The organism is Streptomyces sp. NPDC004435, from assembly GCF_042873895.1.
Lineage (GTDB): Bacteria > Actinomycetota > Actinomycetes > Streptomycetales > Streptomycetaceae > Streptomyces.
This window is the reverse complement of the sequence record NZ_JBIAMB010000019.1, coordinates 1-57,133: the sequence shown is the minus strand read 5'-3', so window position 1 is coordinate 57,133 and position 57,133 is coordinate 1. Positions and strand designations below refer to the sequence as shown.

47 protein-coding genes and 1 tRNA gene (1 of these 48 cut by a window edge) are annotated in these 57,133 nt (G+C 73.1%); 25 read left to right on the top strand and 23 right to left on the bottom strand.

Features of this window, described 5'->3' with window-relative positions; genetic code table 11:
- The 3 genes from ACFYT9_RS29535 to ACFYT9_RS29525 all read left to right on the top strand — a co-directional run.
- Positions 1-345 carry the end of a maleylpyruvate isomerase family mycothiol-dependent enzyme gene (locus tag ACFYT9_RS29535; RefSeq protein ID WP_389168794.1) on the top strand. It extends 345 nt beyond the left edge of the window, so 345 of the gene's 690 nt are visible here — the last part of the coding sequence; the start codon falls outside the window, past its left edge; its stop codon occupies positions 343-345.
- Positions 346-392: 47 nt separating this feature from the next.
- Complete coding sequence (locus tag ACFYT9_RS29530) at positions 393-1,049, top strand: MBL fold metallo-hydrolase (protein ID WP_389168792.1); 657 nt, start codon at positions 393-395, stop codon at positions 1,047-1,049.
- Between the two features lie 140 nt (positions 1,050-1,189).
- On the top strand, positions 1,190-2,476 hold the full coding sequence (locus ACFYT9_RS29525) for an MFS transporter (RefSeq protein ID WP_389168896.1): 1,287 nt from the start codon (positions 1,190-1,192) through the stop codon (positions 2,474-2,476).
- Between the two features lie 85 nt (positions 2,477-2,561).
- Here the strand turns inward: ACFYT9_RS29525 and ACFYT9_RS29520 are convergent, their stop codons facing one another.
- From ACFYT9_RS29520 to ACFYT9_RS29500, 5 genes are all read right to left on the bottom strand, one after another.
- Positions 2,562-3,590 (bottom strand): TerC family protein, encoded by a 1,029-nt coding sequence (locus ACFYT9_RS29520; RefSeq protein ID WP_387274076.1) that lies wholly within the window; start codon positions 3,588-3,590, stop codon positions 2,562-2,564.
- 244 nt (positions 3,591-3,834) lie between these two features.
- On the bottom strand, positions 3,835-5,760 hold the full coding sequence (locus tag ACFYT9_RS29515; RefSeq protein ID WP_389168790.1) for a TerD family protein: 1,926 nt from the start codon (positions 5,758-5,760) through the stop codon (positions 3,835-3,837).
- Between the two features lie 131 nt (positions 5,761-5,891).
- The gene (locus tag ACFYT9_RS29510; RefSeq protein WP_376601620.1) at positions 5,892-6,470 is read right to left on the bottom strand and encodes a TerD family protein; all 579 of its coding nucleotides are present in this window, start codon (positions 6,468-6,470) and stop codon (positions 5,892-5,894) included.
- Between the two features lie 108 nt (positions 6,471-6,578).
- Positions 6,579-8,726, bottom strand: a complete 2,148-nt coding sequence (uvrB, locus tag ACFYT9_RS29505; protein WP_387274080.1) for an excinuclease ABC subunit UvrB — start codon at positions 8,724-8,726, stop codon at positions 6,579-6,581.
- A gap of 60 nt (positions 8,727-8,786) precedes the next feature.
- Positions 8,787-9,686 (bottom strand): MHYT domain-containing protein, encoded by a 900-nt coding sequence (locus tag ACFYT9_RS29500; protein WP_376601617.1) that lies wholly within the window; start codon positions 9,684-9,686, stop codon positions 8,787-8,789.
- A gap of 303 nt (positions 9,687-9,989) precedes the next feature.
- On the opposite strand from ACFYT9_RS29500, the gene ACFYT9_RS29495 reads away from it, so the two are divergent.
- A complete protein-coding gene (locus ACFYT9_RS29495; RefSeq protein ID WP_387274081.1) occupies positions 9,990-10,544 on the top strand; it encodes a methylated-DNA--[protein]-cysteine S-methyltransferase in 555 nt (184 codons plus the stop codon).
- A 309-nt stretch (positions 10,545-10,853) separates the two neighbouring features.
- Positions 10,854-12,152 carry an MFS transporter gene (locus ACFYT9_RS29490; RefSeq protein WP_389168787.1) on the top strand — a complete coding sequence of 433 codons (1,299 nt, stop codon included), beginning with the start codon at positions 10,854-10,856 and terminating at the stop codon, positions 12,150-12,152.
- Positions 12,153-12,165: 13 nt separating this feature from the next.
- Here the strand turns inward: ACFYT9_RS29490 and ACFYT9_RS29485 are convergent, their stop codons facing one another.
- Positions 12,166-12,525, bottom strand: coding sequence for a cupin domain-containing protein (locus tag ACFYT9_RS29485; RefSeq protein WP_362119646.1), 360 nt, complete (start codon positions 12,523-12,525; stop codon positions 12,166-12,168).
- 287 nt (positions 12,526-12,812) lie between these two features.
- Between ACFYT9_RS29485 and ACFYT9_RS29480 the strand changes: the two genes are divergently transcribed.
- Entirely contained in the window at positions 12,813-13,736 is a 924-nt protein-coding gene (locus ACFYT9_RS29480) for a pseudouridine-5'-phosphate glycosidase (protein WP_376601611.1), read from the top strand.
- Between the two features lie 40 nt (positions 13,737-13,776).
- Entirely contained in the window at positions 13,777-14,685 is a 909-nt protein-coding gene (locus tag ACFYT9_RS29475) for a carbohydrate kinase family protein (protein ID WP_389168786.1), read from the top strand.
- Here the strand turns inward: ACFYT9_RS29475 and ACFYT9_RS29470 are convergent.
- On the bottom strand, positions 14,677-15,324 hold the full coding sequence (locus ACFYT9_RS29470) for a uridine kinase (RefSeq protein WP_376601607.1): 648 nt from the start codon (positions 15,322-15,324) through the stop codon (positions 14,677-14,679). The two genes, ACFYT9_RS29475 and ACFYT9_RS29470, sit on opposite strands and share 9 nt — an antisense overlap.
- A 71-nt stretch (positions 15,325-15,395) precedes the next feature.
- On the opposite strand from ACFYT9_RS29470, the gene ACFYT9_RS29465 reads away from it, so the two are divergent.
- From ACFYT9_RS29465 to ACFYT9_RS29455, 3 genes are all read left to right on the top strand, one after another.
- Entirely contained in the window at positions 15,396-16,160 is a 765-nt protein-coding gene (locus tag ACFYT9_RS29465) for an SDR family NAD(P)-dependent oxidoreductase (protein WP_389168784.1), read from the top strand.
- 13 nt (positions 16,161-16,173) lie between these two features.
- Positions 16,174-16,551 (top strand): MerR family transcriptional regulator, encoded by a 378-nt coding sequence (locus ACFYT9_RS29460; RefSeq protein WP_376601604.1) that lies wholly within the window; start codon positions 16,174-16,176, stop codon positions 16,549-16,551.
- A 184-nt stretch (positions 16,552-16,735) separates the two neighbouring features.
- Positions 16,736-17,470, top strand: a complete 735-nt coding sequence (locus tag ACFYT9_RS29455; RefSeq protein WP_387274092.1) for a DUF2293 domain-containing protein — start codon at positions 16,736-16,738, stop codon at positions 17,468-17,470.
- A 46-nt stretch (positions 17,471-17,516) separates the two neighbouring features.
- Here ACFYT9_RS29455 and ACFYT9_RS29450 read toward each other — a convergent pair whose 3' ends face one another.
- The 3 genes from ACFYT9_RS29450 to ACFYT9_RS29440 form a co-directional block, all read right to left on the bottom strand.
- Positions 17,517-18,338 carry a chaplin gene (locus tag ACFYT9_RS29450; RefSeq protein ID WP_389168782.1) on the bottom strand — a complete coding sequence of 274 codons (822 nt, stop codon included), beginning with the start codon at positions 18,336-18,338 and terminating at the stop codon, positions 17,517-17,519.
- A 137-nt stretch (positions 18,339-18,475) separates the two neighbouring features.
- Positions 18,476-19,756 (bottom strand): SWIM zinc finger family protein, encoded by a 1,281-nt coding sequence (locus ACFYT9_RS29445; protein WP_389168780.1) that lies wholly within the window; start codon positions 19,754-19,756, stop codon positions 18,476-18,478.
- Positions 19,753-22,593, bottom strand: coding sequence for a DEAD/DEAH box helicase (locus tag ACFYT9_RS29440; RefSeq protein ID WP_389168778.1), 2,841 nt, complete (start codon positions 22,591-22,593; stop codon positions 19,753-19,755). Before ACFYT9_RS29440 ends, ACFYT9_RS29445 begins: the two co-directional genes overlap by 4 nt.
- Positions 22,594-22,825: 232 nt before the next feature.
- Here ACFYT9_RS29440 and ACFYT9_RS29435 point away from each other — a divergent pair, with 232 nt between their 5' ends.
- Positions 22,826-23,158, top strand: coding sequence for a hypothetical protein (locus ACFYT9_RS29435; protein WP_376602767.1), 333 nt, complete (start codon positions 22,826-22,828; stop codon positions 23,156-23,158).
- 85 nt (positions 23,159-23,243) lie between these two features.
- Complete coding sequence (locus ACFYT9_RS29430; protein ID WP_376602768.1) at positions 23,244-23,609, top strand: DUF6343 family protein; 366 nt, start codon at positions 23,244-23,246, stop codon at positions 23,607-23,609.
- A 10-nt stretch (positions 23,610-23,619) separates the two neighbouring features.
- Here the strand turns inward: ACFYT9_RS29430 and ACFYT9_RS29425 are convergent, their stop codons facing one another.
- The 4 genes from ACFYT9_RS29425 to rpsA form a co-directional block, all read right to left on the bottom strand.
- Entirely contained in the window at positions 23,620-23,988 is a 369-nt protein-coding gene (locus tag ACFYT9_RS29425) for a tetratricopeptide repeat protein (protein ID WP_376602769.1), read from the bottom strand.
- 86 nt (positions 23,989-24,074) lie between these two features.
- Positions 24,075-24,686, bottom strand: coding sequence for a dephospho-CoA kinase (gene coaE, locus ACFYT9_RS29420; RefSeq protein WP_389168776.1), 612 nt, complete (start codon positions 24,684-24,686; stop codon positions 24,075-24,077).
- 31 nt (positions 24,687-24,717) lie between these two features.
- Complete coding sequence (locus tag ACFYT9_RS29415; RefSeq protein ID WP_376602771.1) at positions 24,718-25,656, bottom strand: PAC2 family protein; 939 nt, start codon at positions 25,654-25,656, stop codon at positions 24,718-24,720.
- A 188-nt stretch (positions 25,657-25,844) separates the two neighbouring features.
- The gene (gene rpsA, locus ACFYT9_RS29410) at positions 25,845-27,350 is read right to left on the bottom strand and encodes a 30S ribosomal protein S1 (RefSeq protein ID WP_031002689.1); all 1,506 of its coding nucleotides are present in this window, start codon (positions 27,348-27,350) and stop codon (positions 25,845-25,847) included.
- Positions 27,351-27,695: 345 nt separating this feature from the next.
- Between rpsA and ACFYT9_RS29405 the strand changes: the two genes are divergently transcribed.
- Entirely contained in the window at positions 27,696-28,535 is an 840-nt protein-coding gene (locus ACFYT9_RS29405; RefSeq protein WP_376603442.1) for a class I SAM-dependent methyltransferase, read from the top strand.
- Between the two features lie 77 nt (positions 28,536-28,612).
- Positions 28,613-31,171 (top strand): ATP-dependent helicase HrpB, encoded by a 2,559-nt coding sequence (gene hrpB, locus ACFYT9_RS29400; protein ID WP_389168774.1) that lies wholly within the window; start codon positions 28,613-28,615, stop codon positions 31,169-31,171.
- Here the strand turns inward: hrpB and ACFYT9_RS29395 are convergent.
- The 3 genes from ACFYT9_RS29395 to ACFYT9_RS29385 form a co-directional block, all read right to left on the bottom strand.
- Entirely contained in the window at positions 31,155-32,150 is a 996-nt protein-coding gene (locus ACFYT9_RS29395; RefSeq protein WP_387274110.1) for a DUF3068 domain-containing protein, read from the bottom strand. The genes hrpB and ACFYT9_RS29395 overlap by 17 nt on opposite strands.
- A 9-nt stretch (positions 32,151-32,159) precedes the next feature.
- On the bottom strand, positions 32,160-32,300 hold the full coding sequence (locus ACFYT9_RS29390; protein ID WP_383430092.1) for an SPW_0924 family protein: 141 nt from the start codon (positions 32,298-32,300) through the stop codon (positions 32,160-32,162).
- A 168-nt stretch (positions 32,301-32,468) separates the two neighbouring features.
- Entirely contained in the window at positions 32,469-34,376 is a 1,908-nt protein-coding gene (locus tag ACFYT9_RS29385; protein WP_389168772.1) for a lytic transglycosylase, read from the bottom strand.
- A gap of 253 nt (positions 34,377-34,629) precedes the next feature.
- Here ACFYT9_RS29385 and ACFYT9_RS29380 point away from each other — a divergent pair, with 253 nt between their 5' ends.
- Complete coding sequence (locus tag ACFYT9_RS29380) at positions 34,630-35,520, top strand: DUF4184 family protein (RefSeq protein WP_389168770.1); 891 nt, start codon at positions 34,630-34,632, stop codon at positions 35,518-35,520.
- Positions 35,521-35,658: 138 nt separating this feature from the next.
- On the opposite strand, the gene polA is transcribed toward ACFYT9_RS29380, so the two are convergent.
- Positions 35,659-38,370: a DNA polymerase I gene (gene polA / locus ACFYT9_RS29375; RefSeq protein ID WP_389168768.1), complete on the bottom strand. Its 2,712-nt coding sequence runs from the start codon at positions 38,368-38,370 to the stop codon at positions 35,659-35,661.
- A 123-nt stretch (positions 38,371-38,493) separates the two neighbouring features.
- On the opposite strand from polA, the gene ACFYT9_RS29370 reads away from it, so the two are divergent.
- From ACFYT9_RS29370 to ACFYT9_RS29340, 7 genes are all read left to right on the top strand, one after another.
- Positions 38,494-40,782: an FdhF/YdeP family oxidoreductase gene (locus ACFYT9_RS29370; protein WP_389168766.1), complete on the top strand. Its 2,289-nt coding sequence runs from the start codon at positions 38,494-38,496 to the stop codon at positions 40,780-40,782.
- Positions 40,783-40,845: 63 nt separating this feature from the next.
- Complete coding sequence (locus tag ACFYT9_RS29365) at positions 40,846-41,349, top strand: PaaI family thioesterase (RefSeq protein ID WP_376603956.1); 504 nt, start codon at positions 40,846-40,848, stop codon at positions 41,347-41,349.
- Between the two features lie 720 nt (positions 41,350-42,069).
- Positions 42,070-43,305, top strand: a complete 1,236-nt coding sequence (locus tag ACFYT9_RS29360; protein ID WP_389168764.1) for a branched-chain amino acid ABC transporter substrate-binding protein — start codon at positions 42,070-42,072, stop codon at positions 43,303-43,305.
- 128 nt (positions 43,306-43,433) lie between these two features.
- A complete protein-coding gene (locus ACFYT9_RS29355) occupies positions 43,434-44,363 on the top strand; it encodes a branched-chain amino acid ABC transporter permease (RefSeq protein WP_376603419.1) in 930 nt (309 codons plus the stop codon).
- The gene (locus ACFYT9_RS29350) at positions 44,360-46,216 is read left to right on the top strand and encodes a branched-chain amino acid ABC transporter permease (protein ID WP_387274122.1); all 1,857 of its coding nucleotides are present in this window, start codon (positions 44,360-44,362) and stop codon (positions 46,214-46,216) included. The genes ACFYT9_RS29355 and ACFYT9_RS29350 overlap by 4 nt, the downstream gene beginning before the upstream one ends.
- 3 nt (positions 46,217-46,219) lie before the next feature.
- Positions 46,220-47,266 carry an ABC transporter ATP-binding protein gene (locus tag ACFYT9_RS29345; RefSeq protein WP_389168762.1) on the top strand — a complete coding sequence of 349 codons (1,047 nt, stop codon included), beginning with the start codon at positions 46,220-46,222 and terminating at the stop codon, positions 47,264-47,266.
- Entirely contained in the window at positions 47,263-47,979 is a 717-nt protein-coding gene (locus tag ACFYT9_RS29340) for an ABC transporter ATP-binding protein (RefSeq protein ID WP_376603425.1), read from the top strand. The genes ACFYT9_RS29345 and ACFYT9_RS29340 overlap by 4 nt, the downstream gene beginning before the upstream one ends.
- 76 nt (positions 47,980-48,055) lie before the next feature.
- On the opposite strand, the gene ACFYT9_RS29335 is transcribed toward ACFYT9_RS29340, so the two are convergent.
- Positions 48,056-48,712, bottom strand: coding sequence for an ANTAR domain-containing response regulator (locus ACFYT9_RS29335; RefSeq protein WP_389168760.1), 657 nt, complete (start codon positions 48,710-48,712; stop codon positions 48,056-48,058).
- A 102-nt stretch (positions 48,713-48,814) separates the two neighbouring features.
- On the opposite strand from ACFYT9_RS29335, the gene ACFYT9_RS29330 reads away from it, so the two are divergent.
- A tRNA-Leu gene (locus ACFYT9_RS29330) sits at positions 48,815-48,887 on the top strand.
- 110 nt (positions 48,888-48,997) lie between these two features.
- Positions 48,998-49,771, top strand: coding sequence for a transcriptional regulator (locus tag ACFYT9_RS29325; protein ID WP_389168758.1), 774 nt, complete (start codon positions 48,998-49,000; stop codon positions 49,769-49,771).
- Positions 49,772-49,940: 169 nt separating this feature from the next.
- On the opposite strand, the gene pyk is transcribed toward ACFYT9_RS29325, so the two are convergent.
- Together pyk and ACFYT9_RS29315 are read right to left on the bottom strand one after the other, a co-directional pair.
- Complete coding sequence (gene pyk / locus ACFYT9_RS29320; protein ID WP_389168756.1) at positions 49,941-51,368, bottom strand: pyruvate kinase; 1,428 nt, start codon at positions 51,366-51,368, stop codon at positions 49,941-49,943.
- Between the two features lie 147 nt (positions 51,369-51,515).
- A complete protein-coding gene (locus ACFYT9_RS29315; RefSeq protein ID WP_389168754.1) occupies positions 51,516-52,196 on the bottom strand; it encodes an SIMPL domain-containing protein in 681 nt (226 codons plus the stop codon).
- 146 nt (positions 52,197-52,342) lie between these two features.
- Between ACFYT9_RS29315 and ACFYT9_RS29310 the strand changes: the two genes are divergently transcribed.
- Complete coding sequence (locus ACFYT9_RS29310) at positions 52,343-54,139, top strand: bifunctional metallophosphatase/5'-nucleotidase (protein WP_389168752.1); 1,797 nt, start codon at positions 52,343-52,345, stop codon at positions 54,137-54,139.
- Between the two features lie 4 nt (positions 54,140-54,143).
- On the opposite strand, the gene ACFYT9_RS29305 is transcribed toward ACFYT9_RS29310, so the two are convergent.
- Both ACFYT9_RS29305 and ACFYT9_RS29300 read right to left on the bottom strand, forming a co-directional pair.
- The gene (locus tag ACFYT9_RS29305) at positions 54,144-55,565 is read right to left on the bottom strand and encodes a lysine N(6)-hydroxylase/L-ornithine N(5)-oxygenase family protein (RefSeq protein WP_389168750.1); all 1,422 of its coding nucleotides are present in this window, start codon (positions 55,563-55,565) and stop codon (positions 54,144-54,146) included.
- On the bottom strand, positions 55,562-56,947 hold the full coding sequence (locus ACFYT9_RS29300) for a pyridoxal phosphate-dependent decarboxylase family protein (RefSeq protein ID WP_389168748.1): 1,386 nt from the start codon (positions 56,945-56,947) through the stop codon (positions 55,562-55,564). Before ACFYT9_RS29300 ends, ACFYT9_RS29305 begins: the two co-directional genes overlap by 4 nt.
- Between the last annotated feature and the right edge of the window lie 186 nt (positions 56,948-57,133).

The window sequence follows — 57,133 nt, the reverse complement described above, 5'->3', positions numbered from 1 at the left end:
GGCGTCACCGACAGCGCCTCCCGGATCCCCTTCCGCCGCTGGGTGGAGGTCGCCCTGCACCACGTGGACCTCGACCGCGGCTACGAGCTGGAGGACCTCCCCGAGGAGTTCGTCCAGCGGGAGATCGACTTCCTCGCCGAGCGGTTCGCCGGGCACCCGTCCGTCCCCTCCACCGGCCTCCGTGCCGACGACGGGCGGACGTGGACCACCGGCGGCGGGGCCGAGGGCGCCTCCGTGGGCGTCTCCGGGCCCGCGCCCGAGCTCCTCGGCTGGCTCGCCGGCCGCCGCGACGGCTCGGCGCTGAAGACCGAGGGCGGCCCGCTCCCCCAGCTCCCGCCCCTGTAGACCGCCTCCCCGGGACCGCTGTCGGCGCGCGGGGCTAGGCTGAGCCCATGACGTACAGCGGAGCGGTGAGGGTGGGCGGCCCGGCCGACGTCCACGAGCTGAAAGACCTGATGATCTCGAAGGTCGCGGTCGGTCCGATGAACAACAACGCGTACCTGCTGCGCTGCCGGGCCACCGGCCGGCAGCTGCTGATCGACGCCGCCGCGGAGGCGTCGACCCTGCTCACGCTGATCGGTGACGACGGCATCGCCTCCGTCGTCACCACCCACCGGCACGGCGACCACTGGCAGGCCCTGGGCGAGGTGGTCGCCGCCACCGGCGCCACCACGTACGCGGGCGTGTACGACGCCGAGGGCATCCCGGTCGCCACCGACGTCCTGGTGGAGGACGGCGACACGATCCGCGTGGGCGAGGTGGAGCTCACCGCCCGCCACATCGTCGGCCACACCCCCGGCTCGATCGCGCTGGTCTACGACGACCCGCACGGCCACCCGCACCTCTTCCCCGGCGACTGCCTCTTCCCCGGCGGGGTCGGCAACACCTGGCAGGACGCGGACGCCTTCGCGAGCCTCCTGCACGACGTCGAGACCAAGCTCTTCGCCGCGCTGCCGGACGAGACCTGGGTCTACCCCGGCCACGGCAAGGACACCACGCTCGGTGACGAGCGCCCGCACCTCCCGGAGTGGCGCGAGCGCGGCTGGTGAGCCGCCCGGCACCGAAGCGCCCCCGGTACCGCCGGGGGCGCTCCCGTACGCCCCCGTAACCCGGACGGCGGCGGGGTAGTTGGCGGCACATGCACCCCAGTCACGCTCCGTCGCCCCCGGCGGCCCGTCCCACCCCCTCGATGCCCCGGCTCGCCGCCGCCTCCCTCGTCGGCACCGCCATCGAGTTCTTCGACTTCTTCGTCTACGGGACGGCCGCCGCCCTCGTCCTCGGGCCGCTCTTCTTCCCGACCTTCTCCCCGCTCGCCGGGACCCTCGCCGCCTTCGGCACCTTCGCCGTCGGCTTCCTCTCCCGCCCCATGGGCTCCGTCCTCTTCGGGCACATCGGGGACCGGCACGGACGCCGGCCGGTGCTCTTCGCCTCCCTGCTGCTGACCGGCTGCGCCACCGTGGCGGTCGGCTGCGTCCCCACGTACGACACGATCGGCGTCGCCGCTCCGCTGCTGCTGCTCGTGCTCCGCTTCCTCCAGGGGCTCGGGCTGGGCGGCGAGTGGGGCGGGGCCGTCCTGCTGACCGCGGAGCACGCCCCGCCGCACCGCCGGGCGCTGTGGGCGAGCTTCCCGCAGATCGGCCCTTCGGTCGGCTTCCTCCTGGCGAACGGCGTGATGCTGGCGCTCACCGCGGGTCTGAGCGACGCCGACTTCCGCTCCTGGGGCTGGCGGGTGCCGTTCTGGGCGGCGGGCCTGCTCGCCGCCGTCGGGCTGATGCTGCGTTCCTCGCTCGCCGAGACCCCGCAGTTCGAGGAGCTGTCCGCGTCCGGGCGGCGGGCGAGCGCCCCGCTCGCCGAGGTGGCGCGCGACCACTGGCGGCTCGTCCTGCTGACCGCCGGCGCCCTCGCCGTGGGGTACGCGATCTTCTACACGGTCTCCACGTGGGCGCTGGCGTACGGCACCGAGCGGCTCGGGGTGAGCAGTGTGGTGATGCTGGTGTGTGTGATGGCCGCGGTGGCGGTGAAGGGTGCCGTCACGCCGTTCCTGGCCCTGCTGGGCGACCGCTGGGGCCGCCGGCCGCTCTGCCTGGCCGGCTGCGCGGGGGCCGCGCTGTGGATGTTCCCGATGGTGGCCCTGCTGCACACCGGGCGGCCGCTGCTGATGTTCCTGGGCTTCCTGGGGGCACTGCTGGCCTTCATCACGATGTTCTCCGTGGTCGCCGCGTACCTCCCGGAGCTGTACGAGCCCCGGGTGCGGTGCACGGGCGCGGCGGTGGGCTACAACCTCGCGGGCGTGCTCGGCGGGGCGCTGACCCCGATCGTGGCCACCACGCTCTCCGAGGGCGGCGACGGCCCTCCGTGGGGCGTGGCCGCCTATCTGACGGTGGTGGCCCTGGTGAGCCTCGGCTGCTTCGCCCTCCTGCCGGAGACGCTTCCTGAGCGCCGCCCGGCCGAGACTCCCGAGAAGGTGCCCGTCTGACGCGCCTGCCGAGGGGTACGCGGACGGCGACGGCCGGTCCGGGCGGGATGCCCGGGCCGGCCGTCGCCGTCGTCGTGCGGGAGGGTCAGGCGTCGACGCCGGTCTTCCCCGCGTCGTCCTTCGTCGCGTCCGGAGCCGCGTCTGTGGCCGCGTCCTTCTCGGCCGCCTCCAGGGCGGCCTTCTCGGACTGCTTCTTGGAGGCGATCAGGCTGGTGATCGTGGTGATGACCAGGACGCCCAGGATGACGCCGAGGGAGACCGGGATGGAGATCTCCGGGACGTGCACACCGGACTCGTGCAGGGCGTGCAGGACCAGCTTCACGCCGATGAAGCCGAGGATCACCGACAGGCCGTAGCTGAGGTGGACCAGCTTCTTCAGCAGACCGCCGATGAGGAAGTACAGCTGGCGCAGACCCATCAGGGCGAACGCGTTGGCCGTGAAGACGATGTACGGGTCCTGGGTCAGGCCGAAGATCGCGGGGATCGAGTCCATCGCGAACAGCACGTCGGTCATGCCGATGGCCAGCATGACGACGAAGAGCGGCGTCATGACCTTCTTGCCGTGCTGCACGACGAAGAGCTTGGTGCCGTGGTAGCGGTCCGCGACGCCGAACTTCTTCTCGATGGACTTCAGCAGGCGGTTCTCGTTCCAGTCGTCCTCGTCCTCGTCGGACATGGCCTCCTTGACGAGCTTCCAGGCGGTGTAGATGAGGAAGGCGCCGAAGATATAGAAGACCCACGAGAAGCTCGCGATGATCGCGGCACCGGCCGCGATGAAGATCGCCCGCAGGACGAGGGCGATGAGCACGCCGAAGAGCAGGACCCGCTGCTGCAGGTGGGACGGCACGGCGAACTTCGCCATGATCAGGATGAAGACGAAGAGGTTGTCGACGCTGAGCGACTTCTCCGTGATGAAGCCCGCGAAGAACTCGCCGCCCGCCTGTCCGCCGCCCCAGATCGTGACACCGACGCCGAAGAGCACGGCGAGCACGATCCAGACGATGGTCCAGATTCCGGCTTCCTTGACCGACACGTCATGGGGCTTGCGCCCGATGAAGAAGTCGACCGCGATCAGGGCACACAGACCAAGAATGGTCAGCACCCAGATGGTCATAGAAACGTCCACTGCGCCTCCGGCTTCGTACGGCTACTGATCAGCGTCGTCGCTGCCGGAGGTCTCTTCCACCCGGGGCCGCTCGCGCGACCGCCGGGCCGACGCCCCGGGACCGGATGTCCTTGATCCGTCCGTATTGACGGGTACGCCGCGCATGGGGAGTACTCCCCTCCGCTGGGAAGAGAGTACCCGAAGACCCAAGAGAAGGTAAAGAAAAAGGTAAAGCGGACACCAAGAGCGCAGGTCAGCCCAGGTTTCTCCGACGGGCCTCCGCGATCTGTCCGAGGACCTGCCAGAGCACCGCGCTGCCCGGCGGGACCGTCGGCGGCTCGTACGTCCAGGCGTGGCCCACCCAGGGGTCGGCGAGGTGGTCGTCGGGCACGGGCGTGAGCCGGAGCAGCGAACGCCACAGCGGGTCGAGCACCGGCCCGTACGCGTCCGCGTCCGACCGGTCCGCGACCATCAGCAGGTGGACGCCGACGGAGGGCCCCTCGTCGGCGAGGTAGCGGAGCCGGGTGACGGCCCGGTCGTCGAAGCCGTGCGGGAAGTCGTGGACGACGAGCAGCTGACGCGACAGGTCGAAGCCGGGCGGCAGGTCCTCGGAGGCGTCGCCCCGCACCGCCATCTGCAGCAGGTCCACCCGCTCGGTGAGCTGGGCGAGGACGGCGGTGACCCCGGCCGCGCCGCGGGCCGGGGGGCCCGCCAGGACGCCGGTCTCGGCCAGCGGCGCGAAGGCCGCGGCCCCGCTGCCGGCGGGGTCGAGGACGTGGACGGTGAGGCTGCCGGCGGGGTGGGCGGCGAGCAGCCGGGCGGTGTGCGCGACGGCGCTGTCCAGGGCGAGCCGGCGCAGCTCGGTGTCGTCGAGCAGTCCGGCCGCCGAGGTGCGGCCGGGGCCCGAGTCCACCCAGAGCCCACGCTCCAGCGGGAGGCGGACGAGGAAGGGGATCCTCAGGCCGGTCCGCTCGGGCACGTGGAGGTCGCCGAGGCGGACCGCCATCGGCGGCTCCTCCGGGGTCCGGTAGGCGTGCCAGACGGGGTTGTCCCAGCGGGCGTAGGCGGCGGGCAGGGCCGGCTCGACGACCTCGGACTCGGCGGTGAGCTGCGCGAGGTCCCGGTCGAGGACCTCCTGGGCACGGCTCATCAGCTCCTCGTGCGTGGCCCGGGCCTCGGCACGGGCGGCGTCGCCGGCACCTCCGACGCGGGTGCTCGGGTCGGCGAGGACCTGGTCGATCGCGCGGTCGAGGCGGTGGTCGGCGAAGTCGCGGGCGCTGCGGTAGGCGGCGACGGTCCTGGCCAGGTCCTCGAACATGCCCCAGACCTGGTTGTAGAGCCGTTCGTCCATGGTCCAGCCGGTGGCGTCCCCGGCGACGGGCGCCGGGCGGGACTGCGCCGGCGCGACCGGCGACTCGGACGGAGGCGGCGGTACGGCTCCGGGGCCGGGCGCGGCCGGGCCCGGGACCGGGCGGCGGCTCGGGTGGGTGTAGCTGATGGTGGTGGAGGCGTCGGTGGCGGACTCCGAGGGGGAGACCGAGGCGGTGACGGTGACGTCGGCCGCGGCGGTCCCGGGGAGCGGCGTCGAGGCGGTCTCGGGGAGCGGCGCCGGGGCGGTCTCGGGGAGCGGCGCCGGGGCGACGGTGGCCAGGACGGCGGCGGCGAGGTCGGCGGCGGCCGGGGCGCCCTGGTCGGCGAGGAGGGCGGCGAGCCCGCCCTCGTACCCCTGCCCGACGGCGCGGACCTTCCAGACGCCCTGGCGTCGGTACAACTCCACGGCGACGACGGCGGACTCCCGGTCGAGGCCGGTGATGGTGTACGTGGCGACGGCGGCGCCCGCCGGGTCGGCGACGCACACGAAGGGGGCGGCTGCGGTACCGAAGCGGGCCGGGCCGCCCGCGCCCTGCGGCAGCGCGAGGAGCAGCGAGATCCGGTGGACGGTGTCCGGGAGGGCCGCGAGGTCCACGGCGATGCGGTGCTCGGCGGCGGCCCCGGCGGGGACCTCGACCCCGGGCCGTACCGGGGCGCCGGGGTGGGCGATCCACTCGGCTCCGGCGACCTGCCCCCGGTCGTCGCCGAGGGTGGCCCCGGCAACGACCGGGTGTCCCGCGGACACCCGGAGTTCGAGTCGGGTGTCGGGCAGGGGGTGGTTCTGTCCCCGGACCAGCTCGGCCGTCATCTCGACTCTGTTCCCCTCGGCGCTTTTCTCGGTCGGTCATGCGGGACAGCTCCCGGCGGGCCGGTGCCCGTCGGGAGCTGCGGTGCGGTGGTGCCGCGGCGGCGGGCCCTGAGCGGGCCCGCCGGTCCGCCCTACAGGTGCGGCAGGATCGACGGCATCAGGTCCTGGAAGGTGCGGCCGTTGGCCGGGTTGCCCAGGGCGGTCATCTGCCATCCGGATCCGGCCCGGTGCACCTTCGCCATGATCTGCGCGGTGTACTGGCCGCCGCCGTCCAGGGTGTAGCGGGCGAGCTCCTGGCCGGTCGTCTCGTCGACGAGCCGGCAGAAGGCGTTCTGCACCTCCTGGAAGGTCTGCCCGGTGAAGGAGTTCACCGTGAAGACGATCTGGTCGATGTGGACGGGGATCCGCTGGAGGTCGACGAGGATGGCCTCGTCGTCGCCGCCCTGGCCCACGCCGCCCACGAGGTTGTCACCGGTGTGCCGGACGGAGCCGTCGTCGCTGACCAGGTGACGGAAGAAGACCACGTCCACCGGCTGCTTCTCGGCGAAGAGCACGGCGGAGGCGTCCAGGTCGATCTCACGGGTGCGCGAGCCGAAGAGCCCCCGGCGCGGCGCGGCCTGCCAGCCGAGCCCCATCCGTACCTGGGTGAGGCTGCCCCCGCCCTGCTTCTCCAGGCTGATGGCCTGCCCCTTGGTCATGTTGACCGTCACGCGCTGCCCCTCTCGTCGTTGTGGCAGCACCCTACGCAGGGGCACTGACAGCGTGCCGGGTGCGGCCCGGTTTTGTGTCGGTCTTGCAACACACCGGGCCGTCTCCGTTCACGCCAGTCCCGCCTCCTTCATCTGGCGCAGTTCCTTCTTCAGTTCGGCGACCTCGTCGCGCAGCCGGGCAGCCACCTCGAACTGCAGCTCGGCGGCGGCGGCGCGCATCCGCTCCGTCATCTCCTCGATGACCCCGGCCAGTTCGGCGGCGGGACGGTCGCCGAGCTCAAGCGTCGAGCCGGCCTTGGCGGCCGCCTTCCCCGCCTTGCCCGCCTTCGGGCCGTGCGCGGCGAGCGAGGGGACCGGGGACTTGGCGCCCTTGCCGTCCTTGGCCTGCCGGTAGCCGGTGCCGAGCAGTTGCTCGGTGTCGACCTCCTCGCGCGCGATGGTGGCGACGATGTCGTTGATCTTCTTGCGGAGCGGCTGGGGGTCGATCCCGTGCTCGGTGTTGTAGGCGACCTGCTTCTCACGGCGCCGGTTGGTCTCGTCGATGGCCTGCGCCATCGCCGGGGTGATGGTGTCGGCGTACATGTGGACCTGTCCCGACACGTTCCGCGCGGCGCGGCCGATCGTCTGGATGAGGGAGGTCCCGGAGCGCAGGAAGCCCTGCTTGTCGGCGTCGAGGATGGCGACGAGGGAGACCTCGGGCAGGTCGAGGCCCTCGCGGAGCAGGTTGATGCCGACGAGGACGTCGTACTCGCCGGCGCGCAGTTCGCGCAGCAGCTCGATGCGGCGCAGGGTGTCGACGTCGCTGTGGAGGTAGCGGACCTGGATGCCCAGTTCCAGGAAGTAGTCGGTGAGGTCCTCGGCCATCTTCTTGGTGAGGGTGGTGACGAGGACGCGCTCGTCCCGCTCGGTGCGGACCCGGATCTCGTGGACCAGGTCGTCGATCTGGCCCTCGGTGGGCTTGACGACGACCTCGGGGTCGACGAGGCCGGTGGGGCGGATGATCTGCTCGACGAAGCCGTCGGAGCGGGACAGCTCGTAGGTGCCGGGGGTGGCGGAGAGGTAGACGGTCTGGCCGATCCGCCCCTGGAACTCCTCCCACTTCAGCGGCCGGTTGTCGAGGGCGGAGGGGAGCCGGAAGCCGTGGTCGACGAGGGTGCGCTTGCGGGAGGCGTCGCCTTCGTACATGGCGCCGATCTGCGGCACCGTGACGTGCGACTCGTCGATGACGAGGAGGAAGTCCTCCGGGAAGTAGTCGAGGAGGGTGTTGGGCGGGGAGCCGGGCTCGCGGCCGTCGAAGTGCATCGAGTAGTTCTCGATGCCGGAGCAGGAGCCGATCTGGCGCATCATCTCGATGTCGTAGGTGGTGCGCATGCGGAGCCGCTGGGCCTCCAGCATCTTGCCCTGCTTCTCCAGCTCCTTCAGGCGCTGGTCGAGCTCGCGCTCGATGTCGTTGACGGCCCGCTCCATGCGCTCTGGGCCGGCGACGTAGTGGCTGGCGGGGAAGACGTACAGCTGCTGGTCCTCGCTGATGATCTCGCCGGTCAGCGGGTGCAGGGTGGAGAGCGCCTCGATCTCGTCGCCGAACATCTCGATGCGGACGGCGAGCTCCTCGTACACGGGGAAGATCTCGATGGTGTCGCCGCGGACCCGGAAGGTGCCGCGGGTGAAGGCGAGGTCGTTGCGCGTGTACTGGATGTCGACGAAGCGGCGGAGCAGCTGGTCGCGGTCGATCTCCTCGCCGACCTTGAGCGGGACCATGCGGTCCACGTACTCCTGCGGGGTGCCGAGGCCGTAGATGCAGGAGACGGAGGCGACCACGACCACGTCACGGCGGGTGAGCAGCGAGTTGGTGGCGGAGTGGCGCAGCCGCTCGACCTCCTCGTTGATCGAGGAGTCCTTCTCGATGTAGGTGTCCGACTGGGGGACGTACGCCTCGGGCTGGTAGTAGTCGTAGTACGAGACGAAGTACTCGACCGCGTTGTTGGGCAGGAGCTCGCGGAACTCGTTCGCCAGCTGGGCGGCCAGGGTCTTGTTCGGCGCCATCACCAGGGTGGGGCGCTGGAGCTTCTCGATCATCCAGGCCGTGGTGGCCGACTTGCCGGTGCCGGTGGCGCCGAGCAGGACGACGTCCTTCTCGCCGGCGCGGACGCGCCGGTCCAGCTCGGCGATGGCCGCCGGCTGGTCGCCGCTCGGCTGGTAGGAGGAGACGACCTCGAAGGGCGCCACCGAACGTTCGATCTTGGAAACGGGCCGCATGCCACCACCGTACGACCCGCCACCGACAGCCGGGGGGTGATCGCCGCGCGGCGACCTCCGTCACCAGTCCTGGGAGCGGTGTCCGCCGCGCGGGGCGGAGCGGCGGGAGCCGCGTCCCGCGGGGCGGGCGTTCCAGTCGGCGGGGGCGCCGTGGCCGGGGACGTACCGGGGGGCGGGGACGCCGGGGCGGTACGCGGAGCGGGCGGGGTTCCGCTGCCAGTCGGGTTCGCCCATGACGAGCAGCGGGTCGAACATGACCACGACGGCGGCGAGGATGAGGAAGACGGCGGGGCCGATCAGCATCGGCAGCAGCAGGGAACCGGTGCCCGCGCCCGTGCCGGCGGCGGCCGGGGTGTCGTGCAGGTGCACGCTGACGGCCGCCATGGCCGTGTAGTGCATGCCGCTGACGGCGACGCCCATGACGAGGCTGGCGCCGAGGCTGGCGAGGAAGCCGTGGACGGAGACGGCCGCCCAGAGGGCGGTGGTGGCGGCGACGACGGCGATGACCACGGAGAGGGCGACGGTGAGGGTGTCGTACTCGATCCGGCCGGGCAGCCGCATCCCGGCCATGCCGAGGTAGTGCATGGTGGCGACGCCCAGGCCGGTGATGGTGCCGCCGGTGACGAGCGTGAGTGCGGTGGCGCCCCGGTAGCCGACGATGAAGATGCCGATGCCGACCATGACGACGGCGACGGCGAGGCTGGCGAAGGTGATCGGCCGGTCGTAGTCGATCGGCGTCCGCTGGACCGAGAAACCCATCATGGCGATGAAGTGCATGGTCCAGATGCCGGTGCCGATGGAGGTGGAGCCGAGGGCGAGCCAGCCGGCCTTGAAGGAGTCCTGGTGGCGCAGGGAGCGGGTCGTGCATCTCAGCCCCAGGGCACCGCCGAGGCAGGCCATGAGAAAGGCCGCCACCGGCGTGACGATCCCGTAGCTGAATCCGTCGACCGTGCCCTGCATGAGCGTGTGCCCTCCCACCCCTGGCGCATGGACGTCCGAAAACAGTCGGTACCGCTGGGTAGTACTACCGGGGCGAGATTATGGCGCGCGAGGGGGGTCGCGGGCACCTGACCGGGGATTTTCCGGTCGTGAGACCGGAGCGAGACCGGTCCGTGACCTCGGGAGGCGGTCGCGCCGCCAGATCGCCGCCGATCGGCCGTTCTGGCCGGAGGGCGCCGTCGGCGGCGCCGCGGGCCGGGTCGTGGGCCGGGACCGGCACGCGCGGGGGCCGGGGCTGTCGGTACCGGGCCGTACCGTGAGGTCATGGACATCGAGGAGGGACCGCGGGACGTGACCGTCGAATGGACGGTCGTGGGGAGCGGCGTCGGCCCGCTCTTCCTGGCGGCCACCGGGCGGGGGCTCGTGCGGGTCGAGTTCCACGCGGGCGAGGGGCGCCGGGAGCGGATGCCGGAGCGGCTGGCCCAGCAGCTGGGCGCGACGGTCGTCGAGTGCGCCACGGGGCGTCTCGCGGAGCCGGTGCGGCAGCTGGACCGGTACTTCGCGGGCGCGCTGCGCGCGTTCGACCTGCCTCTGGACTGGTCGCTGACGACCGGCTTCAACCGCCGGGTGCTGCGTGAGCTGGCCGACGGCGTCCCGTACGGGACGCTGGTCGGGTACGGGGATCTGGCCCGGCGCGCCGGGCAGCCGGAGGCGGCGCAGGCCGTGGGCGCGGCGATGGGCGCCAATCCGCTGCCGGTGGTGGTGCCGTGCCACCGCGTGGTGGAGAGCGGGGGCGGTCTCGGCGGCTTCGGCGGGGGCCTGGAGACGAAGCGGAGACTGCTGGCCCTGGAAGGGGTGCTTCCGGAACCGCTGTTCTGAGGGGGCGGCAACGGGGGGAGCTTGGGAGCCTTGGGGCTCGGGGGCGGGGCCCGGGGGGCGGAAAGTCTCGGGGGACTCGGCGCGCCTCGGGTCTCGGAGCTCGGGGGACGGGAAGCTCTGAGGGCCTCGGGAAGGCTCGGGAAGCTCGGAGGAGCTCGGGCCGCCCCGGCGCTCGCTCGGGCTGCGGGACGCCGTGGTTCCGGACGGCTCCCGGCTGTCGGGCGTCGTCTCGCCGCGCGCCTTCTCGATCACCAGAGGGCGGCATCCCCGGGCGTTCCCCTCGGATGCCGGGGCTGGCACACTCCGGTAGTGACCAAAACGCCCGACGCCCCTGACACCACCGCGCCCGGAGGGACGGCCTCCGCCGTCTCCCCCGCCGCCCTGCCTCAGCTGCGCCGCCGCGTCCAGGCGGTGCTGGTGGCCACCCAGATCCTCGGGGGCCTCGGGATCGCCACCGGTGTCGCGCTGGCCGCCGTCCTCGCCACCGAGGTGAGCGGTACGGACGCGCTGGCCGGGCTCGCCTCGACGGCGACGGTCGCCGGGCCCGCGCTGCTCGCGATGCCGCTGGCGGCACTGATGGCGCGGCGGGGCCGGCGGGCCGGTCTGGTCCTCGCGTATCTGCTGGGCGCGCTCGGCGCGGGGATCGCGGTGCTCGGCGCGGTCGTCGGCAGCTTCCCGGTGCTGCTGATCGGCCTCGTGGGCTTCGGCGCGGGCTCCTCGGCCAATCTCGCGGCCCGGTTCGCCGCCGCGGACCTGGCGGAGCCGGACCGGCGCGGCAGGGCCATCTCGACGGTGGTGTGGGCGACCACGATCGGCGCCGTCCTCGGCCCGAACATCGCGGCACCGGCCGGGCGCAGCGTCTCGGGCCTCGGCATACCCGTGGCCGCGGGGCCCTTCCTGTGGGCCGCCGTGGTGTTCCTGGTGTCGGCGCTGGTGGTGGCGGTGCTGCTGCGGCCCGACCCGTTGCTGACGGCGCGGGCGCTGGCCGCCGCGGACGAGGACGGAGCGGATCTGCCGGAGAACCGGTCGCTGCGGGCCGGACTGCGCGCGGTCCGGGAGTCACCGCAGGCACGGATCGCGCTGGTCACCGTGGCCGCCTCGCACGCCGTGATGGTGTCGATCATGTCGATGACACCGGTGGCGCTCACCCACCACGGCGCCGGCATCGAGCTGATCGGGCTCGTCATCAGCGTGCACATCGCGGGCATGTACGCGTTCTCGCCGGTGATGGGCCGGCTCGCGGACCGGCTCGGCCGGCTCGCGGTCATCGGCCTCGCGGTCGGGCTCCTCGGGGTCGCGGCGCTGCTCGCCGGCACGGCGGGGGCGAGCCACACCCGGGTCGCGGCCGGTCTCTTCGTCCTGGGGCTCGGCTGGTCGGCCGGCCTGGTGTCGGGTTCGGCGCTGCTGACGGACGCGGTGCCGCAGGCGGCGCGCGCGGCCGTCCAGGGCCTGTCGGACACAATAATGAACACGGCGGCCGGCCTCGGCGGCCTGGCGGCCGGAGTGATCGTCTCCCAGGTGGGCTACGGGCCGCTCAACGCCCTCGCCGCCGCCCTGCTGCTGCCGATGGCGGCCCTGGCCCTGCGGGGCGTGCTCCGCAGGGCCTGAAGCGCCGGCCGGGTCAGGGCAGGGTGATGTGGTACGCCTTGCGCAGCGTCTCGTGGACGGTCCAGGTGGTCCGGTCGCCCTCGCGCAGGACGCAGGCGTCGCCGGGCCCGATCTCCATCGTGGCGCCGCCCTCGACGGCGACGGTGGCCCGGCCGCTGACGACGACGAAGAGCTCGTTGGCCTCGGTGTCGGTCACGACCCCGGGAGTGATCTGCCAGATGCCGCGCAGCTGCTTGCCGTCGGCGGACTCCCACAGCACCTTGCCGGTCACCTCGGGGGTGCCGGACACGATCTGACCGGGGTCGAGCGGCTCGGCTTCGAGCTCGGCGTCGGGGATGTGGACGGCGAAGGAGGGGAGGTCGTGTGTCGTCATGGGCGGTGACTGTAGCCGGGGTCCGAGGCGCCGCGTGACGGCGGGACCGCGGAACACATCCCTCCGTTCACCGCTCTGACCAGGCATGTTCCTCTCGTTCGCCGGCGGCGACGGATTCCGCAGCGGGACCTTGCCCGCCGCTCCCGCGGGGAGCGCGGCGGATCGCCCCCTCCCGCCGGACGCCCGGAAACCGAATCCGTACCTCACTCGCACCCTCGTGCGACAGGGGGGTGGCGGGAGATCGCCAAGGGTGTTTGCGGGGCGGACGGGCGCGCCAGAAATGGACCATGACCACGACGACCACACTGGTGTCCGAAGAGGTACGGGACGCGCTCCACGAGGGCCGGCCCGTCGTCGCCCTCGAATCGACGATCATCGCCCACGGCCTCCCGCGCCCCCGGAACCTGGCGGTGGCGGTCGAGCTGGAGGAGTCGGTACGGGACCGTGGCGCCGTGCCCGCCACCATCGCCGTCCTCGACGGGGTCGCGCGGATCGGTCTCGACCGGGCGGGGCTGACCCGGGTCGCGGAGGACCCCTCGGTACGCAAGCTCGGCCACCGTGACCTGGCGCCCGCGCTCGCCACCGGCGCCTCGGGGGCGACGACGGTCTCGGCGACGGCCCGGCTCGCCGACGGCGCGGGCATACGCGTCTTCGCCACCGGCGGCCTCGGCGGGGTGCACCGCGAGTGGCGCGAGACCCAGGACGAGTCCGCCGACCTGCGGCTGCTCGCCGAGGTGGGCATCACGGTGGTCTGCGCGGGCGTGAAGTCGATCCTCGACGTGCCGGCCACCCTCCAGCGGCTGGAGACCCTGGGCGTGACGGTGGCCGGGTACGGCACCGGGACCTTCCCCGGCTTCTACCTCTCCTCCTCGGGCGAACCCGTCGACTGGACGCTGCGCAGCCCGGCGGAGGTCGCCGCCGTCATACGGGCCCGGGAGGCCCTGGGCCGGCCCTGGTCGGCGCTGGTCGTGGCCAATCCGGTGCCGGAGGACGAGCAGCTGGACCCGGCGCTGCACGACCGGGTGCTCGCCGCGGGCCTCGCCGAGCTGAAGGAGAAGGGCATCACCGGGCAGGCGGTGACGCCCTTCCTCCTGGAGTACCTGACCACGCACACGGACGGCGCCTCCCTGGAGGCCAATCTGGCGGCGGTGCGGGGCAACGTCCGGCTCGCGGCGGAGATCGCCGGGGCGTACGCCGCGGGCGAGCGGTGACGGGGCGGAGCGGGACGCGGCGGCGCGGCGAGCAGGGCCGGTGAACCGGACCGGAGCGCTGCTGGTCGTCGGCGACGTCGTCACCGACGTGGTGGCCCGGCACCGGACCCCGCTCGCCCCGGCGACGGACACCGCGGCCGCCATCCGCACCCTGCCGGGCGGGGCGGGGGCCAACGCGGCCTGCTGGGCGGCCCGTTCGGGCCACCGGGACGTACGACTCCTCGGCCGGGTCGGGACGGAGTCGGCCGACTGGCACGAGCGGGCTCTGACAGAGGCGGGCGTCCGGCCCCTCCTCGTACCCGACCCGGAGGCCCCGACGGGCACGGTGATCGCCCTCGTCGACGCGGCGGCGGAGCGCACCTTCCTGACGGACGGCGGGGCCGTGCTGCGCCTCTGCCCCGCCGACTGGTCGGCCCGGCTGCTGGACGGCGTGGCGGCGCTCCACCTCTCCGGCTACCTGTTCTTCGCCCCGTCGAGCCGGGCGGCGGCCCTCCTCGCCCTGCGGGACGCCCGGGCCGCCGGGGCACCCGTGAGCGTCGACCCGGCCTCGGCGGGCTTCCTCGCCGAGCTGGGCCCCGAGCGGTTCCTCGCCGCCGTGGAGGGCGCCTCCCTGCTGCTGCCCAACGCCGACGAGGCCCGGCTGCTCACCGGCGCGGCCGACGCGGAGGCCGCCGCCCGGGAACTGAGCCGCCGCATACCGCTGGTCGTGGTGACGCTGGGCGCGGCCGGCGCGCTGGTCGCCGAGGCAGGGGCGGTCACCGCACGGGTGACGGCCCCGCCGGTGGCGCCGGAGCGGCGAGTGGACTCGACGGGCGCCGGGGACGCGTTCACGGGCACGTTCCTCGCCGCCCTGCTGGCGGGCGCCGACCCGGCGGAGGCCGCCTCGGCGGGGTGCGCGGCGGGGGCCGAGGCGGTGACGCTGATCGGCGGCCGGCCGCCGTCAGTCTGAGTCGAGCGCCCCGAGCCCGGTCCAGGCCGGGTGCCGCGGATCGTCGGCGCGGACGACGACGTCGGCGGTCCCGGCCGGGTCGGTCTCCGCCTCGTACCGGGCGAAGGCCGGCAGCGTCCAGGACTCCTCGGCGCGCCGGGCCAGCGCGGCGGGCGACAGGCGCAGATGGACGCTCAGGTCGAAGGGGAACCAGTGCCCGAGGAGGAACGGCCCGTGCACCACCAGGACACCGCCGGGCGGCAGCGTCACATAGGGGGTGCGGGTCGCCCGGTCCTTCACCGGGTCCCACAGGTCGGGCAGGATCCGCCCGTCGCCGCCCGGTTCCAGCGGGGTGAACACCTCCCGCCAGAGCGCGCCGGTGTCGGTCCAGCCGTCGTAGTACGCGTCGGGGTCCCGCTTCCCGTGCTCGTACCGCAGCGACGCGGGCCGCAGGAAGCCCCCGGTCCCGACGACGCGCACCGGGCGCCCCCGGTCCCGGAGCTGCTCCGCGAGCAGTCCCGCCAGTTCCTCGCCCCCGGCGGCCGGGGCCCCGTCGACGGCGACCTTCAACCGATCGCCGCCGTCACCGGGGGCCAGCCGGTCCACGTGCCTCGCCAGCCGCCCGGCCATCCGGCCCCAGGTGATCGCCTCGTATCGCATCCCACCCATTCTGCCCGGCGCGCCCGCGGACTTGACCTTGCCACTGGCGTCACCGTTCCACCCTCGGCTCCATGAACACCACCGACACCACCACTCCCCCCAGGGTCGTCCTCGTCACCGGCGCGGGCACCGGCATCGGCCGGGCCACCGCACGGGCCTTCGCCCGGCAGGGCGCGACCGTCGTCGCCGTCGGCCGCAGGACCGGGCCCCTGCGGGAGACCGCCGCCGAGGCCCCCGCCGCGATCCACCCGTACCCCGCCGACATCACCGCCGACGGCACCCCCGAGAAGATCGTCCGGGACGTCCTCGCGGCCCACGGCCGCCTCGACGTCCTGGTCAACAACGCGGGGGTCGCCGGCGGCGGCGCCCTCGGCACCCTCGACCGGAAGGTGATCGCCCCCCTCCTGGAGACCAATCTGCTCGCCCCCGTCCTGCTCACCCAGGCCGCCGTGCCCGCGCTGCGCGCCTCCCGGGGCGTGGTCGTGAACGTGACCACGACGATCGGACAGCGCGGCTGGCCGAGCAGCTCGGTCTATCCGGCGACCAAGAGCGCCTTGGAGACCCTCACGCGCTGCTGGGCGGTCGAACTCGCGCCCGCCGGGATCCGGGTGGTGGCGGTCGCCCCCGGCGCGATCGAGACGCCGATCGCCGACCACATGGGCCTGACGCCGGAGCAGCGGCGGGAGGTACGGGACTGGCAGGTCGCGCACACCCCGCTCGGACGGGTCGGCCGGCCCGAGGAGGTCGCGTGGGCGGTCACCGCGCTCGCCGCGCCCGACGCCGCGTTCTGCACCGGGACGGTGCTCCCCGTCGACGGCGGGGCGCTGGTCGCGTGATACGACTGGGCGGGTGCGCATCGGTGAACTGGCCCGCAGGACGGGCGTGTCGGCCCGGTCCCTGCGCCACTACGAGCAGGCGGGGCTGATCGCCTCGGAACGCGCGGCCAACGGCTACCGCCTGTACGAGGAGGGCGCGGTCGTCCGCGTCACCAACATCCGGTACCTCCTCGACGCCGGTCTCACCCTCGACGACGTGTCCGCCTTCCGCACCTGCCTCGACGGCGACCTGCCGTCGGTGCGCCCCTCCGCCCGCGGCCTGGAGATCGCCCGTGAGCGGCTCGCGGTGCTCGACGCGCGGATCGCCGCGCAGACGGCGGCCCGTGACCGGCTGGCGGCGGCACTCGCCACCCGGTCCGGCGGTGACGCGACCACCCCCGCAATGCCATGATCTGACGGTCCGAAGGATCTCCGGAAGGTCGGGGCGGCCACGGAAGGGGACGACCGGTCATGGGCGCGACACTGACAGGGGAGGCGGGCACGCTCCTCGGCGAGCGGCTGCGCCGGAGCCGGAACGCCACGTGCGGTGCCTTCGCGGGCGCCGCCGGGACCGGACTCCGCTGAGGACGGCGGCTGTGGACCTCGTCGCCCCCGTCGTCGTCGAACCGCTGCGGCGCCGCCGCTGCTCGGAGTGCCGGCGGGGCCCGCTGGAACGCATGATCGTCGAGTACGGCCGGCCGGTCTGCCTGGACTGCGCCGACCTCGGCCACCTGGTCTTCCTGCGCCGGGGCGACACCGCGCTCACCCGCCGCGCCCGCGAGCGCAGCGGCCTGTGGGCGGTGGTGGTGCGCCACAACCGGCGCCGCACCCGGTACGAACGGCAGGGGCTGCTCGTCGAGGAGACGGCCCTCGCCCTGGCCGAGGCCGCCTGCCTCGCCGACGCCGAGGCCCGGGCCCGGCGGCGGACCAGGGACGGGGAGCGGCGCGCGGCACGGGACGCCGGGATCACCGAGGCCCTGCGGGTGGAGATCCTGCGGCTCTTCCCCGCGATGCCCCTGGAGCGGGCCGCCGAGATCGCCGGTCACGCCTCCGCGAAGGGCAGCGGCCGGGTCGGCCGGACCGCCGCCGGGCGCGCCCTCGACCGGGGCGCCGTGACCGCCGCGGTCCGCGCCTCCGTGCGTCATCTGGACACCCCGTACGACACGCTGCTGATGAGCGGTGTCCCCCGTCACCGGGCCCGCACCACGGTCGCCCCGGCGATCGAGACGGTGCTGCGGTCCTGGCGCCCGCCGGGGACCGAGCGCGCGGACGCGCCCGGCGTGACGGGCACGACGGGCGCGGAGGGGACGCCGGGCCGGGCGGACCGCTGACGGCTCGGGCGTCAGCGGAACCGGCCCCGGCGGGGAAGGTCCGGGGTCAGACCTGGTCGGCCGCGCGGCGGGCGCGGCGGTACATCAGCGCGCCGCCGAGGAGGAGCGCGGCGCTGCCCGCGGCGGCGTAGCCGACGCTGTCGCTGCCGGTGGCGGCCAGGGCGACGGTGCGGGTCTCGCCCTGCGGCGCGGGGGCCGGGGCAGGGGCGGGAGCGGGGGCGGGGGCCGGGGCCTCCGGCTTCTCCTGCTCGGCGACCGGCTTCGGCGGCACGTTGCGCACCGGGGTCTCCGGGCGCGGGGTCGGGATCTCGACCTGCGGCTCCTCGGGGGTGCTCGGGGTGTTGACCCCTGTGTTGCCGACGGACGGGTTGCCGACGCCGACCATGTTGACCGAGTTGCCGACCACGTTGACCGGCAGGTCGATCGGGAGCTGGAGGCCGTTCCCGGACAGCACGCCCGGAGAGCCCTCGGTGTGGCTCTGAGCGGTGGCGCCGCCGCCGTTGACCGCGCCGCCGTCGGACGAGCCGCCGCCACGGGTGTCGGTCTGCTCGCCGCCGCGGGGGGTCATGGCCTCGTCCTTGTGGGTGCGGCCGGGGCCGCCGTCCCGGGACTCCCCGGCCGGGGCCGAGGTGTTGGCGCAGGAGTTGCCCGCGGCCGGGTTGAGCAGCCCGACCACGTTGACCGTGTTCCCGCAGAGGTTGACCGGCACGTGGACCGGCAGCTGGATCGTGTTGCCGGAGATGACTCCCGGCGAGCCGACCGCGGCGCCCTCGGCACCGGAGTCCGCGTGGGCGGCGCCCGCCGACAGCGCGAGCGCACCACCCGTGACCATCAGTGTGGCCAGACCACTTCGGCGCATCTGCCTCATGGCTTCCTGCCTTCCGGAGTTGCACGGGCAAGTGCCCGTACCGGAATAAACGCGACGAACGCGATTGCCGGATCCGGCCGTAGGCGGGATTCACTCCTACGAGGGAGGCGCCGTTCGAGTGGTCGACCCGACGTCCGTCAGCGGCCCAGGAGTTCGGTGAGCGCTCCGACCGGGTCGGCGTCGGGGATCCCGCGCGGCCACCAGTCCTCGCGGTCGTGGTCGGATTCGTACGGGTACCACAGGCCGTCCTGGCCCAGCCGGAGTTGGAGCGAGCCGGTGGAGAGCCGGTTGCGCCAGGGGCGGAACCCCGGGAAGTCGGCGGCGATGAGGGCGGGTCTGGCCCGGTCGAACGGACCGGCGGGCGGATCCCACGGCTCCTCCAGGACCGCGAGCCCCGCCGCCCCGCCCTGGCGCCAGGCGGCGACGGCACGGGCGAGGTCGGTGGGGGTCCGGTCGAGCGCGTCGGCCAGGTCCCGGTAGAGCGCGCGGGTCGAGGCGGTGAGCCCGGATCCGGGATGGGCGGCGGCGAGCCGGACCGCGTCCTGCCACGGGGTGAGGCCGGCGACCGGGTCGTGCCCGGTGGCGAGGAAGGCGTGGGCGCGGGCGGCGGCCTCGCCGGCCAGCAAATCCAGCGCGAGGGGGTCGGGTGCGTGCGGATCCGGCGGGAAGACCGCGGGGCGGCCGGGCCGGTCCGGGAGCGGCAGCGGCGGGGGCAGCGGCAGCACGGACCCGGCGGCGGCCAGCACCTCCCGGGCGGGCACGGCGGGCAGCACGGGCGCGGTCGTGCCGGACTCGACGGCGGACCGGGCCGCGTTGCGCCGGGAGAGCTCGGCGAGGAGCTCGCCCTCGCCGCGGCCGCGCATCAGGAAGAGGACGAAGGGATCCTCGTCGAGCAGGCGGGCCGCCTGGTAGCAGAGGGCGGCGGCGTGCTTGCAGGGGAAGCCGTCGTCGGGGCAGGAGCAGTCGGGCAGCAGGTCACCGGGGGCGGGCAGCAGCCCCTCGACCGCCTCCAGGGCGTGCGGGACGTCCTTGTCGAGGAGGGCCGCCATGTGCTCGGGCCTGGCGGCGGCCCGGTCCAGGAAGAGCTCCCAGCCGTCGTCCCCGAGCGTCCGCATCCGGATCTCCGTGCGGTACGGGCGGATCCGGCTGCCGTGCACATAGGCGACGACCCGGCCGGGGGTGACGGTGATCGCGTCGACTTTGCCCCGCTCCGCGTAGGCCCGGCCGCGGCCGAGGCGGGCCTGGTCGAGCGCGGTGCGCTCCAGGGCGGCCACCCAGGCGTTGCCCCACCAGGTGGCGGCGAAGCTCCCGTCGGAGGCACCGCGGGGCGGGACGGCCGGGAAGGTGCGGCGGCGGTCGTCGTGGCGGGGTGCCGTCCCGCGCGCGGGGCGGGCGGCCCGGGCTCCGGGGCGGTTCACGCGGACCTCCTCAGGGAGACCAGGTCGGCCAGTTCGCGGTCGGTGAGTTCGGTGAAGGCGGCCTCGCCGGAGCCCAGGACGGCTTCGGCGAGCGCCTTCTTGGCGCGGAGCAGTTCGGCGATGCGGTCCTCGACGGTGCCCTCCGTGACGAGCCGGTGGACCTGCACGGGCTGGGTCTGGCCGATCCGGTAGGCGCGGTCGGTGGCCTGGTCCTCGACCGCCGGGTTCCACCAGCGGTCGTAGTGGACGACATGACCGGCGCGGGTGAGGTTGAGGCCGGTGCCGGCGGCCTTGAGCGAGAGCAGGAAGACGGGCACCTCGCCCGCCTGGAAGCGGTCGACCATCCGCTCCCGCTCGGCCACGGGCGTCCCTCCGTACAGGAGTTGGCTGCCGATGCCCCGAGCGGTGAGGTGGTCGGCGAGGAGCCGGGCCATCGTCACGTACTGGGTGAAGACGAGGACGGAGCCGTCCTCGGCGATGATCGTGTCGAGGAGTTCGTCGAGGAGCGCGAGCTTGCCGGAGCGACCCGCGAGACGGGCGGTGCCGCGGCCGTGGGCGTCCTCCTTGAGGTACTGGGCGGGGTGGTTGCAGATCTGCTTGAGCGACGTCAGCAGCTTCATCACCAGACCGCGCCGGGCCATCCCCTCCGCGGCCTCGATCAGCCCCAGGGTCTCGCGGACCACCGCCTCGTACAGCGATGCCTGTTCACGGGTGAGCGGCACCGGGTGGTCGGACTCGGTCTTGGGCGGCAGCTCGGGGACGATGCCCGGGTCGGACTTGCGGCGGCGCAGCAGGAAGGGCCGGACGAGGCGGGCGAGGCGCTCCACCGCCTCCTCGTTCTCCAGCTCCTCGTGGTTCTCCGCGGCTCGGGCGTGGCGGGAGCGGAACGCCTTGAGCGGGCCGAGGAGTCCGGGCGTGGTCCAGTCGAGGATGGCCCACAGCTCGGAGAGGTTGTTCTCCACGGGCGTGCCGGTGAGCGCGACCCGGGCGGGCGCGGGCACGGTACGGAGCGCCTTGGCGGTCGCGGAGAACGGGTTCTTCACGTGCTGTGCCTCGTCGGCGACGACCATGCCCCAGGACCGGTCGGCGAGCTGGGCGGCGCGGGTGCGCAGGGTGCCGTAGGTGGTGAGGACGATCCCGCCGTCGAGGCCGCCGAGGTCGCGCGCGGTGCCGTGGAAGCGGCGGACGGGCACGCCCGGGGCGAATCTGGCCGCCTCCCGCTGCCAGTTGCCGAGGAGCGAGGCGGGACAGACCACGAGGGTGGGCTCGCGGCGGGCCCGGCGCAGGTGGAGGGCGAGGACCGTGACGGTCTTGCCGAGGCCCATGTCGTCGGCGAGGCAGCCGCCGAGGCCGAGCGAGGTCATCAGGTCCAGCCAGGCCAGACCCCGGAGCTGGTAGTCCCGCAGGGTGGCGGTGAGTCCCGGCGGGGGCGCGGCGGCCTCGGGACCGGCGAGGAGCCGGTCACGCAGGACGGCGAGCGCTCCGACGGGCACGGCGGGGACGGTCTCGCCGTCGACCTCGGCACTGCCGGTGAGGGCGGCGGCGAGGGCGTCCACCGGCTCCAGCAGGCCCAGTTCTCGCTTGCGGGCCTTGCGGACGAGGTCGGGGTCGACGACGACCCAGCGGTCACGGAGCCGGACGACGGGCCGGTGCGCCTCGGCGAGCAGGTCCATCTCACCCTGGGTGAGCGGATCGCCGTCGAGGGCGAGCTGCCAGTCGAAGCGGAGCAGTTCGGTCGAGTCGAAGAAGCTGGTGCCGTCGGTGGCGGAGCCGGGCGCGGAGCGGGCGGGGCGGACGACGGCGGAGGCGCTGAGCGAGCGCGCCAGGTCGCGCGGCCAGTGCAGGGCCACCCCGGCATCGGCGAGCCGGGCCGCGGCGGGGCCCAGCAGCTCGTACAGCTCGGACTCGGTGACGGCGAGGACGTCGGGCGCGTCCCGCTCCAGGAGCCGGCCGAGCGGCGGCCAGATCCGGGCGGCGCGGCGCAGCGCGAGGAGGGCGTCGATGCGGGCGCGGGGGCCGAAGTGCTCGCCCTCCCCCGCCCACAGGGCCGCGGCGTCGATGACGAGGGTCGGGTCGGCGAGGCTGTGGACCTGGAGGACGGCGGCCGCGGCCCGCCGCTCGGTTCCCCCCTCGGCCTCGTCGGCCGTGTCGAAGAGCTCGGCGGCGGAGAGGTCGAGCCGGAGCGAGATCCGCACCCCCGCGTCCATGCCGGCGGCGGCCTCGGCGGCCCACGCGCGGGCCCCGGGCAGGTGCTGCGGGGTGACGGACGCGAAGGGCGCCCCGACCGCGTGCGCGGCGGCGGGGGTACGCGGCAGGGTGTCGGCGACCGCGTCCAGGAAGGCCCGCACCAGCGCCTCCGGATCGGGCAGCCCGAGCGGCCCGGACCCGGCGACGGGCACCGCGTGCGCCTCGTACGGCATGGCGGCGGCGACGGCCCGCAGATGCGCGATGTCCTCGGCGTCGAGCGGCCCGGCGCGCCAGGCGTCCAGGTCGTCGGCGGTGAGACCGGGCAGCAGCCGGCCGCGGGAGGCCAGGTGCAGGGCGTGCAGGGCGGCCGCGCCCCAGCAGGCGGTGGCGGGGTGGGCCGCGGGACTGTGCCGGGCGGCGACGAGCAGGGGCAGGGCGGTGGCCACGGGCAGGGTGACCGCGGGGACCTCCCGGCCGCGGACACCGGAGCCGTGCCGGCGGGCGACGGTGATGCGGGTGGACTCCGCCCCGGCGAGACCGTCCGGCTCGGGAAGCGCCGCCCCGTCCGGGGACCAGAGGGCGACCCGGCCGTCACGGGGCAGCGCGGCGGGCAGGAAGACGGCGGCACGGGCCGCCCAGCGCTCCGTCACGGTGCCGCCCTCCCTTCCCCCCGGGGTCCGCCGGGCCGGCGCGGAGCTTCCACGCCGGTACCCACGACCTTACGGGCGGGGTCCGACAACGACCGCACCTCGGCGTCCCCCGACCGGCCCAACAGCGGATGACAGCGGCCTCCGGGGGCGGGAGGGTGGCGACGACCAGGGCTTTTCACGCCGCCGGGGCTGCCGCCGACCGCCTCGCTCGCCCGACCGAAGGGGTTCCGCCATGTCCGTTCGCCGGCGTCTCACGACCGCCACCGGGGCCGTGCTGCTCACGCTCACGGTCGCGGGCTGCTCGGGCCTCGGCCGCACCGCGGTCGGCCCCGTGACGTACGAGACCCGCGGGGAGAAGGTGGTGCGGGTGATGAGCCCGCCGGTGAAGGGCTGCCACCGGCTCCCGCTGGGCGCGACGCGGGTCGAGAACGGCACCCTGATCGACCTGATCCTCTACCGGACCCCGCACTGCCGGGGCGAGGAGCCGATCTACCTGCCCACCAACAGCGCCGACTCCATCGTCCCGGGCACCCTGCCCTGGCGCAGCTACTCCCTCGTGCACTGAGTCGCGGGCCGCCGCCGTTCCGTTCGGCCCCGGACGGGTCCATGCTGGAAGTGCCCAAAGGGATCCGACGGGAGAAGGCGCCGTCATGCGTACCGGGAGCGAGCCGGCCACCGCGCGCAGCGCGCTGCGGCTGCGGTTCTGGCTGAGTGCCTGGGGGCTGGTGTGGGCGGTGTTCGGCACGGTGGTCTTCGTGCTGGTCGGCCGTCCCGGCTGGGCGGCGGCCTGCGGCGTACTGCTCGTGATCGTCGCCGCTGACATGGCGATGGTCCTGCGCCGTCTGCGCCAGGGCCCGCACTGGCAGCCGGGCCGGGACGTCCCGCCGTACGAACCGGACCACGGCGACGGACGGCCGCGGAGCCCGTTCGAGGCCGACCGCGGTGGGTGGCCCCGAAGGCCGGGGGACGACTCCGGGTGGCCCCCGAAGCCCGGGGACGGCGGCCGGGACCGCTGAGGCCGGGCGGTCAGTCCTCGGTGCCGAAGCCGGCGGCCTCGACGTATTCGGGCCGGGGGTCGAGCGCGGCGGCCAGCCGGAAGTGCCGGGTGGCCCGGGACGCCTGGCCGGAGCGCTGGAGGGTGCGGGCGAGCGCGAAGTGGGCGAAGGCGTTGTCCGGCTCGCGCTCCAGGACCAGCTCGAACTCCAGCTGCGCGGGGCGCAGCTGGGCGGCGGCGAAGAAGGCCCGGGCCCGCAGGAGCCGGGCCGCGGTGTTCTCCGGGTGCTCGGCGATGACCGAGTCCAGCAGTTTCACGGCACCACGCGGGTCCCGCGCGGCCAGCAGCTGCTCTGCGGCACGGAAGTCGATGACGTGCGTCTCCGGATTTCTCTCGGCCATGAACTGCATCCTTCCCACGTTCCGGGGCCGGAACACCGGACGGGGTGTCCCGGGCGGGGTGTTCTGCCGATCGGGCCGCACAGGCGCTAGGCCCGGTCGGTCTCCGCGGCGCGTCGTGCCAGCTCGTCCCAGAGCTTCCGTACCTGCGGCTCCAGCGCGTCGAACGGGCCGTCGTTGTCGATCAGGAGGTCCGCGATCTCCTGCCGGGCCGCGCGGCCGGCCTGGGCGGCCATGCGGGCCCTGGCCTCCTCCTCGGTCATGCCCCGGAGCCGTACCAGCCGGTCGAGCTGGGTCTCGGGCGAGGCGTCCACGACGACCACGAGGTCGTAGAGGGGCGCCAGGCCGTTCTCGGTGAGCAGGGGCACGTCGTGGACGACCACGTCCCCGGGGCCCGCCGTGCTCTCCAGCTCGGCCGACCGGGCCCCGACGAGCGGGTGGACGATCGCGTTGAGCGTGGCCAGCCGCTCGGGGTCGGCGAAGACGATGGAGCCGAGCTTCGGCCGGTCCAGCGCCCCGTCTCCGGTGAGGACGTCCTCCCCGAAGGCTTCCACGACGGCCGCGAGCCCCGGCGTGCCGGGTTCGACGACCTCGCGGGCGATCCGGTCCGCGTCGATCAGCACGGCCCCGTACGAGACGAGAAGCCGCGACACCTCACTCTTGCCGGCGCCGATTCCACCGGTCAGGCCCACCTTCAGCATGGGCGGCAGCTTAGGGCCCCGCCCCGCCGGCCTAGGAGTCACCCTCCCGTTCGGCGAGGAAGCGCTCGAACTCCCGGCCCAGTTCGTCGGCGGAGGGCAGGTCGACGGGCTCGGCGACGAGGCTGCCGCGGGTCTCCGCGCCGGCCATCGCGTCGTACTGGTGCTCAAGGCCCTGGACCAGGGCGACCAGTTCCTCGTCGCCCTGGCCGATCTGGCGGTCGATCTCGGTCTGGGTGCGGCGGGCCTCGGTGCGCAGCGTGTGGGCGACGCCCGGCAGGACGAGCCCGGTGGCGGCGGTGACGGCCTCCAGGGCGGTGAGCGCCGCGTCCGGGTAGGCGGAGCGGGCCACGTAGTGGGGGACGTGGGCGGCGACGCCCAGGGTGTCGAAGCCCGCCTCGGTGAGCCGGAACTCGATGAGGGACTCCGCGCTGCCGGGCACCTGCGCCTCGTCGAAGGGGCTGCGGTGGCCGGGCATGAGGTCGGTGCGGCTGCCGTGCGGGGTGAGGCCGACGGGCCGGGTGTGCGGGACGCCCATGGGGATGCCGTGGAAGTTGACCGCGAGCCGTACGCCGAGCCGTTCGACGATCTGGGCGACGGCGGCGGCGAACCGCTCCCACTCGACGTCCGGCTCGGGGCCGGAGAGGACGAGGAAGGGTGCGCCGGTGGCGTCCTGGACGAGGCGGACCTCGATGGTCGGCGTCTCGTAGGCGACCCACTGGTCGCGCTTGAAGGTCAGCAGGGGCCGGCGGGCTCGGTAGTCCACCAGCCGGTCGTGGTCGAAGCGGGCGACGACCTGGTTCGGCAGGGTGTCGAGGACTCCCTCGACGATCTGCTCGCCGGCCTCCCCCGCGTCGATGTAGCCGTCGAAGTGGTACAGCATGACCAGTCCGGTCGACTCCTGGGCCAGGGCCAGATCGACCACGGCCAGCCCCTTGGCGTCCCACTCGTACAAATCCTGGGGATCAAGCACGGTTACCGCTCCTCCTCGCGTCTTCAGGAGGAACGCCCCGGGGCGCAAGGTCATTCCCGTCCGGGGAGGTTCGGGGCGGCTCCGGCGCGCGTGTCAGGGGCCGGAGACGCGACCGGGGCCCGCTCCCCCGGGAGGGAGCGGGCCCCGGTGTACTGCTAGCGACTAGCGCCGCTCAGCGGTGAGCCTGTTCAGCTCTGGCCGCCGGCGAGCTTCTCGCGGAGGGCGGCGAGGGCCTCGTCCGACGCCAGGGCGCCGGCGCTGTCGTCCGACTCCGAGGAGTAGGAACCACCCGAGATGCCCGCACCGGCGTTGCCGGCGGCCGGGGCGGCAGCGCCCTCGGCAGCGGCGGCCTCGTCGGCCTCGCGGGACTTGATGACCTGGGCCTGGTGCTGCTCGAAGCGCGCCTGCGCCTCGGCGTACTGGGCCTCCCACGCCTCGCGCTGGGTCTCGTAGCCCTCGAGCCAGTCGTTGGTCTCGGGGTCGAAGCCCTCGGGGTAGATGTAGTTGCCCTGGTCGTCGTAGGACGCGGCCATGCCGTACAGGGTCGGGTCGAACTCGACCGACGCCGGGTCGGCACCGAAGGACTCGTTGGCCTGCTTCAGGGACAGCGAGATCCGGCGACGCTCGAGGTCGATGTCGATGACCTTGACGAAGATCTCGTCGTTGACCTGGACGACCTGCTCCGGGATCTCCACGTGGCGCTCGGCCAGCTCGGAGATGTGGACCAGACCCTCGATGCCCTCGTCCACGCGGACGAACGCGCCGAACGGAACCAGCTTGGTGACCTTGCCGGGGACGACCTGGCCGATCTGGTGCGTGCGGGCGAACTGCTGCCACGGGTCCTCCTGCGTCGCCTTCAGCGACAGGGAGACACGCTCGCGGTCCATGTCCACGTCGAGAACCTCGACGGTGACCTCCTGGCCGACCTCGACAACCTCGGACGGGTGGTCGATGTGCTTCCAGGACAGCTCGGAGACGTGGACGAGACCGTCGACGCCACCCAGGTCCACGAAGGCACCGAAGTTGACGATCGAGGAAACGACGCCGGAGCGGACCTGACCCTTCTGGAGGGTCGTGAGGAAGGTCTGGCGAACCTCGGACTGGGTCTGCTCCAGCCAGGCACGGCGGGACAGGACCACGTTGTTGCGGTTCTTGTCCAGCTCGATGATCTTCGCCTCGAGCTCCTTGCCCACGTAGGGCTGGAGGTCGCGGACACGACGCATCTCGACCAGGGAGGCCGGGAGGAAGCCGCGGAGGCCGATGTCGAGGATGAGACCACCCTTGACGACCTCGATGACGGTACCGGTGACGATGCCGTCCTCTTCCTTGATCTTCTCGATGGTGCCCCAGGCGCGCTCGTACTGGGCACGCTTCTTCGAGAGGATCAGGCGGCCTTCCTTGTCCTCCTTCTGGAGAACCAGGGCCTCGATCTCGTCGCCGACCTTGACGACCTCGTTCGGGTCGACGTCGTGCTTGATCGAGAGCTCGCGGCTCGGGATGACACCTTCGGTCTTGTAACCGATGTCGAGCAGGACCTCGTCCCGGTCGACCTTCACGATGACGCCGTCGACGATGTCGCCGTCGTTGAAGTACTTGATCGTCTCGTCGATCGCGGCGAGGAAGGCTTCCTCGTTACCGATGTCGTTGACCGCAACCTGCGGGGTGGTGGCGGTGGTCTCGGTGCTGCTCGTCATGTGGGAAAGGGCTCCGGTTACGGACAGAAAGTCGTAGGTACTGCTACGCCGAGAGCCCGTATCGCACTGAAGAAGCCAGACAGCTGATGAAGCGCCTTCCGAAGACCGGAGGCGCCTCGCAAACCGAGGGGACTGCAACAGGTGCGAGCGCGGCCTGCTCCGTCTGAGGCGCGCAGGCCCGCAGCGCAACCTTTAGCATACGGGGGCGGCCGGACAGGGTCAATGCGCGAAGCGCGCACCCGGGACAGAACCACGTAAACCCGGCACTAATCGTGTCCACCCGCGCCTCATCGGCGGGGTCCACCGGGGGGCGGCACCTGTGCGCAAACTACATCGGCGGGCGAGATGAACCAAGAGTACGAGCACGAAGATCCCCTCTCCTCGGACGAGGAGGAGGCCGAGGCGACCCGGCGTGACGCGGGGGACGCGGAGAGCAGCCGGGCCAGCCGGGGATGGTGGGACCGGAACGCCGACGAGTACCAGACCGAGCACGGCGCCTTCCTCGGCGACGACCGGTTCGTCTGGGGTCCGGAGGGCCTGGACGAGGCCGAGGCCGGGCTGCTCGGGCCGGCGGAGGAGCTGAAGGGGCTCGACGTCCTGGAGATCGGCGCGGGCGCGGCGCAGTGCTCGCGGTGGCTCGCGGCGCGGGGCGCCCGGCCGGTGGCGCTCGACCTCTCGCACCGGCAGCTCCAGCACGCGCTGCGGATCGGCGGGGAGGTGCCGCTGGTCGAGGCGGACGCGGGGGCGCTGCCGTTCCGCGACGGCTCCTTCGACCTGGCGTGCTCCGCCTACGGGGCGGTGCCCTTCGTGGCCGATCCGGTGCGGGTCTTCCGCGAGGTGCGGCGGGTGCTGCGTCCGGGCGGGCGCTGGGTGTTCTCGGTGACGCATCCGATCCGCTGGGCCTTCCCCGACGAGCCGGGGCCCGAGGGCCTCTCGGTCGCCGCCTCGTACTTCGACCGCACTCCTTATGTCGAGCAGGACGAGGCCGGGCGGGCCGTGTACGTGGAGCACCACCGGACGCTGGGCGACCGGGTGCGGGACGTGGTGGCCGGCGGCTTCCGGCTGGTGGACCTGGTCGAGCCGGAGTGGCCGGCGTGGAACGGCCAGGAGTGGGGAGGCTGGTCGCCGCTGCGGGGGAACCTGATCCCGGGCACGGCGATCTTCCTGTGCGTACGCGAGGACTGAACGCGTTCTTCCTATTAATGGGCGGGCCTGTGGATGACGCGGCCCGCCCTTTTCCTTCCGCGTACGAGACTGAGTGCGTGATCCGACACGACGCACTCGATCTGCTTCCCGTCCGCCCTGCCGTTCCCGAGCTGCTGGCCGCGCTCGCCGAGCGCGGCACCGCGGTGCTGCACGCGCCGCCCGGCACCGGCAAGACCACGCTGGTGCCGCTGGCGCTCGCGGGGCTCGTGGGCGACGGGCCCGAGCGGCGGGTGCTGGTGGCCGAGCCGCGCCGGATGGCGGTGCGGGCCGCGGCGGCGCGGATGGCCTGGCTGCTGGGCGAGGAGGTCGGCGGGGCGACCGGGGCCGTCGGCTTCGCGGTGCGCGGGGAGCGGCGGGCCGGTCCCGCGACGCGGGTCGAGGTGGTGACGACGGGCATCCTGCTCCAGCGGCTCCAGCGGGACCCGGAGCTCGCTGGGGTGGACGTGGTGCTGCTCGACGAGTGTCACGAACGGCATCTGGACGCCGACACGGCCCTCGCCTTCCTGGTGGACGTACGGGCCGCGCTGCGGCCGGAGCTGGGGCTCGTCGCGGCCTCGGCGACCAGCGACGCGGAGGCGTGGGCGCGGCTGCTGACCTCGCAGGAGGCCGGCGGGCCCGCGCCGGTGGTGCGGAGCGTGGGCGAGGGGCACGGGTTCGCGGTGCGTCACGCGCCACCGCCCGCGGGGATCCGTCCGGCGCACGGCACCTGGGTGGACCCCGCACTGCTGCGGCACGTGGCGGGGACGGTCCGGGAGGCGCTGGCGCGGCACGAGGGGGACGTCCTCTGCTTCCTGCCCGGCACCGGGGAGATCGCGCGGACAGCCGGACTGCTCGACGGGGTGGACGCGGAGGTGCTCCAGCTGCACGGGCGGGCTCCGGCGGCGGTTCAGGACGCGGTGCTGCGGGGCGCCGGACCGGGTGGGCGGCGGCGGGTGGTGCTGTCGACGTCGGTGGCGGAGTCGAGCCTCACCGTGCCCGGGGTGCGGGTCGTGGTGGACGCGGGGCTGGCGCGGGAGCCGCGGATGGATCACGCGCGCGGTCTCGGGTCGCTGGCGACGGTGCCGGTGTCGGCCGCGGCGGCGACGCAGCGGGCGGGGCGGTCGGGGCGTGAGGCGCCGGGCACGGTGTACCGGTGCTGGTCGGAGGCGGAGGAGAGCGGGCGGGTGCGGTTCCCGGCGCCGGAGATCCGGATCGCGGACCTGGCCGACTTCGCGTTGCGGGCCGCGTGCTGGGGCGATCCGACGGCCGAGGGGCTGGCGCTGCTCGACGCGCCGCCGGCCGGAGCGCTGGCGGCGGCCCGCTCGGTGCTGGAGGCGATCGGTGCGGTGGACGAGACGGGGAGGGCGACCGGGCGGGGGGTGCGGATGGCCCGGCTCGGTCTGCATCCGCGGCTCGGCCGGGCACTGCTGGACGGGGCGTCCGAGGTGGGGGCACGGCGGGCGGCGGAGGTGGTGGCGCTGCTGAGCGAGGAACCGCCTCGGGAGTACGGGGACGATCTGGCGGGCGCCTGGCGCCAGGCCCGCCGGGGCGGCGACGCGTACGGGGCCCGCTGGCGGGCGGAGGTGCGGCGGCTGGAGCGGGCGGCGGCCTCGGCGGGTGCCGGGGAGGACGCCGGCGCGGCCGCCGGGGGCGGGGACGACCGGGTGGCGGGGACGGTGACGGCGCTGGCGTTCCCCGAGCGGGTGGCGCGGGCCCGGGAGCAGGGCGGGCATCTGATGGTGTCCGGGAGCGGGGCGCGGCTCGCGGAGGGGTCGGGGCTGCGGTCGGCGCCGTGGCTGGCGGTGGCGGTGGCGGACCGGACCGCGCGGGACGCGACGGCGCGGGTGCGGCTGGCGGCGGTGGTGGACGAGGCCGTGGCGCGGCGGGCGGCGGGCCATCTGCTGCGCGCGGGCGAGGAGGTGCGCTGGGAGGACGGCGACGTGGTCGCGCGGTCCGTGGAGCGGCTGGGGGCGGTGGAGCTGGTGGTGCGCCCGCTGGGGGCGGGGGCGGATCCGGTGCTGGTGCGGGAGGCGCTGCTCGACGGCCTGCGGCGGGAGGGGACGGGGCTGCTGCGGTGGGGGCGGGAGGCGGTGGAACTGCGTGAGCGGCTGGCGTTCCTGCACGGGGCGGTCGGCGGGGCGTGGCCGGAGGTGACGGAGGAGGCGCTGGTGGAGCGAGCCGAGGAGTGGCTGGAGCCGGAGCTGTCGCGGGCGGGGCGGCGGGCGGATCTGGGGCGGATCGACGCCGGTGAGGCGCTGCGGCGGCTGCTCCCGTGGGCCTCGGGCGAGGCGGGGCGGCTCGACGAGCTGGCGCCGGAACGGATCGAGGTGCCGAGCGGTTCGCGGATCCGGGTGGCGTACGGGGAAGGGAGACCGGTGCTGGCGGTGAAGCTCCAGGAGCTGTTCGGTCTCGCCCGGACGCCGACGGTGGCGGGGGTGCCGGTGCTGGTGCACCTGCTCTCCCCCGCCGGGCGGCCGGCTGCCGTGACCGCCGATCTGGCCTCGTTCTGGCGGGACGGCTACCGGGCGGTGCGGGCGGAGCTTCGGGGGCGGTACCCGAAGCACCCGTGGCCGGAGGACCCGTCGTCCGCGGCGGCGACCCGGCACACGAGCGCGCGGCTCAGACGGGAGGGGTGACGGTCTCGGGGACGGCCCGCGGGGCGGCCGCGGGGGCGGGGCGGCGGGAGCGGTGCTCCAGCAGGAGCGCGAGGGCGAGCAGGAGGAGGGCGAGGACGGTGAAGGTCCACGGCAGCCAGGAGACGAGGAGGAGGACGGTGGTGCGGTTGGCGGAGACCAGCTCGACGGTGTCGACGACGTAGTCCTCGCGCATCTTCACGTGGCCGGCGAAGACGGTGACGGTGTCGGAGCCGGTCAGGGCCTTGGCGCCGCGGAGCTCCTCCTTGTGGATCTCCTCGCCGTTGACGGGGGCCCCGGTGACGGGCTCGACCCAGAACATCCGCTTGGTGGTGTACCAGCGGGTGAGGCCCATGCTCGCGATGACCTCGGGGGTGATGCCCTCTACCGGCATGGTCTTGGGCATGGGGACCTCGGTCCAGGGGATGGTCTGCTCGTAGTAGTAGACCTCCAGGCCGCGGAAGGTGCGGGTCCCCACGTAGTGGATGGGGGACGAGGTGCGGGTCTGGGCGTCGAAGTAGAGGTAGTCGCGCTTCTCGGTGAGGAAGGGCCACTTGAACTCGATGCCCTCGCGTTTGACCGGGTCGCCGTCGACCATCTCGCCGGGCACGTTGACGGGGTCCTGGGTGTGGGCGTCGAAGACGTACCGCTCGGGGATCTTGGACACCATCTTGCCGTCGGGCCCCATGACGTAGGAGAGGCCGTCCCAGACGACGACGTCGCGGTCGGTGCCCGCCTCGATCCGCTTCGACTCCTCCACGTTGCCCTTGAGGGTCTGGACGATCGTGATCTTCTCGACCTCGCGGGCCTTGAGGGTGCCGTAGTCGAGGAGGGTCGCGGGGCGGGCCTCCAGGACGACCTCCTGGTACTGGTTCGGCGGGATCTTGGCCAGCCGGGGGAAGGCGTACCAGCGGAGGGTGGGGGCCATGGCGGCGAGGAAGACCGCGAGGGAGAGGAGGACGAGGCTGGCTCGGCGGCGCACGGGGGCTCCCTACTTCTTCGGGCCGGGGTCGGCGGTGAGCAGGGGCTTCGGTGAGGTGGGGCCGTCGGGCGGCAGGTCGACCACGGAGACGAGCAGGACGAAGAGCAGGACGGGTACGAGTCCGATGGCTGCGGCGACCAGGGCACGCATGTCGGCCTCCCGGCAGGTGATCTGATGGGTCGTCAGGGCGGGGGCACCGTAGCAACGCGATCGTGAGATGAGAACAGCTCGCGGCGGGGCGAACCGAAACGCGCGCCGCCCCCGGCGTCCCGGGAGGGACGGCGGGGGCGGCGCGGAGGAGCCGGGGCGGAGCCGGGGTCAGCCGGTGCGCGTCGGGCTCGCCTCGGTCGAGGCCGGGGCGGAGCCGGAGGCCGTCGGCGACGGGTCGGTCGTCGGCGCCGTGCTCGGATCCGTGGTCGGGTCCGGGGTGGCGGGCGGCGTGGTGGGGGCCGGGGCGGTGACGGTGAGCTTCACCTTCACCGTGCCGCCGCCGGGCGCGGTGAGCCAGAGGACGTAGTCGCCGCCCTTCGCGCCCGCCACCAGGTCCTTGATCGACAGCCGGCCCTGGGCGTCGGTCTTCAGGACCTTGGTGCGGACGGGGTTGCCCGCGGCGTCCTTGCCGAAGGACGGGCCGTCGGCACTCTGCTGCGGGGCGTCGGCGGAGTCGGTGACCACCGCGGTGACGCTGACGCCGGGGGCGAGCTCGGCGCCGCGGCGGGCCTCGACCGTGACGGGCTCGTAGCCGGCGCCGGTCTCGGCGGTCAGGGCGGTGTCCCCGACGCGGGCGAGGGCGTCGGCCTTGCGGACCTCGACGGTCGCCTTCAGTTCGGCGGCCGGCAGGGAGCGGCCGGGGACCGTGGCGCGAACGGTGAAGGGCTCCGCCTTCTCGCCGGCGCGGAGGGCCGGGGCCTTGGCGACGCCCTTGGCGTCCGAGGTCACGGTCACCGTGGTGGCACCGGCGGGGAAGCGGGCGTCGGTGGTGCCGGGGAGCGCGAAGCGGACGCTGACGCCGGCGACCGGACGGCCCGAGGCGTCCACGGCGGTGACCGAGGCGGCCTCGGCGAAGGTGCTCTCGGTGACCGCGGTGAGCACCGCCGTTCCCGCCCTGAGATGGGCGACCTTGACGGTCGGCGGTACCTCGACGGGCTTGGCCGGCGGCCGGGATGTCGGGTCCGTGACCGGCGGCTTCGTCGGCTCGGCCGGCTTCGGCGGCTCGGTCGGCTTCGGCGGCTCGGTCGGCTTCGGCGGCTGGGTCGGGCGCTGCTCGGTGGGCTTCTGCGTCGCCTTGTCCGCCGGCGGAGTGGTGCTCGGGGACGGCGGGTTCGGCGAGACGGGCGTCGTCGGGCGGGTCGTCCCCGCCGGAGGGTTCCGGTCACTGCGGTCGACCGGGAGCACGCCGGTGCCGTCCGGGACGGTGTGGGTGCCGCGCCCGTAGTACTCGAACCAGGAGAGGACGGTGGTCAGATACTCCGTGGAACGGTTGTAGCTGAGGATCGCCCGGTCGAGGTCGGCCTTGATGGCGAGGTCCCGGCCCCCGGCGCACAGGTACATGCCCGCCGCCTGGGCGGCGTCGTAGATGTTGTTGGGGTCCTTCTTCCCGTCGCCGTTGGCGTCCTGGCCCCAGACGGCCCAGGTGGACGGGATGAACTGCATGGGGCCGACGGCACGGTCGTGCGTGGTGTCGCCGTCGAACGCGCCGCCGTCGGTGTCCGAGATGTTGGCGAAGCCGACACCGTTGAGAGCCGGGCCGAGGATCGGGGAGAAGGTCGTGCCGTTTCCGTCGACGCGGCCTCCGCGTGCCTGGCCGGACTCGACCTTGCCTATGCCGGCGAGGAGTTGCCAGGGCAGGTTGCAGGAGGGGTCGGTGGCGCGGACCGAGGCCTCGGCGCGGCGGTAGGCGGCGAGGACGGTCGTGGGTATGCCGGCCTCGGCGGGGCCGGTGACGACCGGCACCTGCGGAGAGGTGGGCACACCGGCGAGATTCGGCGGCTTCAGCGGCGGCAGGTCGAGGTAGTACGGCGAGTCGCCGGTCGCCGAACCGCCGTCCGCGCCACCGTTCGGGGACGTGGCGTCGCCGGCGCCGACGGCGTGGTCGCCGTTGAGGCCGTCGGCCGGCGGCGCGATCGCGCCCGGACCCTGCGAGGCGGCCAGCGCCGCGACCGCGGCGGCCACGATCGCTCCGCTGGTGGCGCCCCTGCGCAGACGGCGGCCGAACTGCTCTGCCATGCCGTGCTCCCTCCCCAGTCGACTGCGGCCGCACGCTCCCCGCGCATGGCCTCAGGCGACCTTATGCGATGTCCGTATCACGGAACACCAGGGCCTGACCGAGTTTCACGCTTTCGTCACCCCTTGGTCTCCCGGTGGCCGGACACGGAGGTCCGCGCTCCGGGATCCCGGGCCCGCCGCGGGAACCGCCGCACCGGCGCATGGCCTCTAGACCTTGCGGGCCGATCATCCGTACGACCAGGAGGTTCCTCCGGTGCCCTTCACCCTGAGCCATGCCGCCGCCGTCCTGCCGGGACTGCGGCGGGACGGGACGGCGCGCGGACCGCTGGTCGCCTCCGCCCTGGTCGCCGGCAGCTTCTCCCCGGACCTCACCTACTTCGCGGCGACGGTGGTGCCGGAGGCGATGACGTTCGGGGACGTGACCCACTCCTCCGTCGGGCTCGTCACCGTCGACGTGGTCATCGCCGCCGTGCTGGTGGGCCTCTGGCTGACGGTCCGTGAGCCACTGGTGGGTCTGCTGCCGGAGAGCCGGCGCGGGCAGGTGTACGCGGTGGTGCGCGGCCGGCCCTGGCGGGAGCGGCGGCCGGCCGGGCTCGCGGCCTGGTTCGCCGTGTCGGCGGCGCTCGGCGCGACCACCCACGTCGTCTGGGACACCTTCACCCACATCGACCGCTGGGGGACGCGGAAGCTGCCCTTCCTGGCGGAGATCGTGGCCGGGTTCCCCGTCTACACGTACGCGCAGTACGGAGGGTCGGCGCTGGCGCTGGGCCTGCTCGGCTGGTTCGCGGCCCGGGCGGTGCGGTCGGTGCCGGCCGGGACCCGGACGCCCGCGGCGGTACGGGTGCCGGGCCGGCGCGCGCGGCGGGCGGCGCTGCTGCTGATCGGGGGCTGCGTACTGGCGGGGATCGCGCACCGGGTGCTGCGCTGGGCGGCGTACTGGGGCTGGGACCGGATCGAGAACCCGCTCGACATCGTCCCGACCGCCTGTTTCGGGGCGGGCGCGGGGCTCCTCGCGGGCCTCCTGCTGTACGGGGTGGCGGCCCGGCTGCGAGGACGGCGTACGGCACCGGCCCCCGGTCCCGAAACGGCCGGGGAAGCAGCTCCGGGCGACCGGCCGGAGCACTCCCGCCCCGGCGTCCGCTGATCCCCGGCGCCCGGGCGTCCGCTGATCCCCGGCGTCCCGCCGTCCGCTGATCCCCGGCGCCCGGGCGGATCCGTCCGGGCGCGCACGCGCCGGTGGCCGCGCCCCGTCAGGGGTGCGGCCACCGGTGGGGCGGGTGCGTCAGTGCGCGGCGGAGTCCCAGTCCGGGCCGACGCCGACGGAGACGTCGAGCGGGGCACGGAGGTCGGCGGCGGCCGACATCTGCTCGCGGACCAGGGCCTCGACCCGCTCGCGCTCGCCGGGGGCGATCTCCAGGACGATTTCGTCGTGGACCTGGAGGAGCATCCGGGAGGAGAGGCCGGCCTCGCCGAGGGCCTGGTCGACCTTGAGCATGGCGACCTTGACGATGTCGGCGGCGGTGCCCTGGATCGGGGCGTTGAGCGCCATCCGCTCGGCGGCCTCGCGGCGCTGGCGGTTGTCGCTGTTGAGGTCCGGGAGGTAGCGGCGGCGGCCGAGCATGGTCTCGGTGTAGCCGGTGGCGCGGGCCTCGTCGACGACCCGGCGCAGGTAGTCGCGGACGCCGCCGAAGCGCTCGAAGTAGGTGTCCATCAGTCCGCGGGCCTCGCCCGGGTCGATGTTCAGCTGCTGCGAGAGGCCGAAGGCGGAGAGGCCGTAGGCGAGGCCGTACGACATGGCCTTGATCTTGCGGCGCATCTCGGCGTCGACGGCGGACCGCTCGACGCCGAAGACCTGGGAGGCGACGGTGGTGTGCAGGTCCTCGCCCGAGGTGAACGCCTCGATCAGGCCCTCGTCCTCGGAGAGGTGGGCCATGACGCGCAGCTCGATCTGGCTGTAGTCGGCGGTCATGAGGGACTCGAAGCCCTCGCCGACGACGAAGCCGTGCCGGATGGCGCGGCCCTCGTCGGTCCGCACCGGCACGTTCTGCAGGTTGGGGTCGGTGGAGGAGAGACGGCCGGTGGCGGCGACGGTCTGGCTGAAGGTGGTGTGGATGCGGCCGTCGGCGGCGATCGTCTTGATCAGGCCCTCGACGGTGGAACGGAGCCGGGCCTGCTCGCGGTGGCGGAGCATGATGACCGGCAGTTCGTGCTCGGTCTGGCCGGCCAGCCAGGCGAGCGCGTCGGCGTCGGTGGTGTAGCCGGTCTTGGTCTTCTTGGTCTTCGGGAGGTTGAGCTCGCCGAAGAAGACCTCCTGGAGCTGCTTGGGCGAGCCGAGGTTGAACTCGTGGCCTACGGAGGCGTGGGCCTCCTTGACGGCCTGCTGCACAGCACCGGCGAACTGCTGCTCCATCGCCTCCAGGTGGTCGCGGTCGGCGGCGATGCCGTGCCGCTCCAGGCGGGCGAGGAGGACGGAGGTGGGCAGTTCCACCTCGTGCAGCAGCTCGCGGGCGCCGACCTCGTCGAGCTTGGACTCGAAGGCGCTTCCCAGGTCGAGGACGGCGCGGGCCTGGGTCATCAGGGCCTCGGCCTCGGCGTGGTCCTCGGCACCGAAGGCGAGCTGGCCCTCGGATACCGCGGCGGGGGCGAGCTCGCGGCCGAGGTACTCCAGCGAGAGGGCGTCCAGGGCGAAGGAGCGGCGGCCGGGCTTGACCAGGTAGGCGGCGAGCGCGGTGTCCATGGTGACGCCGGCGACGCTCCAGCCGTGCTCCGGGAAGACCCGCAGGGCGCCCTTGGCGTTGTGGAGGACCTTGGGGCGGGCCGGGTCGGAGATCCAGGCGGCCCAGGCCCGCTCGTCGGCCTCGTCCAGCTCGCTGGGGTCGAACCAGGCGGCCTCGCCTCCGGCGGCGGCCAGCGCGACCTCGGAGACGCTGCCGGTGCCCAGCGCCCAGCTGTCGACGGTGGCGACGCCGAGGGGCTGCTCGCCGTGGGCGGCCAGCCAGGGGGCGAGCTCGCCGGAGCCGAGGACGGAGAAGTCGAGCTCGACGCCGGGGGCGGGCGCCGGGGCCGTCTCCTCGGCGGAGCCGGGGTCGACGGCGAGGAGCCGCTCGCGCAGCGAGGGGTTGCGGATCTCCAGGGTGTCGAGGACGAGGGCGACGGCCTTGCGGTCGTACGGCTCACGGGCCAGGTCGGCGACGGTCCTCGGCAGCTCGACGTCCCGGACCATCTCGGTGAGGACGCGGTTGAGCTTGACGGACTCCAGGTGGTCCCGGAAGTTCTGCCCGGCCTTGCCCTTGACCTCCTCGGCGCGCTCGACCAGCTCGGCGAAGGAGCCGAACTGGTTGATCCACTTGGCGGCGGTCTTCTCGCCGACACCCGGGATGCCCGGCAGGTTGTCGGACGGGTCGCCACGCAGGGCAGCGAAGTCGGGGTACTGGGAGGGCGTGAGGCCGTACTTCTCCTGGACCTTCTCCGGGGTGAAGCGGGTCAGCTCGGAGACGCCCTTGGTGGGGTAGAGCACGGTGGTGTGGTCGGAGACCAGCTGGAAGGAGTCCCGGTCACCGGTGACGATCAGGACCTCGAAGCCGGCGGCCTCGGCCTGGGTGACGAGGGTGGCGATGATGTCGTCGGCCTCGAAGCCGTCGACGGCGAACCGCGGCGCGTTCATCGCGTCGAGGAGTTCGCCGATCAGCTCGACCTGGCCCTTGAACTCGTCGGGGGTCTTGGAACGGTTCGCCTTGTACTCGGGGAACTCCTGCGAGCGCCACGTCTTGCGGGACACGTCGAAGGCGACGGCGAAGTGCGTGGGCGCCTCGTCGCGCAGGGTGTTCGCCAGCATCGACGCGAAGCCGTAGATCGCGTTGGTCGGCTGCCCGGTCGCGGTGGTGAAGTTCTCCGCGGGCAGCGCGAAGAACGCCCGGTACGCGAGCGAGTGCCCGTCCATGAGGAGCAGGCGGGGGCGGGTGTCTGCGGGGTTCTTCGATGCTGTCTCGGCCACGGGACGATCCTGCCACGGACCACCGACAATCCCGTCCCGCACCGGTCGGGGTGCCGGGTTGTCGGCGCCCCGTGACAGGATCGGAGACGTACCCCACAGGTCGAACGCTCAAGGGAGAGCGCGATGGTCAGCAAGCCGCCGGCGGGCGACCCGGTCCAGGACGCACCGCAGGTCACGTCCCCGCAGCACGCCGCGGCGGGCCTGCCCGCCATCGGACACACCCTGCGGATCGCGCAGGAGCAGATGGGCACCCTGCGGACGGCCCGGACCCTGCTCAAGGTCAACCAGAAGGACGGCTTCGACTGTCCGGGCTGCGCCTGGCCCGAGGGCGACAAGCGGCACCTGGCCGAGTTCTGCGAGAACGGCGCGAAGGCGGTCGCCGAGGAGGCGACGCTGCGGCGGGTGACCCCGGCGTTCTTCGCCGCGCACCCGGTGGCGGAGCTGGCGGAGCGGAGCGGCTACTGGCTGGGGCAGCAGGGCCGGATCACCGAGCCCGTGTACCTGCCCGAGGGCGGGGACCGCTACGAGCCGGTGAGCTGGGAGCGGGCCTTCGAGGTGATCGCGGAGGAGCTGACCGCGCTCTCCTCCCCCGACGAGGCGCTCTTCTACACCTCGGGCCGGACCAGCAACGAGGCGGCGTTCCTGCTCCAGCTCTTCGCGCGCGAGTTCGGCACCAACAATCTGCCGGACTGCTCCAACATGTGCCACGAGTCCTCGGGCTCGGCGCTGACCGAGACGATCGGCATCGGCAAGGGCAGCGTCTCCCTGGAGGACCTGCACCGGGCGGACCTGATCATCGTGGCCGGGCAGAACCCGGGCACCAACCACCCGCGGATGCTGTCGGCGCTGGAGAAGGCGAAGGCGGCCGGGGCGCGGATCATCTCGGTGAACCCGCTGCCGGAGGCGGGCCTGGAGCGGTTCAAGAACCCGCAGACCCCTCAGGGCATGCTGCGGGGGGCGGCGCTCACCGATCTGTTCCTCCAGATCCGGATCGGCGGCGACCAGGCCCTCTTCCGGCTCCTCAACAAGCTGGTCCTGGAGGCGCCCGGGGCGGTCGACGAGGAGTTCGTACGGGAGCACACCCACGGCTTCGAGGCGTTCGCGGCGGCGGCCGGGGAGGCCGACTGGGCGGAGACCCTCGCCGCGACCGGGCTGTCCCGCGAGGAGATCGAGCGGGCCCTGGAGATGGTGCTGGCCTCGGAGCGGACGATCGTCTGCTGGGCGATGGGCCTGACCCAGCACAAGCACTCCGTGCCGACCATCCGCGAGGTGGTCAACCTGCTGCTGCTCCGGGGGAACATCGGACGGCCCGGCGCGGGCGTCTGTCCGGTGCGCGGGCATTCGAACGTGCAGGGCGACCGGACGATGGGCATCTTCGAGCGCCCGGCGCCGGCCTTCCTCGACGCGCTGGACAAGGAGTTCGGGATCGTCTCGCCGCGCCACCACGGCTTCGACGTGGTGCGGTCGATCCAGGCGCTGCGGGACGGCGCGGCGAAGGTCTTCTTCGCGATGGGCGGGAACTTCGTCGGCGCGACCCCGGACACCGAGGTCACCGAGGCGGCGATGCGCAACGCCCGGCTGACCGTGCACGTGTCGACGAAGCTGAACCGCTCGCACGCGGTGACCGGCCGGCGGGCGCTGATCCTGCCGACGCTGGGGCGGACCGACAAGGACGTGCAGAAGAGCGGACGCCAGTTCGTGACGGTCGAGGACTCGATGGGACTGGTGCACGCCTCGCGCGGCAATCTGCCGCCGGCGAGCCGGCACCTGCTCTCCGAGCCGGCGATCGTGGCGCGGATGGCCCGGGCGGTCCTCGGCACCCGTTCGGCGACGCCCTGGGAGGCGTTCGAGGCGGACTACGCGGCGGTGCGGGACCGGATCGCGCGCGTGGTGCCCGGCTTCCAGGACTTCAACGCGCGTCTGGCGGCCGACCCGGGCGGTTTCGCGCTGCCGCACGCGCCGCGGGACGAGCGGCGCTTCCCGACGAAGACCGGCAAGGCCAATTTCACGGCGGCGCCGGTGGAGTACCCGAGGGTGCCCGAGGGGCGGCTGCTGCTGCAGACGCTCCGCTCGCACGATCAGTACAACACCACGATCTACGGCCTGGACGACCGCTACCGGGGGATCCGGGGCGGTCGCCGGGTGGTGCTGGTGCACCCCTCGGACGCGGCGGCGCTGGGGTTCGAGGACGGGGCGTACGCGGATCTGGTGAGCGAGTGGCGGGACGGCGTCGAGCGGCGGGCGCCCGGCTTCCGGGTGGTGCACTACCCGACGGCCCGGGGCTGCGCGGCGGCGTACTACCCGGAGACGAACGTGCTGGTGCCGCTGGAGTCGACGGCCGACATCAGCAACACCCCCGCGAGCAAGTCCGTCGTCGTGCGTCTGGAAGAATCACCGCAACCGTCCGCCTAAGCGCTTGCTCAGCCAGCGGGGGGCGGGAAGGATCAGCCGTACGACGACGAACGGAGCCGGGTCATGGGTGAGCAGCAGCACGTGAAGTTCCCGCAGGAGGTCATCGACGAGTATGCCGCGCTCGGCGTGGATCTGCCGGCGCTGTTCTCGGCGGGGCACCTGGGGAACCGGATGGGTGTCCAGATCCTCGAGGCGTCGGCGGAGAAGGTCGTCGGCACCATGCCGGTGGAGGGGAACACCCAGCCGTACGGGCTGCTGCACGGCGGCGCCTCGGCGGTGCTCGCGGAGACCCTCGGCTCGGTGGGCTCGATGCTGCACGGCGGCTCGTCGAAGATCGCGGTCGGCGTGGACCTGAACTGCACCCATCACCGTGGGGCACGAAGCGGTCTGGTGACCGGCGTGGCGACGCCGGTGCACCGCGGGCGGTCCACGGCGACGTACGAGATCGTCATCAGCGACGAGCAGGGCCGCCGGGTCTGCTCGGCGCGCCTGACGTGCATGCTGCGGGAGATCGGCCCGGGGGACGCGGGGAACCTGCCGGAGCAGGCGAAGCTCAACGGCGCCTGATCCGGGGCCGGTCGGCCGGTTTCGCGAAGGGGGCGGTACGCGGAGGCGTACCGCCCCCTTCGGCGTTCCCCGAGGCGGGCTCCGCGGCGGGGCCGGACCGTCGACCCGCGGCCGGTCACCGTCCGCACTCCGGACTCCCGTCCCCGCATGTCGTTTTCACGCCAGCACCTCCCAACTCTCCAGCCTCGGAGGTACGTTCGAAAGTGGTGGGTTCCGGCCGACTCCGAGGGCGTCCGGGAGGGCGGCCGCCCGCCCCGCCGGCAGGCCGATTTCCTCACGCTCCGTAATCGAGGGCGGGGGCGGCCGGGGAGGAGCCGAAGCTTGACATCCGTCCGCTCAGATCGGGCGCCCCGTCCGATATCCGGAGAGTCGGCGAAGTTTCCCGTCAGTACCAAGATTCCCTCAAGCCCCTTAGCGGAACTGGGCGTTCTCACGATGTGAACACCGTGTTACAGGCCGCTATGCCCGGATTTACCCGGACCTCTCAGCCCCCGCCGAGCCGTCGGCATAACAAGACAGTCACATCCTTCCCTCGCCGCTCCCCGACCCTCCCCACCTGCGCTTAGAGTCACCGCCAGTCACCGCGCCACTGGGCGCGACCTACTGCACGGCCTCGTACCGGCACTCAGTACGGCCCGGCAATCACCAACGGCACCTCTTGCTCCGCAGCTCCACGGCACCGCCTCGGCAGAGGGGGCCGCGCCAGGGAAAGGACCCTTCGTGCGAAACCGTTCGTTGCTCATACTCACCACCGCGGTCACCGCGGGAGCACTCACCCTCACCGCCTGCGGTTCGCGCGACGACAAGGGCGGCGACAGCGGCTCCGGCGACGGCGTGACCGTCACCATCGGCCTGGACGCCCCGCTCACCGGTGAGCTCTCCGCCCTCGGCCTCGGCATCAAGAACTCGGCCGACCTCGCGGTCAACACGGCCAACAACAAGAAGTACGTCTCGGGCGTGACCTTCAAGCTGGTCTCCCTGGACGACCAGGCCCAGCCCTCCGCCGGCCAGCAGAACGCCACCAAGCTGGTCGCCGACAAGACCGTCCTCGGCGTGGTCGGCCCGCTGAACTCCGGCGTCGCCGAGTCGATGCAGAAGGTCTTCGACGACGCCAAGCTGGTGCAGGTCTCCCCGGCCAACACCAACCCGGCGCTCTCCCAGGGCCCGAACTGGGCCTCCGGCGACAAGAAGCGCGGCTACAAGTCGTACTTCCGCACCGCCACCACCGACGCCATCCAGGGCCCGTTCGCGGCCCAGTACGTCTTCAACGACGCCAAGAAGACCAAGGCGTTCATCATCGACGACAAGAAGACCTACGGCGCCGGCCTCGCGGGCACCTTCAAGGGCGAGTGGGAGAAGCTCGGCGGCAAGGTCGTCGGCACCCAGCACATCGACCCCGAGACCAAGGACTTCTCCGCGGTCGCCACCCAGGTCAAGAGCTCCGGCGCGGACGTCGTCTACTACGGTGGCGAGTACCCGGCCGCCGGCCCGCTGGCCAAGCAGATCAAGGAGGCCGGCGCCAAGGTCACCGTCGTCGGCGGTGACGCGCTCTTCTCCCCCGAGTACGTCAAGCTGGCCGGTGCCACCGCGGCCGAGGGCGACATCGCCACCTCCGTCGGCGCGCCGATCGAGTCCCTCGCCTCCGCCAAGGAGTTCCTGGCCAACTACAAGGCCGCGAACTACAAGGAGGCCTTCGAGGCCTACGGCGGCTACTCCTACGACTCGACCTGGTCGATCATCGAGGCCGTCAAGAAGGTCGTCGACGGCAACGGCGGCAAGCTCCCCGACGACGCCCGCGGCAAGGTCGTCGAGGCCCTCCAGGGCGTCTCCTTCGAGGGCGTGACCGGCAAGGTCGCCTTCGACGAGTTCGGTGACACCACCAACAAGCAGCTGACCGCCTACCAGGTCAAGGGCGGCGCCTTCGCCCCGGTCAAGTCCGACACCTTCGGCGAGTGACCGAGCACTCCGGCAGCTGAAACCTCAGCTCCACCCCACTCAGCACCACCTTTCACCGCGCGGGGGGCCGCACACAACCGGCACCCCGCGCGGTGTCATATCCGTCGAAAGTCTCGGAGGACAATGCGGTGAACGAACTGCCGCAGCAGCTGGTCAACGGCCTGCTACTGGGATCCATGTACGGGCTGGTCGCCGTCGGCTACACGATGGTCTACGGCATCGTCCAGCTCATCAACTTCGCCCATGGCGAGATCTTCATGACCGGCGGCTTCGGTGCCCTCACGGTCTGGCTCATCCTGCCCGGCGGCACCAGCATGTGGGTCGCGCTCCCCCTCATGATCATCGGCGCCGTGATCGTCGCGACGACGATAGCCGTCGGAGCGGAACGATTCGCCTATCGTCCGCTCCGCGGCGGCCCACGCCTCGCGCCCCTCATCACGGCCATCGGCCTCTCGCTCGCCCTGCAGTACGCCGTCTGGGTCTGGTACCCGGAGGCCAAGTCCGCGCGGACCTTCCCGCAGATCCCCGGCGGCCCCATCGAACTGGGTCCCGTCACGATCCAGACCGGTGACATCTTCCTCGTCATCGCGGCCCCGATCTGCATGGCCTTCCTCGCCTTCTTCGTCATGCGCACCCGGACCGGGCGCGGCATGCAGGCCACGGCGCAGGACCCCGACACCGCGAAGCTCATGGGCGTCAACACCGACCGGATCATCGTGATCGCGTTCGCCCTCGGCGCCATCTTCGCCGCCGTCGGCGCCGTCGCCTACGGCCTCAAGTACGGCGTCGTCGACTACAAGATGGGCTTCCTCCTCGGACTGAAGGCGTTCACCGCCGCCGTCCTCGGCGGCATCGGCAACATCTACGGCGCCATGATCGGCGGTCTCGTCCTCGGTGTCGCCGAGACGATGGCGACCGCCTACATCGACCAGATCCCCGGTATGGAGCAGCTCGGCGGCCAGTCCTGGGCCAACGTCTGGGCCTTCGTACTCCTCATCGTCGTCCTCCTCGCCAGGCCCCAGGGTCTGCTCGGCGAGCGCGTCGCGGACAGGGCGTGAGCACCATGACCACCATCTCCGAGAACCCCCAGGCACCCGCCGCCGAGGAGCCCGCCAAGACCGCCGACCGTGGTCTCATCGGCTTCCTCCCGGAGCCGATCGCCCGCGCCGTCGCCCTCGGCGGCTCCGTCCTCACCGTGGCGAGCTGCTTCCTCGCCTGGACCTGGGACGAGAGCTTCCCGGGCGACCTCACCGTCTACGGCTACCCGGCCGGCCTCCAGCTCCAGGTCCTGGTGCTCGGCGTGCTGACCGCCCTCTTCGCCCTCTCCTCCTACGGGATCAAGGGCACCGGCTGGCTGACCCCGGCCGGCGCCGACGGCGCGATCCGCTTCGGCGCCCTCGCCACCTTCGCCACCACGTGGTTCACGGTCGGCGCGATCAGCATCGAGCTCGGCGGCCTGGTCAACCTGGAGCCCGGCGGCGCGATCGTCGCCGCCACCTCCCTGATCACCCTGCTCGCCGCCCTCTCCCTGCCCTTCACCCGCCCGGCCCTGATGCCGGTCGACCCGGAGGACACCTTCTGGGACCAGCTCACCCAGCGCCGACGCAACAAGTGGGCGGTGACCAGGGCCGCCTTCGCCGCCCCCCACGCGGCGAAGAAGCTTCCGCCGCTGCCGGCCGCCGTCGAGATCCTGATCATCGCGGTCGTCCTCGGCCTCGCGCTCAGCGTCTTCACCTACGGCATCGGCACCGAGTACGACGAGCTGTTCCTCGGCTTCCTCCTCACGGCCGGCCTCGGCTTCGCCGCGATCGGCGCCTCCGGCCTCCTCAAGCAGGTCACGGCGCTCACCTCGAAGCACCAGAACCTGACGATCGCGGGCGCGTTCATCGCCGCGGCGCTGTTCCCCTTCACCCAGACCGACGACCAGTACGCGACGCTCGGCGTCTACATCCTGATCTTCGCCACGGTCGCCCTGGGCCTGAACATCGTCGTCGGCCTCGCGGGCCTGCTCGACCTCGGCTACGTCGCCTTCCTCGGCGTCGGCGCCTACGCGGCGGCCCTCGTCTCGGGCGCCCCCACCTCGCCGTTCGGCGTGCACCTCCCCTTCTGGGCGGCGATCCTGGTCGGCGCCGCGGCCTCGGTGGTCTTCGGCGTCCTGATCGGTGCCCCGACCCTGCGGCTGCGCGGCGACTACCTCGCCATCGTGACGCTCGGCTTCGGTGAGATCTTCCGCATCACGGTGATGAACACCGACGGCACCTCGGGCCCGGACATCACCAACGGCTCCAACGGCATCGCGTCCATCCCGAACCTGAACTTCTTCGGATTCGACTTCGGGCAGCCGCACACCATCGCCGGATTCACCATCGGCCGGTTCGCCAACTACTTCTTCCTGATGCTGCTGATCACCGCGGTCGTCGTGCTGGTCTTCAAGCGCTCCGGCAACTCCCGCATCGGCCGCGCCTGGGTCGCGATCCGCGAGGACGAGACCGCCGCACTGGCCATGGGCATCAACGGCTTCCGGGTGAAGCTCATCGCCTTCGCGCTCGGCGCCGGCCTCGCCGGCCTCGCCGGTACGGTGCAGGCCCACGTCACCTACACGGTGACCCCGGAGCAGTACCTCTTCGCCGGCCCCATCCCGCCCAACTCCGCCTTCCTGCTCGCGGCCGTCGTCCTCGGCGGCATGGGCACGATGAGCGGCCCGCTGGTCGGCGCGGCCCTGCTCTTCCTCATCCCGAACAAGCTCCAGTTCATGGGCGAGTACCAGCTCTTCGCCTTCGGTGTCGCGCTCGTCCTGATCATGCGCTTCCGCCCGGAGGGCATCATCGCGGACAAGCGGCGCCAGCTCGAGTTCCACGAGCACGAAGAGAAGAACGAGCCGGTCGCTACGCCCGCCAAGGCAGGTGCCTGAACCATGACGACGACCACCACCAAGGCCGACGCCGCCGCGGAGCCGGCCGCCCGCGAGACCGTGCTCGACGCACGCGGGGTCACCATGCGATTCGGCGGCCTGACCGCCGTCCGCGACGTGAACCTGACCGTCAACAGCGGCGAGATCGTCGGTCTGATCGGCCCCAACGGCGCCGGAAAGACCACCTTCTTCAACTGCCTGACGGGTCTGTACGTGCCCACCGAGGGCGAGGTCCGCTACAAGGGCCAGGTCCTGCCGCCCAAGTCCTTCAAGGTCACCGCCGCCGGCATCGCCCGTACCTTCCAGAACATCCGTCTCTTCAACAACATGACGGTCCTGGAGAACGTGCTCGTCGGCCGGCACACCCGCACCAAGGAGGGCCTCTGGTCCGCCCTGCTGCGCGGCCCGGGCTTCAAGAAGGCCGAGGCGGCCTCCGAGAAGCGCGCGATGGAGCTCCTGGAGTTCATCGGCCTGGCGCACAAGGCGCAGCACCTCGCCAAGAACCTGCCGTACGGCGAGCAGCGCAAGCTGGAGATCGCCCGCGCGCTGGCGAGCGACCCGGGCCTCATCCTGCTGGACGAGCCGACCGCCGGCATGAACCCGCAGGAGACCCGCGCGGCCGAGGAACTCATCTTCGCCATCCGCGACATGGGCATCGCCGTGCTCGTCATCGAGCACGACATGCGGTTCATCTTCAACCTGTGCGACCGGGTCGCCGTGCTCGTACAGGGCCAGAAGCTGATCGAGGGCGACAGCCAGACCGTCCAGAGCGACGAGCGGGTCATCGCCGCGTACCTCGGCGAGCCGATCGACGAGACCCCGGCGCCCAAGGCCCCCGAGGCCGAGACCGAGCCGGAGACCGTGGCACCCGCGGCGGAGGCCGAGACCGAGGCACCCGAGGCCGACGACGCTCCGGCCGAGGACGCCCCGGCCGACGACGCCGACGCCGACGCCGCTCCGGCGGAGGAGACCCCGGCCGAGGACGACACCCCGGCGGACGCGGCGAAGACCGCGAAGGACGCCGCTCCGGGCAAGGAGAACGACGCATGACCGCACTGCTCGAAGTCGAGGACCTGCGCGTCGCCTACGGAAAGATCGAGGCCGTCAAGGGCATCTCCTTCTCCGTGGAGGCGGGCGAGGTCGTCACCCTCATCGGCACCAACGGCGCCGGGAAGACCACCACCCTGCGGACCCTCTCCGGGCTCCTCAAGCCGGTCGGCGGACAGATCAAGTTCGAGGGCAAGTCCCTCCGCAAGATCCCCGCGCACAAGATCGTCTCGCTGGGTCTGGCCCACTCCCCCGAGGGCCGCCACATCTTCCCGCGCATGAGCATCGAGGAGAACCTGCTCCTCGGCGCCTTCCTCCGCAAGGACAGCGCCGGCATCGCCAAGGACGTCCAGCGCGCCTACGACCTCTTCCCGATCCTGGGCGAGCGTCGCAAGCAGGCGGCCGGCACGCTCTCCGGCGGTGAGCAGCAGATGCTCGCCATGGGCCGGGCACTGATGTCCCAGCCGAAGCTGCTCATGCTCGACGAGCCCTCCATGGGCCTCTCGCCGATCATGATGCAGAAGATCATGGCGACCATCGCCGAGCTGAAGGCCCAGGGCACCACGATCCTGCTCGTCGAGCAGAACGCCCAGGCCGCGCTGGCGCTCGCGGACCACGGTCACGTGATGGAGATCGGCAAGATCGTGCTCTCGGGCACGGGCGGCGACCTGCTCCACGACGAGTCCGTCCGCAAGGCGTACCTCGGCGAGGACTGACAGCCCGTAGGAACACGAGGAGGCCCGCCCCGCGCGACGCGGGGCGGGCCTCCTGCCGTGTACCGGACCGGCCGGGCTACTGCCCCTTGGCGGCCTTCTTCTCCTCGGCGTCCTCGATGACGGCCTCGGCGACCTGCTGCATGGACATGCGGCGGTCCATGGAGGTCTTCTGGATCCAGCGGAAGGCGGCCGGCTCGGAGAGGCCGTACTGGGTCTGGAGGATCGACTTGGCGCGGTCGACCAGCTTGCGCGTCTCCAGGCGCTGGGAGAGGTCGGCGACCTCCTGCTCCAGGGCGCGCAGCTCGGCGAAGCGGGAGACGGCCATCTCGATGGCGGGCACGACGTCGCTCTTGCTGAAGGGCTTGACCAGGTAGGCCATGGCGCCGGCGTCGCGGGCGCGCTCGACGAGGTCACGCTGGGAGAAGGCGGTGAGCATGAGGACCGGGGCGATGGACTCGCCGGCGATCTTCTCGGCGGCGGAGATGCCGTCGAGCTTGGGCATCTTCACGTCGAGGATGACGAGGTCGGGGCGGTGTTCGCGGGCCAGCTCGACGGCGGCCTCGCCGTCGCCGGCCTCACCGACGACCGTGTAGCCCTCCTCCTCCAGCATCTCCTTGAGGTCGAGGCGGATGAGGGCCTCGTCCTCGGCGATGACGACGCGGGTCGTCAGCGGCGGGACGTGCGACGCGTCGTCGGCGTCGTCGGCGGGCTGGGGCGACTCGGGGGCGGTCACGCGGGCTCCTCGTTGCGGGGCAGATCTGCTGCTACATGAGCCTACCTAGGTCCTGTATGTTTGAGACACAACAGGTTGCCAATGACCTTCGTTTCGAAGGATGCCCCGGTAGCCCAGCGGAAGAGGCGATGGTCTCAAACACCATACAGCGTGGGTTCGAATCCCACCCGGGGCACTTCTCCTTAGATTCCAAGGAGGCCAACCGTTGGGAATTCGTCACCCACACGCGTGAAGTCCGGTCATCCGCATCCCGCAATCGGGAGCAACTCGGCCATTGTCGGCCACGTGTACGACGCCGAATCGCGCCAGCAGGCGCTCGCTCTTGTCGCCGAAGGCCGAAGCCTCAGCTCTGTCAGCAAGCAGACCGGGATATCCCGCGCCGCCATCCGCAGTTGGCAGGCGCGCGCCGCACCCCGCTCCCGCCACTTTTCGCCCTGCGCACGATGCCGCCCCACACCGGGTGCGCCCGACCCGGCGGATTCGTACGCCTACCTCCTGGGGCTCTACCTCGGCGACGGCTGCATCAGCCGGCCCCCGCAGCACCGAACCGCGAGCCTCCGCATCACCCTCGACGACGCCTGGCCCGGCGTGCAGCAGGAGGCTGCGGCATCCCTGCGCGCGGTATTCCCGGACAACGCGATCGGCTGGGTGCCGAAGGCCGGGTGCCACGACCTCAAGGTGTACTCCAGACACCTCGGGTGCCTCTTTCCCCAGCACGGACCCGGCAAGAAGCACGAGCGCCGTATCGCCCTCGAAGTCTGGCAGCAGGAGATCATCGATGCGCACCCGTGGGAGTTCGTGAGGGGGCTTGTCCACTCCGACGGCTGCCGGATCACCAATTGGACGACTCGCCTCGTCGGCGGCGAACGCAAGCGGTACGAGTATCCCCGGTACTTCTTCACCAACAAGTCGGGCGACATCCGGAAGCTGTTCGGCGACACTCTCACCAGGGTCGGTGTCGAGTGGAGAGCCGCCCGAGGCACCCACCCCTACAACATCTCCGTCGCCCGCAAGGCGTCCGTCGCGCTCATGGACGCCCACGTGGGCCCGAAGCACTGAGCAGCGCGTCCGGTCGCTTTCAGCGAGCGCCAGTCGAACGGGCGTCGGTCGCGGCGGCGCGTACGAGCGATTCCGCCACGGTCATGGCCGCGCCGCCGTAGGCCACGGGAACGCGGGAGCCCCGCCACCAGGACTGGTGGCGGGGCTCTTTCGGTGCACCGTCGCGCGACTACGAGAGCGGGTCCCCGATGTGGTGGACGCGGACGAGGTTGGTGGAGCCGGAGACGCCGGGCGGGGAGCCGGCCGTGATCACCACGATGTCGCCCTTCGCGCAGCGCCCGATCCGCAGCAGCTCCTCGTCGACCTGCGCGACCATGGCGTCGGTGGAGTCGACGTGCGGGCCGAGGAAGGTCTCGACGCCCCAGGTCAGGTTGAGCTGCGAGCGCGTCGCCGGGTCCGGCGTGAAGGCCAGCAGCGGGATCGGCGAGCGGTAGCGGGAGAGCCGCCGCACGGTGTCGCCGGACTGGGTGAAGGCGACGAGGAACTTCGCGCCGAGGAAGTCGCCCATCTCGGCGGCGGCACGGGCCACCGCGCCGCCCTGGGTGCGGGGCTTGTTCCGCTCGGTCAGGGGCGGGAGACCCTTGGCGAGGACGTCCTCCTCGGCCGCCTCCACGATCCGGCTCATCGTGCGGACGGTCTCGACCGGGTGGCGGCCGACGCTGGTCTCGCCGGAGAGCATGACGGCGTCGGTGCCGTCGATGACGGCGTTGGCGACGTCGGACGCCTCGGCACGGGTGGGCCGGGAGTTCTCGATCATCGAGTCGAGCATCTGGGTGGCGACGATGACCGGCTTGGCGTTGCGCTTCGCCAGCTTCACCGCGCGCTTCTGGACGATCGGGACCTGCTCCAGCGGCATCTCGACGCCGAGGTCGCCGCGGGCGACCATGATGCCGTCGAAGGCGGCGACGATCTCCTCGATGTTCTCGACCGCCTGCGGCTTCTCGATCTTGGCGATGACCGGGAGGCGGCGGCCCTCCTCGTCCATGATCCGGTGGACGTCCTCGATGTCCCGGGCGGAGCGGACGAAGGAGAGCGCGATGACGTCCGCGCCGGTGCGCAGCGCCCAGCGGAGGTCCTCGACGTCCTTCTCGGAGAGCGCGGGGACCGAGACGGCGACGCCCGGCAGGTTGAGTCCCTTGTGGTCGGAGACCATGCCGCCCTCGACGACCCGGGTGACCACCCGCGGGCCGTCGACGGAGGTGACCTCCAGGGTGACCCGGCCGTCGTCGACGAGGATCCGCTCGCCGGCGGTGACGTCCGCGGCGAGGCCGGAGTAGGTGGTGCCGCAGCGGTGGCGGTCGCCCTCCAGCGGCTCGACGGTGATGGTGAACTCGTCGCCACGTTCAAGGAGTACCGGGCCCTCGCGGAAACGGCCGAGCCGGATCTTCGGGCCTTGAAGGTCGGCGAGGACCCCGACGCTGCGGCCGGTCTCGTCGGCCGCCTTGCGGACCCGCTGGTAACGCTCCTCGTGCTCGGCGTAGGTGCCGTGGCTGAGGTTGAGGCGGGCCACGTCCATTCCGGCCTCGATCAACGCCTTGATCTGGTCGTATGTTTCGGTGGCGGGCCCAAGGGTACAAACGATTTTCGCTCGGCGCATGAGGCGAGCCTAGGGCCTTACCCATCAGTAGCCGGTGGGATGGGCATGACTACTCAACAACCTTTGCGTGAAACGTTGTTGACAAGACTTGAATCTGTGCGCCGGGCTGCTCCGATGAGCGATTTCCACGCCCCCGGGCCTGCCGTCTCAGAGTGCGGGCGGCAGCATCGTGAAGCGCGCGACGACCTCGGCGGTCACCTCCTGCGGCTGCGGTTCGAGGTCGAGGGAGGGGGCCCCGCCCGCCTCCCCCCGCGCGAAGGCGGCGGCGGCCGGCGCGAAGCCGCCGTGCCGGTACAGGCCCGGCTCCGTCGCGCCGGCGTCCGACAGTTCGAGGAGTGAGCCCAGCGAGGTGCCCAGTGCCTCCGCGTAGGCGCGCGCCCGGCGTACGGCCTCCGTCACCGCGAGCCGGCGCGCCTCGGCGTACGCGCGCGAGTCCGGCCGCAGTTCCCACCAGGGCCCGTTCACCTCCGTCTGCTCCCCGTCGGCGAGTTCGGGCACCAGCTCGCCGAGGACGGTGAAGTCGGTGAGTTCGGCGGTGATCCGCACGTGCCCCCGGTGGATCCGCGCCTCGCCCTTCCCGCGGCGGGGCGGCTCAGGGGCGACCGAGAAGCCGCCCGTCTCCAGCTTCGACACGGCCGCCCCGCGCGCCCTGATCAGGTCGAGGACCTGGGCGTTGCGACGGGTCAGGTCGGCGAGCACGCCGGCCCGGTCGGCGCCCCGCGCGGAGACGGCCACCGCGATCCTGGCCAGCTCGGGCTCGACCTCCAGGCGGCCCTCTCCGCGGACCGTCACCTGCGGGGCCTGCGGGGTGGGATGCGGCTGCGACACGGCGGACTCCTCGGGAACGGGGATCGATGGCATACGAACACTTTCCCACTCCGTAACCCGAAAGGGCTGTTGCCGAGGAAAGGTCTGAGCCAGAATCTACGCGCGTTGTGCACCGGGGACAGCGCCACGAAATGAGGAGTACGCACATGCCGCTGAACCGCCGGACCTTCCTGGAGAGTTCCGCCGCCATCGGAGCCGGGGCCGCCCTCACCGCCGGGGCCGCCTCCCCCGCCGCGGCGCACGATCACCGCCCCAGGCCGGCCAAGCGGTACTCCTTCACCGTCATGGGCACCACCGATCTGCACGGCAACGTCCTCAACTGGGACTACTTCACGGACAAGGAGTTCGACGACAAGGCCCACAACGACGTCGGCCTCGCGAAGATCTCCACCCTGGTGAACCGGGTCCGTGCCGAGAAGGGCCGCCGCAACACGCTCCTCATCGACGCCGGCGACACCATCCAGGGCACCCAGCTCTCGTACTACTACGCCAAGATCGACCCCATCACCCGCAAGGGCGGTCCGGTCCACCCGATGGCCCAGGCCATGAACGCCATCGGCTACGACGCCGCCGCGCTCGGCAACCACGAGTTCAACTACGGCATCCCGGTGCTGCGGAAGTTCGAGGAGCAGTGCGACTTCCCGCTGCTCGGCGCCAACGCCCTCGACGCGAAGACGCTGCGCCCGGCCTTCCCGCCGTACAGCGTCCATCGGCTGCGCACCCCGCACGGCCGGGATGTCAGGGTCGCGGTCCTCGGTCTGACCAACCCCGGCATCGCGATCTGGGACAGGGCCAACGTCAGCGGCCGGATGGTCTTCCCCGGCCTGGAGGAGCAGGCCGCGAAGTGGGTGCCGAGGCTGCGTTCCATGGGCGCCGACGTGGTGATCGTCTCCGCCCACTCCGGCTCCAGCGGCACCTCCTCGTACGGCGACCAGCTCCCCCACGTCGAGAACGCGGCCGGGCTCGTCGCCGAGCAGGTCCCCGGCATCGACGCGATCCTCGTCGGCCACGCCCACACCGAGATCCCCGAGTACCGGATCGCCAACAAGGTGACCGGCGAGGAGGTCGTCCTCTCCGAGCCGCTGAAGTGGGGCCAGCGCCTCACCCTCTTCGACTTCGACCTCGTGTGGGCGAAGGGCCGCTGGACGGTGGAGAAGGTCGCCGCCCAGGTCCTCAACTCCAACACCGTCGAGGAGGACCCGAAGATCACCGGGCTGCTGGCCGACGAGCACAAGAAGGTCGTGGAGTACGTCAACACGGTCATCGGCACCTCCACCGCCGTCATGACCACGGCCGACGCGCCGTGGAAGGACGAGCCGATCATCGACCTGATCAACGTCGTCCAGGCCGAGACCGTGAAGGCGGCGCTGGCCGGCGGCGCGTACGCCGATCTGCCGGTGCTCTCGCAGGCGTCCTGCTTCTCCCGGACCGCCCGCATCCCGGCCGGCGCGATCACGATCAAGGACGCCGCCGGGCTGTACCCCTTCGAGAACACCCTGGAGGCCCGCCTGATGACGGGCGCCCAGCTGAAGGAGTACCTGGAGTACTCGGCGAGGTACTACGTCCAGACCCCGGCGGGCGCCCCCGTCGACACCGCGAAGCTCACCAACGCGGACAACACCCCGGACTACAACTACGACGCCGTCTCCGGCCTGACCTACGAGATCGACATCGCCAGGCCCGCCGGGCAGCGGATCACCGGCCTCTCCTTCCAGGGCGCGCCCCTGGACCCGGCGGCGCGGTTCGTGCTCGCCGTCAACAACTACCGGGCCGCCGGCGGAGGCGCCTTCCCGCACGTCGCCGGCGCCGAGCAGCTCTGGGCGAACTCGGACGAGATCCGCAACACGATCATCCAGTGGGTGCGGGCCAAGGGGACGGTCGACCCGGGGCAGTTCGCGTCGGTGGACTGGAAGCTGACCCGGGACGGCGTGCCGGTGTTCTAGGGCTTCAGTGCTCCACGAGAGGCGTCAGCTTCCGGCCCTGGGCCGGGATGCCCGGCGCCTCTCGTGCCTCGCGTGTCTCCAGGCCGAAGCTGGTGAAGGCGGTCCGCCGCGGCAGCGGGTACGGCTCCTTGCCCGTGACCGAGTTGAGGATGACGGCGCTGCGCCAGGCGGCGAGACCCAGGTCGGGGGCGCCCACGCCGTGGGTGTGGCGCTCGGCGTTCTGCACGTACACCGATCCGGTGACCGACGGGTCGAGGACCAGCCGGTACCGCTCGTCGATCTTCGCCCGGCCCGCCGAGTCGTGCCGCAGATACGGGTCGAGCCCGGCCAGCATCCGGTCCACCGGGCGCTCCCGGTAGCCGGTGGCGAGGACGACGGCGTCGGTGGTGAGCCGGGAGCGGGAGCCCTGCTGGACGTGTTCCAGGTGCAGCTCGACCTGGGTGGTGGCCACCCGGCCGGCCGTGCGGACCCGGACGCCGGGGGTGAGGACGGCGTCCGGCCAGCCGCCGTGCAGGGTGCGCCGGTAGAGCTCGTCGTGGAGGGCCGCGATGGTGTCCGCGTCGATGCCCTTGTGCAACTGCCACTGGCGGGGCATCAGTTCACCGCGGACCGGCTCGGGCAGGGCGTGGAAGTAGCGGGTGTAGTCGGGCGTGAAGTGCTCCAGACCCAGCTTCGAGTACTCCATGGGCGCGAACGCCTCGGTGCGGGAGAGCCAGCTGATCCGCTCGGCGCCGGCCGGGCGGGCCCGGAGCAGGTCGAGGAAGACCTCGGCGCCGGACTGGCCGGAGCCGATGACGGTGACGTGGCCCGCGGCGAGCAGCCGTTCCCGGTGGGCGAGGTAGTCGGCGGAGTGGATCACCGGGACGCCGGGGGCGTCGGCGAGCGGGCGCAGCGGCTCGGGGACGTACGGCTCGGTGCCGATGCCCAGGACGACGTTGCGGGTGTAGGCGCGGCCGAGGGCGGCGGCCTCGCCGTCCTGGTCGAGCTGGGTGAAGTCGACCTCGAACAGCTTCCGTTCGGGGTTCCAGCGGACCGAGTCGACCTGGTGGCCGAAGCGGAGGCCGGGGAGCCGCTCGCTGACCCAGCGGCAGTAGGCGTCGTACTCGGCGCGCTGGATGTGGAACTTCTCGGCGAAGTAGAAGGGGAAGAGCCGTTCGATGGCGCGCAGGTAGCTGAGGAAGGACCAGGGGCTGGCGGGGTCGGCGAGGGTCACCAGGTCGGCGAGGAAGGGGACCTGGAGGGTGGCGCCGTCGATGAGGAGGCCCGGGTGCCAGTGGAAGGCGGGGCGCTGTTCGAAGAAGGTGGCGTCGATGCCGCCGGGGACGCCGTCGGCGAGGGCGGCGAGCGAGAGGTTGAAGGGGCCGATGCCGACGCCGACCAGATCGTGCGGGCGGTCGAGGTCCTGCTGGGGGGTGCTGCCGGTCATCGGTCGGTGCCGCCTTCCGCGAGTTCCACGAGGGAGATGAGCTGGGCCAGGTCGTCGAGGGTGGTGTGGGGGTTGAGGAGGGTGGCCTTCAGCCAGAGCCGGCCGTCCGCCTCGGCGCGGCCCAGGACGGCGCGGCCGTCGGTGAGGAGGGTCCGCCGGATCGCGGCGACCCGCTCGTCGCGCGCGCCGGCGGGGCGGAAGAGGACGGTGGTGAGGGCGGGCCGGGCGCGCAGTTCCAGGCCGGGGGCCTTCTCCACCAGGTCGGCGAGGTCCTGGGCGCGCTCCATGCAGAGGTCGGCCAGGGCGCCGAGGCCGGAGCGGCCGAGGGCGCGCAGGGTGACGGCGGCCTTGAGGACGTCGGGGCGGCGGGTGGTGCGCAGGGAGCGGCCGAGGAGGTCGGGGAGGCCGGCCTCGGTGTCGTCGTCGGCGTTGAGGTAGGCGGCGGTGTGGGCGAGGGCGGTGAGGTCGGCGGGGTCGCGGACGGCGAGGAGTCCGGCGGCGGCCGGCTGCCAGCCGAGTTTGTGCAGGTCGAGGCCGACGGTACGGGCCCGGTCCAGGCCCGCCAGGAGGGGGCGGTGGGTGCGGCTGAGGAGGAGCGGGCCGCCGTAGGCCGCGTCGACGTGGAGCTCGGCGCCGTGCGCGGCGCAGGCGTCGGCGAGTTCCGGGAGGGGGTCGACGAGGCCCTCGTCGGTGGTGCCGGCGGTGGCGGCGAGGAGGACGGGTCCTTCCAGGCCGGCGAGGGTGCGGGCCACGGTTTCGGGGTCGAGGACGCCGTGCGGGGTGGGGAGGGTGAGCGGCTCGGGGAGGCCGAGGAGCCAGGCGGCGCGGCGGACGGAGTGGTGGGCGTTGGCGCCGGTGACGGTGGTGAGGGCGGGGCCGTGGCGCTCGCGGGCGAGGAGCAGGGCCAGCTGGTTGGCCTCGGTGCCGCCGGTGGTGACGAGGGCGTCGGGGCGGGCCGCCGTGGGGAAGACCTCGGCGGCGAGCGCGGCGGTGACCTCCGCTTCCAGGGCGGAGGCGGCGGGCGCCTGGTCCCAGGAGTCCATGGAGGGGTTGAGCGCGGTGGCGGCCAGGTCCGCGGCGGCGGCGACGGCGAGCGGCGGGGTGTGCAGATGGGCGGCGCAGAGCGGGTGGGCGGGGTCGGCGGCGCCGGCGGCGATGAGGTGGACGAGGGTGCGCAGGGCCTCGTCGGGCCCGCTGCCGGTCTCGGGGAGTACGGCTCCGAGCGTGTCGCGGACCCTGGCCGTGACGGCGAGGGGCCCGCCGGCCGGGAGCGGGCCGCCGCGTTCCTCCGCGCCGGTGCGCAGGGCGTCCAGGGCGATGCCGAGGAGGCGGCTGAGCGGGGTGGGCTGGGCGGCGAGGGGTGGCGGGGGTGCGGCACGCATGGACGACAGGGTGCCGGGCGGGTGCGGGCCTTGTCCGGCGACCGTGATGACATGACCCGAACGAGGGACACCGGCTTGCGGGCCGGGGGGGGGGGGGGCGGGGCCGGCGGCGGCCCCCCCCGCCCCCCCCCCCGCGGCGCGCGGGGGCGCGGCCGGGGCGGGGCGGACGCGCGGGGGGCGGCGGGC

What these genes read in the sequence shown, in the direction of transcription:
- ACFYT9_RS29485 (WP_362119646.1), bottom strand. Translation starts at nt 12,525, where the DNA reads ATGACGACACACGACCTCCCCTCCTTCGCCGTCCACATCCCCGACGCC.
- ACFYT9_RS29430 (WP_376602768.1), top strand. Translation starts at nt 23,244, where the DNA reads ATGCGTACCGGGAGCGAGCCGGCCACCGCGCGCAGCGCGCTGCGGCTG.
- ACFYT9_RS29345 (WP_389168762.1), top strand. Translation starts at nt 46,220, where the DNA reads ATGACGACGACCACCACCAAGGCCGACGCCGCCGCGGAGCCGGCCGCC.
- ACFYT9_RS29340 (WP_376603425.1), top strand. Translation starts at nt 47,263, where the DNA reads ATGACCGCACTGCTCGAAGTCGAGGACCTGCGCGTCGCCTACGGAAAG.
- ACFYT9_RS29435 (WP_376602767.1), top strand. Translation starts at nt 22,826, where the DNA reads ATGTCCGTTCGCCGGCGTCTCACGACCGCCACCGGGGCCGTGCTGCTC.
- ACFYT9_RS29300 (WP_389168748.1), bottom strand. Translation starts at nt 56,947, where the DNA reads ATGCGTGCCGCACCCCCGCCACCCCTCGCCGCCCAGCCCACCCCGCTC.
- ACFYT9_RS29425 (WP_376602769.1), bottom strand. Translation starts at nt 23,988, where the DNA reads ATGGCCGAGAGAAATCCGGAGACGCACGTCATCGACTTCCGTGCCGCA.
- ACFYT9_RS29365 (WP_376603956.1), top strand. Translation starts at nt 40,846, where the DNA reads ATGGGTGAGCAGCAGCACGTGAAGTTCCCGCAGGAGGTCATCGACGAG.
- ACFYT9_RS29525 (WP_389168896.1), top strand. Translation starts at nt 1,190, where the DNA reads ATGCCCCGGCTCGCCGCCGCCTCCCTCGTCGGCACCGCCATCGAGTTC.
- ACFYT9_RS29470 (WP_376601607.1), bottom strand. Translation starts at nt 15,324, where the DNA reads ATGCGATACGAGGCGATCACCTGGGGCCGGATGGCCGGGCGGCTGGCG.
- ACFYT9_RS29450 (WP_389168782.1), bottom strand. Translation starts at nt 18,338, where the DNA reads ATGAGGCAGATGCGCCGAAGTGGTCTGGCCACACTGATGGTCACGGGT.
- ACFYT9_RS29390 (WP_383430092.1), bottom strand. Translation starts at nt 32,300, where the DNA reads ATGCGTGCCCTGGTCGCCGCAGCCATCGGACTCGTACCCGTCCTGCTC.
- ACFYT9_RS29370 (WP_389168766.1), top strand. Translation starts at nt 38,494, where the DNA reads ATGGTCAGCAAGCCGCCGGCGGGCGACCCGGTCCAGGACGCACCGCAG.
- coaE (WP_389168776.1), bottom strand. Translation starts at nt 24,686, where the DNA reads ATGCTGAAGGTGGGCCTGACCGGTGGAATCGGCGCCGGCAAGAGTGAG.
- ACFYT9_RS29310 (WP_389168752.1), top strand. Translation starts at nt 52,343, where the DNA reads ATGCCGCTGAACCGCCGGACCTTCCTGGAGAGTTCCGCCGCCATCGGA.
- pyk (WP_389168756.1), bottom strand. Translation starts at nt 51,368, where the DNA reads ATGCGCCGAGCGAAAATCGTTTGTACCCTTGGGCCCGCCACCGAAACA.
- ACFYT9_RS29480 (WP_376601611.1), top strand. Translation starts at nt 12,813, where the DNA reads ATGACCACGACGACCACACTGGTGTCCGAAGAGGTACGGGACGCGCTC.
- ACFYT9_RS29515 (WP_389168790.1), bottom strand. Translation starts at nt 5,760, where the DNA reads ATGACGGCCGAGCTGGTCCGGGGACAGAACCACCCCCTGCCCGACACC.
- rpsA (WP_031002689.1), bottom strand. Translation starts at nt 27,350, where the DNA reads ATGACGAGCAGCACCGAGACCACCGCCACCACCCCGCAGGTTGCGGTC.
- uvrB (WP_387274080.1), bottom strand. Translation starts at nt 8,726, where the DNA reads ATGCGGCCCGTTTCCAAGATCGAACGTTCGGTGGCGCCCTTCGAGGTC.
- ACFYT9_RS29530 (WP_389168792.1), top strand. Translation starts at nt 393, where the DNA reads ATGACGTACAGCGGAGCGGTGAGGGTGGGCGGCCCGGCCGACGTCCAC.
- ACFYT9_RS29385 (WP_389168772.1), bottom strand. Translation starts at nt 34,376, where the DNA reads ATGGCAGAGCAGTTCGGCCGCCGTCTGCGCAGGGGCGCCACCAGCGGA.
- ACFYT9_RS29465 (WP_389168784.1), top strand. Translation starts at nt 15,396, where the DNA reads ATGAACACCACCGACACCACCACTCCCCCCAGGGTCGTCCTCGTCACC.
- ACFYT9_RS29500 (WP_376601617.1), bottom strand. Translation starts at nt 9,686, where the DNA reads ATGCAGGGCACGGTCGACGGATTCAGCTACGGGATCGTCACGCCGGTG.
- ACFYT9_RS29520 (WP_387274076.1), bottom strand. Translation starts at nt 3,590, where the DNA reads ATGACCATCTGGGTGCTGACCATTCTTGGTCTGTGTGCCCTGATCGCG.
- ACFYT9_RS29495 (WP_387274081.1), top strand. Translation starts at nt 9,990, where the DNA reads ATGGACATCGAGGAGGGACCGCGGGACGTGACCGTCGAATGGACGGTC.
- ACFYT9_RS29405 (WP_376603442.1), top strand. Translation starts at nt 27,696, where the DNA reads ATGAACCAAGAGTACGAGCACGAAGATCCCCTCTCCTCGGACGAGGAG.
- ACFYT9_RS29305 (WP_389168750.1), bottom strand. Translation starts at nt 55,565, where the DNA reads ATGACCGGCAGCACCCCCCAGCAGGACCTCGACCGCCCGCACGATCTG.